The 55,675-nt window shown below is 24.9% G+C and carries 56 protein-coding genes and 1 tRNA gene (1 of these 57 running past the window's edge); 5 read left to right on the top strand and 52 right to left on the bottom strand.

All coding sequences use genetic code 4. The features are described from left to right. The 17 genes from LT335_RS03120 to LT335_RS03040 all read right to left on the bottom strand — a co-directional run. Nucleotides 1–827: hypothetical protein (locus LT335_RS03120; RefSeq protein ID WP_249728593.1), on the bottom strand; the 827-nt coding region annotated here is incomplete at its 3' end. 177 nt (nt 828–1,004) lie between these two features. Continuing rightward, on the bottom strand, nt 1,005–1,145 hold the full coding sequence (locus LT335_RS03115) for a hypothetical protein (protein WP_249728592.1): 141 nt from the start codon (nt 1,143–1,145) through the stop codon (nt 1,005–1,007). Nucleotides 1,146–1,182: 37 nt separating this feature from the next. Further along, the gene (locus tag LT335_RS03110; protein WP_249728589.1) at nt 1,183–1,443 is read right to left on the bottom strand and encodes a hypothetical protein; all 261 of its coding nucleotides are present in this window, start codon (nt 1,441–1,443) and stop codon (nt 1,183–1,185) included. Nucleotides 1,444–1,493: 50 nt separating this feature from the next. Then, the gene (gene yihA / locus LT335_RS03105) at nt 1,494–2,087 is read right to left on the bottom strand and encodes a ribosome biogenesis GTP-binding protein YihA/YsxC (RefSeq protein ID WP_249728587.1); all 594 of its coding nucleotides are present in this window, start codon (nt 2,085–2,087) and stop codon (nt 1,494–1,496) included. 318 nt (nt 2,088–2,405) lie between these two features. After that, the gene (locus LT335_RS03100) at nt 2,406–3,017 is read right to left on the bottom strand and encodes a hypothetical protein (RefSeq protein ID WP_249728586.1); all 612 of its coding nucleotides are present in this window, start codon (nt 3,015–3,017) and stop codon (nt 2,406–2,408) included. A gap of 30 nt (nt 3,018–3,047) precedes the next feature. Then, a complete protein-coding gene (locus tag LT335_RS03095) occupies nt 3,048–3,677 on the bottom strand; it encodes a nucleoside/nucleotide kinase family protein (protein ID WP_249728584.1) in 630 nt (209 codons plus the stop codon). Nucleotides 3,678–3,822: 145 nt separating this feature from the next. Then, nucleotides 3,823–6,201 (bottom strand): endopeptidase La, encoded by a 2,379-nt coding sequence (gene lon / locus LT335_RS03090; RefSeq protein WP_249728582.1) that lies wholly within the window; start codon nt 6,199–6,201, stop codon nt 3,823–3,825. A gap of 193 nt (nt 6,202–6,394) precedes the next feature. Continuing rightward, complete coding sequence (tig, locus tag LT335_RS03085) at nt 6,395–7,783, bottom strand: trigger factor (RefSeq protein WP_249728580.1); 1,389 nt, start codon at nt 7,781–7,783, stop codon at nt 6,395–6,397. Between the two features lies 1 nt (nt 7,784). After that, the gene (locus LT335_RS03080) at nt 7,785–7,931 is read right to left on the bottom strand and encodes a hypothetical protein (RefSeq protein WP_249728578.1); all 147 of its coding nucleotides are present in this window, start codon (nt 7,929–7,931) and stop codon (nt 7,785–7,787) included. Between the two features lie 15 nt (nt 7,932–7,946). Further along, nucleotides 7,947–8,714, bottom strand: coding sequence for a DUF3196 family protein (locus tag LT335_RS03075; RefSeq protein WP_249728576.1), 768 nt, complete (start codon nt 8,712–8,714; stop codon nt 7,947–7,949). Between the two features lie 33 nt (nt 8,715–8,747). Beyond that, a tRNA-Arg gene (locus LT335_RS03070) sits at nt 8,748–8,823 on the bottom strand. Nucleotides 8,824–8,892: 69 nt separating this feature from the next. Next, entirely contained in the window at nt 8,893–9,672 is a 780-nt protein-coding gene (locus LT335_RS03065) for a hypothetical protein (protein ID WP_249728575.1), read from the bottom strand. A gap of 91 nt (nt 9,673–9,763) precedes the next feature. After that, entirely contained in the window at nt 9,764–10,477 is a 714-nt protein-coding gene (locus LT335_RS03060; protein WP_249728573.1) for a hypothetical protein, read from the bottom strand. A 166-nt stretch (nt 10,478–10,643) separates the two neighbouring features. Continuing rightward, a complete protein-coding gene (locus LT335_RS03055) occupies nt 10,644–11,129 on the bottom strand; it encodes a Panacea domain-containing protein (RefSeq protein WP_249728571.1) in 486 nt (161 codons plus the stop codon). Between the two features lie 132 nt (nt 11,130–11,261). After that, nucleotides 11,262–13,532, bottom strand: a complete 2,271-nt coding sequence (locus LT335_RS04585; protein WP_249728570.1) for a DEAD/DEAH box helicase family protein — start codon at nt 13,530–13,532, stop codon at nt 11,262–11,264. After that, a complete protein-coding gene (locus tag LT335_RS03045; RefSeq protein ID WP_249728568.1) occupies nt 13,523–15,193 on the bottom strand; it encodes a site-specific DNA-methyltransferase in 1,671 nt (556 codons plus the stop codon). Before LT335_RS03045 ends, LT335_RS04585 begins: the two co-directional genes overlap by 10 nt. Nucleotides 15,194–15,334: 141 nt before the next feature. Continuing rightward, nucleotides 15,335–15,958 (bottom strand): ECF transporter S component, encoded by a 624-nt coding sequence (locus LT335_RS03040; RefSeq protein ID WP_249728565.1) that lies wholly within the window; start codon nt 15,956–15,958, stop codon nt 15,335–15,337. Between the two features lie 110 nt (nt 15,959–16,068). Here LT335_RS03040 and LT335_RS03035 point away from each other — a divergent pair, with 110 nt between their 5' ends. Beyond that, nucleotides 16,069–16,632: an inorganic diphosphatase gene (locus tag LT335_RS03035; protein ID WP_249728564.1), complete on the top strand. Its 564-nt coding sequence runs from the start codon at nt 16,069–16,071 to the stop codon at nt 16,630–16,632. A gap of 132 nt (nt 16,633–16,764) precedes the next feature. Further along, complete coding sequence (locus LT335_RS03030; protein ID WP_249728562.1) at nt 16,765–17,340, top strand: hypothetical protein; 576 nt, start codon at nt 16,765–16,767, stop codon at nt 17,338–17,340. Between the two features lie 41 nt (nt 17,341–17,381). Here the strand turns inward: LT335_RS03030 and LT335_RS03025 are convergent, their stop codons facing one another. The 19 genes from LT335_RS03025 to LT335_RS04580 form a co-directional block, all read right to left on the bottom strand. After that, nucleotides 17,382–17,747 (bottom strand): hypothetical protein, encoded by a 366-nt coding sequence (locus LT335_RS03025; protein ID WP_249728560.1) that lies wholly within the window; start codon nt 17,745–17,747, stop codon nt 17,382–17,384. Between the two features lie 18 nt (nt 17,748–17,765). After that, a complete protein-coding gene (locus tag LT335_RS04675; RefSeq protein ID WP_374982215.1) occupies nt 17,766–17,951 on the bottom strand; it encodes a lipoate protein ligase C-terminal domain-containing protein in 186 nt (61 codons plus the stop codon). Nucleotides 17,952–18,121: 170 nt separating this feature from the next. Then, nucleotides 18,122–19,045: a hypothetical protein gene (locus LT335_RS03020; protein WP_249728558.1), complete on the bottom strand. Its 924-nt coding sequence runs from the start codon at nt 19,043–19,045 to the stop codon at nt 18,122–18,124. A gap of 12 nt (nt 19,046–19,057) precedes the next feature. After that, nucleotides 19,058–20,050: a lipoate--protein ligase gene (lplA, locus tag LT335_RS03015; protein WP_249728557.1), complete on the bottom strand. Its 993-nt coding sequence runs from the start codon at nt 20,048–20,050 to the stop codon at nt 19,058–19,060. A 24-nt stretch (nt 20,051–20,074) separates the two neighbouring features. Continuing rightward, entirely contained in the window at nt 20,075–21,208 is a 1,134-nt protein-coding gene (locus tag LT335_RS03010; RefSeq protein WP_249728556.1) for an alpha/beta hydrolase, read from the bottom strand. Further along, nucleotides 21,159–22,700: an FAD-dependent oxidoreductase gene (locus tag LT335_RS03005; RefSeq protein WP_249728555.1), complete on the bottom strand. Its 1,542-nt coding sequence runs from the start codon at nt 22,698–22,700 to the stop codon at nt 21,159–21,161. Before LT335_RS03005 ends, LT335_RS03010 begins: the two co-directional genes overlap by 50 nt. A 133-nt stretch (nt 22,701–22,833) precedes the next feature. Beyond that, nucleotides 22,834–24,087: an acetate/propionate family kinase gene (locus LT335_RS03000; RefSeq protein WP_249728553.1), complete on the bottom strand. Its 1,254-nt coding sequence runs from the start codon at nt 24,085–24,087 to the stop codon at nt 22,834–22,836. Between the two features lie 24 nt (nt 24,088–24,111). Further along, on the bottom strand, nt 24,112–25,161 hold the full coding sequence (locus tag LT335_RS02995; RefSeq protein ID WP_249728552.1) for a phosphotransacetylase: 1,050 nt from the start codon (nt 25,159–25,161) through the stop codon (nt 24,112–24,114). A gap of 7 nt (nt 25,162–25,168) precedes the next feature. Next, a complete protein-coding gene (gene pyrH / locus LT335_RS02990; protein ID WP_249728550.1) occupies nt 25,169–25,903 on the bottom strand; it encodes a UMP kinase in 735 nt (244 codons plus the stop codon). 87 nt (nt 25,904–25,990) lie between these two features. Further along, nucleotides 25,991–26,665, bottom strand: a complete 675-nt coding sequence (locus LT335_RS02985) for a hypothetical protein (RefSeq protein WP_249728549.1) — start codon at nt 26,663–26,665, stop codon at nt 25,991–25,993. A 37-nt stretch (nt 26,666–26,702) separates the two neighbouring features. Next, on the bottom strand, nt 26,703–27,548 hold the full coding sequence (gene tsf, locus LT335_RS02980) for a translation elongation factor Ts (protein WP_249728547.1): 846 nt from the start codon (nt 27,546–27,548) through the stop codon (nt 26,703–26,705). A gap of 17 nt (nt 27,549–27,565) precedes the next feature. Beyond that, nucleotides 27,566–28,384: a 30S ribosomal protein S2 gene (gene rpsB / locus LT335_RS02975; RefSeq protein ID WP_249728546.1), complete on the bottom strand. Its 819-nt coding sequence runs from the start codon at nt 28,382–28,384 to the stop codon at nt 27,566–27,568. Nucleotides 28,385–28,614: 230 nt separating this feature from the next. After that, entirely contained in the window at nt 28,615–29,145 is a 531-nt protein-coding gene (locus tag LT335_RS02970) for a hypothetical protein (RefSeq protein ID WP_249728544.1), read from the bottom strand. Further along, nucleotides 29,114–30,586 carry an AAA family ATPase gene (locus LT335_RS02965; RefSeq protein ID WP_249728543.1) on the bottom strand — a complete coding sequence of 491 codons (1,473 nt, stop codon included), beginning with the start codon at nt 30,584–30,586 and terminating at the stop codon, nt 29,114–29,116. Before LT335_RS02965 ends, LT335_RS02970 begins: the two co-directional genes overlap by 32 nt. 93 nt (nt 30,587–30,679) lie before the next feature. Beyond that, on the bottom strand, nt 30,680–32,125 hold the full coding sequence (locus LT335_RS02960; protein ID WP_249728542.1) for an NADP-dependent glyceraldehyde-3-phosphate dehydrogenase: 1,446 nt from the start codon (nt 32,123–32,125) through the stop codon (nt 30,680–30,682). A 102-nt stretch (nt 32,126–32,227) separates the two neighbouring features. Next, complete coding sequence (locus LT335_RS02955; protein WP_249728541.1) at nt 32,228–32,839, bottom strand: DNA-3-methyladenine glycosylase; 612 nt, start codon at nt 32,837–32,839, stop codon at nt 32,228–32,230. Nucleotide 32,840: 1 nt separating this feature from the next. Next, nucleotides 32,841–33,887, bottom strand: coding sequence for an MSC_0882 family membrane protein (locus LT335_RS02950; protein ID WP_249728539.1), 1,047 nt, complete (start codon nt 33,885–33,887; stop codon nt 32,841–32,843). A 16-nt stretch (nt 33,888–33,903) separates the two neighbouring features. After that, nucleotides 33,904–34,203, bottom strand: coding sequence for a hypothetical protein (locus tag LT335_RS02945; protein ID WP_249728538.1), 300 nt, complete (start codon nt 34,201–34,203; stop codon nt 33,904–33,906). Nucleotides 34,204–34,302: 99 nt separating this feature from the next. Then, nucleotides 34,303–35,679 (bottom strand): prolipoprotein diacylglyceryl transferase, encoded by a 1,377-nt coding sequence (locus tag LT335_RS04580; protein ID WP_249728536.1) that lies wholly within the window; start codon nt 35,677–35,679, stop codon nt 34,303–34,305. Between the two features lie 162 nt (nt 35,680–35,841). On the opposite strand from LT335_RS04580, the gene LT335_RS02935 reads away from it, so the two are divergent. Then, nucleotides 35,842–36,576 carry a glycerophosphodiester phosphodiesterase family protein gene (locus LT335_RS02935; protein WP_249728535.1) on the top strand — a complete coding sequence of 245 codons (735 nt, stop codon included), beginning with the start codon at nt 35,842–35,844 and terminating at the stop codon, nt 36,574–36,576. Between the two features lie 28 nt (nt 36,577–36,604). Here LT335_RS02935 and LT335_RS02930 read toward each other — a convergent pair whose 3' ends face one another. The 4 genes from LT335_RS02930 to lepA all read right to left on the bottom strand — a co-directional run bounded on the left by LT335_RS02930 (nt 36,605) and on the right by lepA (nt 40,658). Continuing rightward, complete coding sequence (locus LT335_RS02930) at nt 36,605–37,105, bottom strand: hypothetical protein (RefSeq protein ID WP_249728533.1); 501 nt, start codon at nt 37,103–37,105, stop codon at nt 36,605–36,607. Continuing rightward, nucleotides 37,095–37,475 (bottom strand): hypothetical protein, encoded by a 381-nt coding sequence (locus LT335_RS02925; protein ID WP_249728532.1) that lies wholly within the window; start codon nt 37,473–37,475, stop codon nt 37,095–37,097. Before LT335_RS02925 ends, LT335_RS02930 begins: the two co-directional genes overlap by 11 nt. Nucleotides 37,476–37,731: 256 nt before the next feature. Continuing rightward, nucleotides 37,732–38,808, bottom strand: coding sequence for an oxidoreductase (locus LT335_RS02920; RefSeq protein ID WP_249728531.1), 1,077 nt, complete (start codon nt 38,806–38,808; stop codon nt 37,732–37,734). Nucleotides 38,809–38,855: 47 nt separating this feature from the next. After that, entirely contained in the window at nt 38,856–40,658 is a 1,803-nt protein-coding gene (gene lepA / locus LT335_RS02915) for a translation elongation factor 4 (protein ID WP_374982214.1), read from the bottom strand. 191 nt (nt 40,659–40,849) lie between these two features. Here lepA and LT335_RS04280 point away from each other — a divergent pair, with 191 nt between their 5' ends. Further along, nucleotides 40,850–40,975: a hypothetical protein gene (locus tag LT335_RS04280; protein ID WP_283778547.1), complete on the top strand. Its 126-nt coding sequence runs from the start codon at nt 40,850–40,852 to the stop codon at nt 40,973–40,975. A 31-nt stretch (nt 40,976–41,006) separates the two neighbouring features. Here LT335_RS04280 and LT335_RS02910 read toward each other — a convergent pair whose 3' ends face one another. From LT335_RS02910 to LT335_RS02875, 8 genes are all read right to left on the bottom strand, one after another. Next, the gene (locus tag LT335_RS02910) at nt 41,007–41,579 is read right to left on the bottom strand and encodes an MSC_0063 family putative ECF transporter S component (protein WP_249728528.1); all 573 of its coding nucleotides are present in this window, start codon (nt 41,577–41,579) and stop codon (nt 41,007–41,009) included. 12 nt (nt 41,580–41,591) lie between these two features. Further along, nucleotides 41,592–42,536: a methionyl-tRNA formyltransferase gene (gene fmt / locus LT335_RS02905; RefSeq protein WP_249728527.1), complete on the bottom strand. Its 945-nt coding sequence runs from the start codon at nt 42,534–42,536 to the stop codon at nt 41,592–41,594. After that, entirely contained in the window at nt 42,530–44,299 is a 1,770-nt protein-coding gene (locus LT335_RS04575) for a DUF2779 domain-containing protein (RefSeq protein ID WP_249728525.1), read from the bottom strand. The genes fmt and LT335_RS04575 overlap by 7 nt, the downstream gene beginning before the upstream one ends. A gap of 121 nt (nt 44,300–44,420) precedes the next feature. Further along, nucleotides 44,421–45,020: a hypothetical protein gene (locus LT335_RS02895; RefSeq protein WP_249728524.1), complete on the bottom strand. Its 600-nt coding sequence runs from the start codon at nt 45,018–45,020 to the stop codon at nt 44,421–44,423. A gap of 44 nt (nt 45,021–45,064) precedes the next feature. Continuing rightward, nucleotides 45,065–45,367 carry a hypothetical protein gene (locus LT335_RS02890; RefSeq protein ID WP_249728522.1) on the bottom strand — a complete coding sequence of 101 codons (303 nt, stop codon included), beginning with the start codon at nt 45,365–45,367 and terminating at the stop codon, nt 45,065–45,067. Nucleotides 45,368–45,473: 106 nt separating this feature from the next. Beyond that, nucleotides 45,474–46,463: a hypothetical protein gene (locus LT335_RS02885; protein ID WP_249728520.1), complete on the bottom strand. Its 990-nt coding sequence runs from the start codon at nt 46,461–46,463 to the stop codon at nt 45,474–45,476. Between the two features lie 144 nt (nt 46,464–46,607). After that, on the bottom strand, nt 46,608–47,543 hold the full coding sequence (locus tag LT335_RS02880; RefSeq protein ID WP_249728519.1) for a hypothetical protein: 936 nt from the start codon (nt 47,541–47,543) through the stop codon (nt 46,608–46,610). 170 nt (nt 47,544–47,713) lie between these two features. After that, complete coding sequence (locus LT335_RS02875; RefSeq protein ID WP_249728518.1) at nt 47,714–48,256, bottom strand: hypothetical protein; 543 nt, start codon at nt 48,254–48,256, stop codon at nt 47,714–47,716. Nucleotides 48,257–48,456: 200 nt separating this feature from the next. Between LT335_RS02875 and rpsT the strand changes: the two genes are divergently transcribed. Next, nucleotides 48,457–48,732 (top strand): 30S ribosomal protein S20, encoded by a 276-nt coding sequence (gene rpsT, locus LT335_RS02870; protein WP_249728516.1) that lies wholly within the window; start codon nt 48,457–48,459, stop codon nt 48,730–48,732. 47 nt (nt 48,733–48,779) lie between these two features. Here the strand turns inward: rpsT and LT335_RS02865 are convergent, their stop codons facing one another. The 4 genes from LT335_RS02865 to pheT all read right to left on the bottom strand — a co-directional run. Next, nucleotides 48,780–50,255 carry a hypothetical protein gene (locus LT335_RS02865; protein ID WP_249728515.1) on the bottom strand — a complete coding sequence of 492 codons (1,476 nt, stop codon included), beginning with the start codon at nt 50,253–50,255 and terminating at the stop codon, nt 48,780–48,782. 36 nt (nt 50,256–50,291) lie between these two features. Then, complete coding sequence (holA, locus tag LT335_RS02860) at nt 50,292–51,224, bottom strand: DNA polymerase III subunit delta (protein ID WP_249728513.1); 933 nt, start codon at nt 51,222–51,224, stop codon at nt 50,292–50,294. Between the two features lie 19 nt (nt 51,225–51,243). After that, nucleotides 51,244–53,862 (bottom strand): valine--tRNA ligase, encoded by a 2,619-nt coding sequence (locus LT335_RS02855; RefSeq protein ID WP_249728512.1) that lies wholly within the window; start codon nt 53,860–53,862, stop codon nt 51,244–51,246. A gap of 298 nt (nt 53,863–54,160) precedes the next feature. Then, on the bottom strand, nt 54,161–55,675 hold the 3' portion of the coding sequence (pheT, locus tag LT335_RS02850; protein ID WP_249728510.1) for a phenylalanine--tRNA ligase subunit beta. It continues 888 nt past the right edge of the window; 1,515 of the gene's 2,403 nt are visible here — the last part of the coding sequence; the start codon falls outside the window, past its right edge; its stop codon occupies nt 54,161–54,163.

Raw genomic sequence — 55,675 nt, 5'->3', positions numbered from 1 at the left:
GCACTAGTAGTACCATCTTTTAAAGTAACTTGAAAACCAACAGTTAAAAGTGGAACATCTTTGCCATTAAACTGCATAGTTTCTGGTGCTCATAATTCACCATTATCTAATTTCTCTGCAACACTTTTATAATCAGGATAACGATAACGATCAACATTATTGTTTCAATCACTTGGTTGACCAGTAATTGTAAATTTCTCAATATTCTTAGCAAAATTTGGATTAAATGCTTTTAATAAACTAAAAGCTTTATCACTTAAAGCATCTAACAATGCTTTTTGTTGATTTAAACTATTACTAATACTAGTTCATTCTTCTGCTGTAAATAAAACCGTTTGGCCTGGTCCATCAATTGGAATATCTTGATGAATAAATTGATTAATTACATCTACTGCTTCATCAGCATCTTTAGGGATAATAGTTGAAATAGTTACATTAACTTCACCAATATACTTACCTGTTGCATTAGCAACAATCGTATAAGAGCCAAGTTTATCATAATCTGAAGCATTAAATGATCCGGCTTTAAATGTTACATTATTTTGTAAATCTGAATATTTTTCTTTATTTTGTTCTAAGAAAGCTGTCAAAGCAGTTTCTTCTGTTGTATCACTTGCTACTTCTGTAACAAGATCACTTAGATCATTTAAATTAATTTGTTGAATTGGTGTTGGAGTAATTGAATTGTGTGAAGTATTTAGTCCTACTCCTAAACCAACAGCTAAACCAATTCCAATTACCATTAATGCAACAGCATAAAGTTTTCAACTTTTATATAAAGGTTTTTTTTGTTTTTCTGATTCTAAAAAATTTTTATTATTTTCCATTTTTGTCTCCTTTCTTTTAGTTTTTTAAGAAATAACAATTAATTATATCAAATTTTTTTTATAATGCAATAAAAATTTGATATAATTTATAATCTATATTTTTTTTAGCAATATATATGGATGAAATATTTAATTTATTTTAACCTTACGACATAAAATAAAAAAAGTAATTTAAATCTAAACTACTTTTTTTTGTTCTTGAGATATTTTCTTTTCTTGTTGTTGCTTATATTTTTTCTTCAAATATTTAATTAATAGTATTATTCCGACAAGAATGGCAAATCCTGCTAATACCGCAATCATAATTACAAAACTCATTATTATATTTCCGTATACTTTTCTTTAGTTTGATTTTCTAATTAACTTTTTTCATTTTATGTTTTTTACCATTTTTGTGCTTTTGACTTTTTGCTGGTTTAGTGAATAAATGATACTTCTTTTCGAAATAAATTAATGAGAAAATAGTTCCAATAACTGGTAAAGCAATTGAAAATAAAATAATTCCTCAACGATTATTTGCTTCACATAAATTAAAAGCTTGAAAATTAAGAACTAGTAATAAAATAAAACCACAAAAAATTGCTACTGTTATTAATGAAACTGCTGATTCTGTCATATTTTTACCTCTTATCTTCTTATTAAAATTATAACAAATATTAATTTAGATTAATTAGTTAAATTTTTTTCAAAAACTGCTAAAACATCAGAAATTCCAATCTTTTTAAAACTTGAAAATAAAATTAATGATGTTGTTATTGGTAAACTTAAAGTTGTTAATAATAACTTTTTTTGTTTTTGATATTGATTTTTACTTACTTTGTCAACTTTTGTTGCAACAAAATAAGTTTTTACGCCAATATCACTTAAATATTGCCACATTAATAAATCATCTTTAGTTGGAGCATGACGAAAATCTAATAATAAAAATATCGCTTTAAGATTTTCTCTTGTTGATAAATACGTTTCAATCATTGGAGCAAATTGTTCTTGTTTTGCTTTGCTAATTCTAGCAAAACCATAACCAGGAACATCAACAAAACGAAATTGATCATTATTAATTGTAAAAAAATTTAATACTTGCGTTTTACCAGGAGTTTGTGAAACCCTTGCTAAATTCTTTTGATTAACTAAGGTATTAATAAAACTTGATTTACCAACATTACTACGACCAAGAAAACAAAATTCTGGAAGATAATCATTTGGCCATTGGTTTTTTTGAACTGCACTAGTCAAAAATTTTGCTTGTTTAATTTCTAACATTTTTTTCACCATTAAAATTTAATAAAACTACTGATAATCAGCAATTAAAGATTTTTTTACTCTTTATTTCTGTTTCTGTTAATACTTTGTATTTGCAACTAAAATTGCTATCATTCATTATAAATAATTCATAACATAATTACTTAAGAAAAATTAAACCTTCACTATTGTAATCCTAACAACTAGGATTTTTATTTTTTCATTCAAAATTATCATTAATTAATAAGTAAATAATAACATAATTATCTTTTGTTTCTTGAATTAAAAAAGACCTTTACGGCCTTTTCTGTTATTTATTTTAATTAAATTTATTTAATACTAAAAATCGCTAAAACAAAAAATTGGTTCATGTTCAGACTTATCAACAGTTAAACTTGATTTTTTACTTGATTGTTGATAACTCTTATCTTGTGCTTCTAGAATTGTTTCTGTTTCTGGAGTTATCGGATTTAAATCATAGTTAACTGGTTTTGCAATTTTTTCTTCAAAATAAAATAAATTTAAGCGTTCAAATCGTTTTAATGCTTGTTGATATGCATTACTATCTTTTTTTGAAATATTTATTCTCGCTTTTTTAATTTCTAAATCATCAAGTGAAAAATTAATAAAATCATCTAATACTTTTAAATTTTCTGAAGCTTCAGAAAATTTATTAAAAATTTCATCAATTAATTTAGATTCAGCAGCAACAGTAATTGAACTACAATCTTTAAAAGTATCACATATTCTTGTTAATAAAAAATCTTGGCATTTTTCTGCTTGTTCTTTTATCTTTCTACTTCATTTTAAAGTAGTAAATTTATATACTCTTGTCGTACTAATAAATAAATCAAAAGTAACTAGATTAGTATCATTAATATTTGTTGTTCTAATTTTTAAAAATGATTTTAAAAATAATTTATACAATTGTTTTTTTTCTTCATCATCCATGATTAGCCTCCTTAGATTTAATTAAAAATTTTATTCTAACTCTAATTCTTTTGATTTTTGATCTGACGAATGTTCCAGTGACATTTCTTTTGTTTCTTTAATAATTATTGATTTAATTTTTGCAATTGTTTCATTTAATTTATTTTCATGATTAGTTACTGAATATCAATATGAATTAATTCAATTGCGACTATCATCAAATTTTGATAATCTTTCAGATAAGGCATTAGTATTACCTTTATCACGATAAGTTAAATGGTCTTTTAATTGTTCTTTTGATTCAGGTAAAACTTTAATAACAAGTGCTTTTTCTTTAAGTTGTTGATGAAAACTTTCAGCATCTTTAAAGCCACCAACAAATAAAGGAATTTTCTTTTCATTTGTTCATTTTTCAATTTCCTTTTTTTCTAAACCATAAAATTTTCCAGCAAAACGAACACTAAAAGCTAACTCATTTTTTCTTAATTTATCAGCATAAGTTTTATAATTAACAAAATAATAATCTTCTCCTTCAATTTCATTTTCTCTCATATCTCTAGTTGTTATTGTTACAACTTTTTTAAGATTCAATTCTTCATCTTGTAAAAGATTTTTGACAATTGAAGTTTTGCCAACCCCACTTGGTCCAGCTAAAATGATTAATTCAATCAATTTTGACATCTTTATTCTCCCTTAATATATTTTTTATTATAAAAAAAATAAGTCACAAAAATAGAATGTTCTACCTTTGTAACTTACTTACTCTTTACTAATTATAAATGATAAATTTTAAATTTATCAAAATATTTTTGGTTTTTATCAAATTTTATTTTGAACTAGCAATTGCTTCTGCTTCCATTGCTTCTTGTTTAACTTTAACTTTATTTTGTCTGAAAACAAAATCATAAACTTCACTATATAATTCAACAGGAATAAGTTTCAATTTCTTTTGCACTTCTTCTGGAATATCTTCCAAGTCTTTTAAGTTAGCTTTTGGAATTAAAATTGTTTTTAAACCACTACGATTAGCAGAAATTGATTTTTCTCGCAAACCACCAATTGGTAAAACATGACCACGAAGAGTAATTTCTCCTGTCATTCCAATATCTTTTGACACTGGTTTATTTGCTAAGGCAGAAATGATTGCTGTTGTTAAAGTAATTCCAGCACTTGGCCCATCTTTTGGCACGGCACCTTCCGGTACATGAATATGCACATCATTTTCAGCAAAAATTTGTGGATCAATTTCAAATAAATTACTATTAGCTTTAATATAATCTAAGGCAATTGTCGCTGATTCTTTCATGACATCACCTAATTTTCCTGTTAATACTAAACTACCTTTACCTTTAAAGAAATTAACTTCAATTGGTAAAATGTCGCCACCAAATTGAGTATATGCTAAACCAGTTACAACACCAACTTGTGAAACATCTTCTTTTTTAGTGAAATCAAAAATTGGTTTACCTAAATAATCTTTAACATTTGCACTTGTCAATTCAACTGAACTAACTTCTTTATTTAAGTATTGAACAATAAACTTTCTAGCAATTTTATTAAACAATCTTTCTAATTCTCTAACTCCTGATTCGCGAGTATAGTATTTAATAATTTCTTCAACAGCATCACTCTTGTATTTAATTAACTTATTAGTTAAACCAGTCATATTATGAACTCTTGGTAATAAATATTGTTTTGCAATTTCTAATTTTTCTAATTCAGTATATGAAGATAATTCAATAATTTCCATTCGATCTTTTAATGGTTCAGGAATTCCTTCAATATAATTAGCGGTTGCAATAAACATTACTTTTGATAAATCATAATTTTCCTCAATATAATGATCAGAGAAATTAGCATTTTGTTCTGGATCTAATACTTCTAACATTGCACTTGAAGGATCACCACGATAATCAGATGCCATTTTATCAATTTCATCTAATAAGAATACTGGATTCATAACTTTGGCTTTTTTCATTCCTTGAATAATTCTTCCCGGCATCGCACCAATATAAGTTTTTCTGTGACCACGAATTTCTGATTCATCTTTAACACCACCAAGAGAAACTTTAACAAAAGAGCGATCCATTGATTCAGCAATTGATTTTGCTAAAGAAGTTTTACCAACACCTGGTGGACCAACTAAACAAATAATTTGTCCTGGTAATGATTTAGACATTTTTTGTACTGCTAAATATTCAATAATTCTTTCTTTAACTTTATTTAGTCCATAATGATATTTATCAAGAACTTTTTGAACATTTTTTAAATCATAATCTTTTTCTTTGTCTTTTTGATATCATGGTAAGTTCATCATTCAATCAATATAAGTTCGTAAAATATTAGCTTCACTTGATGCTTGTGGCATTTCATCACAACGAGCAATTTCTTCTTTAATTCGTTCTTTAATATTTTCTGGAAATGGTTCAGAATCAAGACGTTCTAAATAACGATTTAATTCATTTGATTTACCATCAATTTCGCCTAATTCTTCTTTAATTGCTCTTAACTTTTCTCGTAAATAATATTCTTTTTGTTGTTCATCAATTCGGTCTTTAATTTTATTTGTTAATTCTTTTTCAATAACTCCCGCTTGTTTTTGACCACTAATATCTTTAACTAATAAATCTAAACGTTTTTCAACATTAGGTTCAACTAAAAGTTGTTGACGTTTTTCAACTGTCAAGTATGGTAAATATTGTGACATTTTATCAATAATTTCAACTGCTTTCATGCCATCAGTAATTTGACTAATTACTTCTTGAGGAATTGAACCATGAACATCTAAAATATATTGTAAGTTATTAACAATTGATTGAATTAAATCTTCTTCTAATTCACGATTAATTACTTCTTTTTCATAAACTTCAGCATCAGCACTATAAAAATTATTATCTTTTAAATTAGTAATTTTAACTCTTTCTTTTCCAAAAAAAACTACTCTCAATGTATCATCAGGAAAAGTTTTCTTAATTGTAATATTACATAATGTTCCGACATGATAAATTTCACTAAGTTTTGGATTATCAATTTTTGAATCTTTTTGTGAAAGCACAACAATTTGCCCATTAAATTTATCCTTTGCTTCATTAATTGCAGCAATTGATTTTGCTCGTCCAATGTCTAATTCCATTTCAACACTTGGGAAAACAAAATTTCCTAATGTTACTAAAACCGGAATATTAGTAATTTTTTTTGTCTTCATATAATTTCACCTCAAATAAATGATTTTTCTTAGTTTTAATTATAATACAAAACATTAGCACTTACAAATATTAACTGCTAAATTTAGTAAAATATTTTCTAACACTTATATTTTATATTATTTTTTAGAAAAATAGGTTTTAACCCTTTTTCAAAAAAAATGCTCTTAACATTTATAGTTAAAAGCATTTTCATTAATTTTCTGGTTTTGATGAGTTTGATTTTTTAGCACTTGCTGATGATTTTGCTTTTTTAATTTCTGGTTCTTGTTTTGCAACAATACCATTATTATTTCATAATCAATCTAATGTTTTATTACGGCGAACATTACTAATAATAGCTGTTAAATCTGTCATAGTTTTTTTAATTTCTTCAACTGAAATATTAAATTGTAAACTAATATTATTTAGATATTGATCAATTTCTGATTGTGATGCAGTAATTTTTTCAGCTTTAGCAATTTCTTCAGTTAGAATATAAGTTTGTAATTCTCAAAGAGCATCTTTTTGTGCTTCTTTACGAATATCTTGTTCGCTAACTTTAGTCATCTTTTGATATTCTTCAAAAGAAAGATTTTGTTGCTTTAACTGAGTTTTAAAATCATTAATTAAACGATCAGTTTCCTTATCAATTAATGAATTAGGAACAATGACAACTGTTGATTTTAAAATTTCATTAAACAATTGATTTAAAAATTGATCTTTTACTGACTTACTTTTTTGTTCTGCCAATTGTGTTTTAATATAATCTAATAATTCTTGATAAGTATTAATATTTGGAATATTAATATCTTTAACTAATTCATCATTACTTTCAGTTGGAATTTTAATTTTGATTTCTTTTAAATGAATCGTAAACTCTGCTTCTTGACCAGCTAAAGTTTCAACTTGATAATCTTTCGGAAAAGTTACTTTAATTGTTTTAGTTTCCTTTGGTTTCATACCAATCATTTGGTCTTCAAAACCTGGAATAAATTGTTTTGAACCAATTTCTAATTGTGTATCTTTACCTTGATTACCTGGGAATTCTTGACCATTTAAAACACCTTTGAAATCAAAAATTGCAATGTCTCCAGCAACTAAATTTCCTTTTTCTTTTGGACTAAAAATTGCAAAACGATCTTTTAATAAACTCACTTGTTGATCAATTTCATCTTCAGTAACGGTAATTTCTGGTTTTTTAATATCAAAGTCACGATATTGTGCTAATTTAACTTCTAAAGGTAAATCAAAATTAAAAGTTAATTGACATAATTCTTTTGACAATTGTGTAACTTCCACACCAGGTTTATTAGTTACTTTAACATCTAAATCTTTTTGATCTAAACCATATTGGTAAGCAATTTTAATTGCTAAATTGCCAGCATTTCTTAAAATTTCATCAGCTTTAATATGTTTTTTGGCAATATTAGCTGGTACTTTACCTTTTCTAAATCCTGGTACTTGTAAATTAGCAAGTAAATTATTTTCAGAATTTGACAAAATTTTTGTTCAATCATCACCACTAATAGTAATAATTCACTGTCCTAATCCCTCAACAGGAATTTTCTTTGTTATTAATTCAATATTTTTGTATTCTTTCATTTTAACCTTCCTTATTTATTTCGGTATTTTGATACAATGCCAAGGGCACTGCAATTGCAGTAACCATAGCACCTAAAGCAATGATGCTAATAGTCACAATGTAAGAAATTTCTAATATTTTCTTTGTTTTAGCTTTCATAGTTTTCATAAAGTTTTATTGCTCCTAAGAAATTTTATGCATTTTTAAATCTGTTAAATATTTTTTAATTACAGTTGAAGTAGAATGAAACATTCGAGCACTTAATAATAATGTTACTCTAATAAATTGCAAACTGCAAGCACGAATATAAATTGCTGCTGCAATCGCATTAATATGTTTTAAACTTGGCACTGAGGGCATTAAACTTTCACAATAACTATTCAACAAATAATAACAAATTTGAAAAAGCCCTGGATTATCAATATAAACAATTTTTTCTAATAATTGGTTAACTTGTTGATAAACTTTTCAATCATATCAAGCAAGTAATTTAACTGGATTAATAACAAAATTATCATGAGTTTTTATAACTTGAAATTCTTGATTAATATTTTGATTTTTTAATAAAATTAATAAACTTGTTTTATTAATATTTGTAATATTAGGATTTAATAAATAATTAGTAATTACTGGTAAAATTAATCGGACATTATAGTTTTGCAAAAAATAAAATGCTGTTGCATGTTGTTCTTGTTTTGTTCAATCATTTAAAATTTTAGTAATCTTTTCTAAAGTTCAAAAATTAGTAACAACATCAGAGTCATTTTTTTCTTGATTAAGATTAAAAACAATCTCATCATGAAGTTTCTGTAATTGATCTTGATATTGTTGGGGTATATAAGCAACTTGTAATTCTTCTTTAACAAGATCAAAAGCTTGAGAAAGTTTTTCTTCTGTAATGAGATGATTAATTTTAACAATAATTGTTTGATAATAATCGTTATTATCCATTATTAAAGCCTCATTAATTTTTTAAAAATAAAATGGCGCCCACGACAAGACTCGAACTTGTGACCCCCGGCTTAGAAGGCCGATGCTCTATCCACTGAGCTACGTGGGCGTTTAACACCATTAAATAATATCGTTTTTAATTAAAAAAAGCAATAAATTAATTGCTTTTTTCTTTGCTTTATTTTGTTTTTTGCTTTTTCTGACTTAACTTTTTAATACTATAAAAGTATATAAAATTAAAACCAATAAAACCAATATAGACAAGAATAAAAAATATTGCCATTATGATTATATTTAATTGATTATTACTTATATGAGGAAGAACATTGTGATCTGGAAAACCTGGCAAATAAGGATAAACTAATATTAATGGCATTGATTTTAAACTTGGAACAGTTGAATAAACTATTAATCTTAACGCAAGATAAAATGTATAAGCTAAAGGATAAATTAAATATAATCAAAATGACTTATGATAATACTCTTTAGCTGTCATTTTCATTGGAGTTACATGAGTTAAAGTATAAAAAATCATTGAAGCAGGCACTATGACATGAAAAAATATTGCTCCAAGGATTACTCCAAATTTAAAAGTTTCAGTAGTTTTAAAGACTGATAAAACTGCTACTGGAATAATAATAATTAAAAAAGTACAACATGTTACAGTAATATAACATGTAATTGCTAATTTAACATTTTGATTGTCAATGATTTTATTTGGTTTATTATGATAAATCGCAGCGAATAAAAAATAAACGCCAACAATAATATTACTTTGATAAGTAAAATAACTAATAAAATTACCCTGAAATAATCAATATGAAAAAGGATAATCAGTTGTTCTTGTTCATCTTTGTAAAATCATGTGATATAGATAAACACCCACAATTGCGCCAAGAATTGCTGTAGCAGCAATAACTTTATAATAAAATCATGGATCTTTTCATTTGTTAATCATACAAACCCCTTAATCTAAATTATTTAATTTCAACAATAAAATTATAATGAAAAAATATCTTTTTACCAAGTAATTTATTTTTTTATATTAATTAAAAACGATTTAATCTTGCTAAACGTTTTCGTACTAAAGCAAATAACAAATAAACAAATAAAAATCGTGCTAATTCAATTGCTAATAAAATAAAAAATAACGTAGCACCACTTTGATAAAAGGCTTTAATTGCTGCAAAATATTCTTCTGGTGCTGACAAATTGCTATTAGCAAGAATAACAACTGTGACAATAAAAGCAAAAGTTGAAACAATCGCATTTAATGGAATTAAAATCAATCCAGCAAAAGTATGTCTGATAATTGATTCATGATAATTATTATTTGTTTTACAATACTTGTTTGTTTTATTTTTAAACAAGCAAGCAAAAACAAGAACAAAAGAAACAACAAAAATAATATTGGCAATGTTATCAAAAAACATTTGAATTGGTGGATGATCACTATCAATTGCAAAATGTAATCATGGTTCAATAATAGCAATTGCTAAAGTATATCAAATCTTAATAATTGGAATTGCCAATGCCATAATTAAAACATCAAAAATTCTTAATGGCACTTGTGCACCAACAATTGGAATTTTAATTTCAATTAAAGAAAGAGCAACTGCTAAACCAAGCAAAATTCCTGTTAATACTATTTTAAAAATTTCTTCTTTTAAATTAATTGGTTTTGTTTTTCTTAATTTAAATCATTTAGGTTTTTTGCTAACTTGTTCTTCATTAAGATTAATTATTTCTACTTCTTTTTCCATTTTCTACCTCTAGTTTAATTATAATTTTTATAATTAAACAATTAATAAGATTATAAAATAATTTGAAAAATAAAGCAAGAAAAAAATATAATGTAATCTTTAAGTTATTGTATTAACACATCTTTTTTAGTTTCAATACATTTATATTGAAATAAACTAAAATTAATTAAGACTGTCATGTTTTAACAAATTTTTCTAAATCTGAAAATTTTATTTTTCTTGTTGAAGGCTCATCTTCTTTTAAGCCTTTACGAGCTTTGATTCAAGGACTAGTTTGATGAGTTTTCTCTACTAAATTAAAAGTATTTTGGTTTTTATATTTAGTAATTTTTTTATCAATAAAAGCCATTATTTCTTTATCATCTAATGATAAAAATTTAATGAAAATTGGTCCTTTATCAATATCTAAAGTTTCATATTCATCAAAAAATAAACCATTATATTTTAAATGATTATAAACAGTTCGTAACACTGGCCCATAAATTCAAGCTTCAAATTCGTCTTCAAAAAGTTTTTGATTTTTTTCTTTCAGATATTCCAAATATAAAAAATATAAAATTTTTTGAATTTTAACTGAATCAGTTACTTTATGTCTTTTAATTATATAATCTGTTATTGCAAACAATTTATTTTGAACTTCAATTTTTTCCATTTGCTAACCCCTCCCCTATTTCTTTTACTTATATTATAAATTATCATTTTCAACTTTTCTTGAAAATATTTTTAATAAAGATAGTATTATAACTATAAATACTCAATCAAATGAACAAAAGAAAAATAAAAATTATTTAATTAAATTTATAAATTTATCTATTATATAATATTGAAAATCTGTTTTTTCACTATTTAACTTTAAAATTTTAATAGGTTTCTTAATTCCGAATTTATCTTTACCAGAATAAACTAAACAAAGTTCTAATTTATCATTACCATTTTCTAACATATACTGTTTATAACTTTCTAATAAATCATTTGTTTTATTTTCATCATAATCATTATAACTTTTAACTTCTATCATATAAATTTTCTCAGACTCAGTAACAAGCATAAAATCCATATAAGACTTTAAATAATTTTGTTCTATAACAGAAAAGTATTCAAAATATATACTTGAGCCAAGAGTTGGCATTTTAGCAAAGAAATTAATATTTATTTTTTCTTTGAAATATTTATTTTTTGCTTCTATTTCTTTTAAAAATTCTTCCAAAAAACACATTTCAGCATAAGAATCCAAATATTGAATATTTATTGCTTCTTTAATAGATGATATCAATTCATATCCATAATTTTGATATTTTTCTAAACCTTGAATTTTTTTATCATCATTATTGCTTACTCAAATTTGATAAAATTCTTGTGCTTTAACAGAATTTGTCAACTTAAATTTTTCTTTATTTCTATTATTTTTATATGAATTAGTTAATGCATCCTTAAAACGACTAATATAATCTTTTATTATAGTATAAAGTATTATATCTCTTTCAATTACATTTTTTTCAGCAAAATTTTCAATTATATTCATAACATGATTTGAAAAAAGAATATTATTTTTTAAAATTTTATCATTTATAAAAATTCTCAGTTGAATTTTATTTTTAATATACAATTTTGCTGAAAAATTATAAGATCTCTTTTCAGTTATATAATTTTCAGAATAATCTGGATATTCTAACATACTCAGAAAAGAATATTTTTTACATAATTGAATAAAAAAATTATCATTAATAATTTCTTGAATATATTTATAATAATTATTAAAAACAAGTTCTCTATTATCTTTATTAATTGTCCCTTGATAAAATATTCTATTTTTAAATTTATCTTTTAATTTATATCCTTCTAATTCTCTACTTCTCTCTTGATAATTAGAATATACATAATATTTATTTGTGATTTCATTAAATTTTAAATTAGGATACGGATTTCTTTTTACTCTTCCAAGCGTTTGTATATTTAAAGTTTCAGAGCAAATAGATCGAAGTTGAACTAACATACAAGCTCTAGGAATGTCTCAACCAGTTGCAGGCCCAACTTTAAAAATAATTACATCATACAATGAATCATTTTTCGACGCTTCTTCTAATGTAACATCAGCTTTTATATTCCCAGACTTTTTTTCATCTGAAAAATATTTCATATAAGTTAATCCTGAATTTTCTATTATTTTTTCAATTTTAGACATATTTTTATTAAACTCAGACTCTCTTTTCTGTAGCTTTGAAGATACTTGAATTAACATAGCAGGTCTAATATAAATATCATCATTTTCTAGTTTTTTATAATTTACCTTAATTTCATTTTTAAATTGATCAACTGCTAATTTTAAAATTGTAAATTCTTCAGAATCATCATTAATCAACTCTTCAGTTATATTCGGTTTTACTGCTTCTTCTTTTAAAAGTTGAACACCATCATTTTTCATTTCTTCACTCTTTAATTCAATAATTGGATTTGAACCATTTGGTGTTGCAGTCATTTGGATTGTAAAATTTGCTATATTATTAAGTTTTGAATCTATAGTTTTATCAGATATCTCATCAAGTTTAGTAAATTTATTTGTACCTTTATGTGCTTCATCGCGAATATAAATAATTTCTCATTCATTAGAATTTCTAATTTCTTCTATAAAACTATCAAGTATACCTTCCTCAGAAAAAATTTTTTTCTTTCCAAAAGAAGAAGTACCAAATATTAAAACTTTATTTTCTTCTAAATTAAAAGGTTTAATTGACTCAATTTTTTGCGCATTTAATGAAGGCGATATTCTATATTCAATTTCAAAGTTTTGAAAAGAAAGATATTTTTTATAATTTTCTAATTTATTTGAAAAAGCTCTAGGTAATTCAGCATCAGAAATAGTTGCTATTATAAACATTATTTTTTTCTTCTTAGTTACTAAATTCTGTGCAAAAATTTTAGATATAAAAGCTGAAGCCATAAATGTTTTACCAGAACCTGTAGGTGCTTTAAAACTAACAATTTTTTGTGATGAATAATTATTATAAAAATCAATTAATTTATTTACAGCATTTTCTTGAGATTTTGTTAAAGTCATTTTTTTACCTCATTTAAAATCTCTGATTTTTGGAAATTATTATAAGGGTTAAGGCCAGATAAATCATAAAAAATATCAATTTCTTTATTTTTATAATTATTTGATAACAATTTCAAATTTCTAAAAGCAATTTCCTTTAAATTGTCAATTTTTTCTTTTGAAGCAATTGAAACATCATAATGATTTAAAGCAAAAACTCTTAAATTTTCATTATTAAAAGGTTCATTTTTTTCAATTCAGTCAAAAGTTTCTTCTTTTGTTCCTTTACCATTTATTAATCTAAATAATCTTTCATATGTAACTTCTAATGCAATATTATTTTCATTATTTGTACAAAGAATAAAGTTTCTACATCCTTGGTCTTCTTTATTTAATTCCATAACAGCTTGTCCTGTTGTTCCAGAACCTGCAAAAAAATCTAATATAGTAGCATCTTTTTTAAAAGAAGAAATTAAAAATTTAATTAAACTAGTAGGTTTTGGAAATTGAAAACTATTTCCCATGCCAATACTTTCTAATTGACTGCTTCCTGATTTAGTTGTCATTGATGAAGAAATAATAATATCTTTTGCAGTATAAACAAAATCTCTTTTCTTAGTAAAAATTTTATAACTACTTTTATTCGGTTCTGCATAAAGATTAAAGCTTTCACTTTCAACTTTTGATTTTTGTCATCTTCAAACTGCACCTATGCCATCTTTATTTTTTGGTGGCCAAATTTCTTTTCATTCATCCTTTTTAACTACAGAAAAATCTTTACCATTTGTATAAATAGGAAATCTTAAATTTTTACGTGTAATTTCATTAAATTCTTTTATATTAGTATTATGTAATTCATTTTGAATGATAAATTCAGAATATTCATCTTTTAAAATTTCTTCATTTCTTTTCTCATATATTTTGGGCATTAATTTTTGTGCTTCGTCTTTTAAAATTTCAAACTTATTAATAGTAGAAATATCTTTTGCATAAACTAATATATATTCATATGTTTTGGCAAACATCTTTCCAGATATTTGTCTTCCTTTTTTATTAGAAACTCAAACAAGTTGATTTACAAAATTTTCTTCACCAAAAATATCATCCATTAATACTTTTAAATAAGCTTGTTCACTATCATCTATTGAGATAAAAATAATTCCTTCATGAGACAAAAGTTTCTTTGCCAAATAAAGTCTATCTCTCATTAAATTCAATCAACCATTTCTTCCAAATTTATCTTTATAAACAAATCTTGAATAACTCCCCCCCCCCCCCAATTTAGATGATTCATTACCATCAGTATGAGCAGAACTAGTATTATATGGTGGATCTATATAAATAACATCTATTTTCTCTTTATGTGTTAATAATAAATTCTTAAGACATTCATAATTATCACCTATTATTAGTTTATTCTCATTTTCTGCAGAAACTTCCTTAACATTTATCCTCATTTTTTCAATTTCATAAATGATACCTACTCAACCATTAGCAATTTCAGGAGAAATATCAAATTTAAAACCTAACCCTGTTCTCTTTAATATAAAATCCAAATAACCTTGAACATCTTGTCCTTCAGGTATAGAATTTATAATTCCTTTAGCTATTAATTTTTGATCATTATTCAAATATTTTTCATTAAATAATTCAATTTTTTCTAATGCATACTCTTTTCTCATTTTAATTCTCCTATCTTAAATAATAATTATTTTAATTATACTTAATAGGTATAGATAAGCAAATCAAAATTGATTTTTTCATTAAAAACAACTTTTAAAGTGTTTTTTTAAAATATTTAGAAATAAAAATTAATTATAAATTTATAAATTAAAGTGATGCTTTAAAAACAAAAATGGCTTTTTTAACAAACAAAATAAAATAAAAATCAAAGTAAATTTAAAAAGATTATAAGGCAAAAATAAAGTTCAAAGTAAACTTTTTAATGCCTGAGCACCATATAAATCTAAAATAAATGCCCAATTAAAAAAAGTATTTAAGAAACTAATAATAATAGTTGTTAAAACAGCACTACTAATATCAAAAATTAATGATAGTTTTCAATTACTATTTTTATTAAAAAAATAAAATAACAAACTATTAATTAAGAAAAAAACTGCTAAAGTACTAATTGAGCTTAACATATAAGCAAGTTCGCCAACAACATTTGGTGGCATCGTATGAGGAATAATTAATCGCAATCAAGGTGCAATAACTGCTATTAACAAACTATAGGGCAACCCAATAATAAAAACTGCTAAAAGATTAATAGTAGTACCAAAATCAATTGTTAAAAAATCATTAAAAAAAACTGGAATTTCCAATAAACTAATTAAAACTGTTAATGCTAAAAGTAAGACAATTAAAGTAATTTTATGAGTTGTTAATTTAAAACTACTAATTATTTTTTTATTAAATTGTTTTTTAAAATCTTTATCAGTTGTCATTTTTAGTTTCCTATTTATTTTTTTACTTTATTAATTATAATATTAAAGTACTTTAAAATAATATATAATTGAAAATAACTGTAATAACAGAAAGGATTTATTGATAAACAATGGACAAAAAAACATTAACTGTGGAAATGATTGTTGAAATTCCCAAAGGTTCAAAAAATAAAATTGAATATGATATTAAAAAAAAGGCATTCATTTTAGACCGACCATTATATGGTGCTAATTTCTATCCTGGTGAATATGGCTATATTCCTAATACTTTAGATTATGATGGTGATCCCTTAGATGTAATATCATTAATTACTTATCCGACTTTCTCTGGTTGTTTAATTGAAATTAGAGTTCTTGGAGCAATTGAAATGATTGATGCTGGTGAAATTGATACAAAAATCTTTGGTGTTCCAAAAAGTGATCCAAGATTTAATGATTATCAAACTTTAAAAGATGTACCCCAACATTTACTTGATGAAATTACTAATTTCTTTTTACAATATAAAGCTTTACAAAATAAAAAAGTTGAAATTAAAGGTTTTCTTGATTTAAATCGCACAGTAAAAGAAATTGAAGATTGCAAAATGTTATATACTAAATATCAAGAAGAAATGTTAACTTGAGACAAAAAAGATTTAGTAACATTATTAATGAAAAACAAACATAAAAAATAATTAAAATTCAATAAAACTTTAAAATTCCCCCCCCAGTTTTCTGGAGGGGGGAATTAAACATATAAATACTATTAACTAAAATGATTGATATAATAATTTCCCAATAAGAGAAATTCAAAATTAGGAAATACTATGAGTTTACATATTCAAAAATTAATAAAACTAATAATAATTGCATTATATAGTGCCTTAGTTTTTGCTTTAAAAGAGGCATTAGCAATTTTGCCAAATATTGAAGTTGTCACTTTTCTTTTATCATTTGCTGCTTTAGTCTTTCCTTTTCGAATGGCAATCTCAATTCCTTTAATTTTTAATTTATGTGAAATTTTACTACGAGGGATTGCTACTTGAGTAATTTTATATATGGTTGCCTGACCTTTATTAGTAACAATAATTTGATTATTTAGAAAAGTAATTAAAAAATGTTGATGACTATTTATTATTATTAATAGTCTTTGAGGATTTAGTTTTGGTACTTTAGATGCTTTTCTTCATTTACTTTTATATGGCAAAGCTGATTTTTATTTATATTGATTAAATAGTTTACCATTCGATGCCATTCATGGTGTTAGCAATGCCGTTGTTGCTAGCATCCTTTATAAACCAACTTTATATTTATGAAATTTACGCTTAAAATATTACATTATTGACTTTAATGACGAAAAAGAAATAAAAGAAAAACCAAATTTACCAATTAATTCCGGATAAATAAAAGCCTTATAAGTGACTCTTATAAGGCTTTTTAGTAATTAAGATATATTAAATCATCCATTAATCTTTTCAGCATATATTGTAGTTTGTTGTATTCAAACTCTTCGTTGTTGTTGTGAACAATTTTTTAATCTTTTTAATATCGGCACATCGTAAGGATTACCTTTTTGTTCAACTAATTTAAAAGCTAAATGTTCAACATTATGAAACTTATATATAATACTAGAATTTGTTCTTTTATTATTAAAATGCTTCATATATTTATTTACTTCTAATTGTCTTTCATCGCTTAAAAGTGGCTGACCAGTTTCAATTAATCGTTTAAAATAATTTTCAATAAATACATTAATACATCATAAATCTTCTTCTGGTAATCATTTTATTCATTCTCATGTACGACCCATAATAAATTACTCCCTAACTTATTTAATCAAAATCCGAACAATTTCATCTTTAGTAAAGTTTGAACCAAAAACTGCTTTAACTTGACTTTCATTAAGTAATTGATTAATTGTCTGATAATTATAAGGTTGATTAACTAGTTGACTTTCTAAAATTTTTGTTCCTTTAAATCCAAGAAAATCACCATAAATCTTAATTGTTTTAATTATTCCTTACTCAACTGCAATCTTAACATCAACTGTACTTCTCGTTTTAAAAAACCACCAGGAATTTTCCCCCAGTTTTCTGGAGGGGGAAATTAAACATATAAATACTATTAACTAAAATGATTGATATAATAATTCTTATAAGACTCACTTATAAGGCTTTTTAGTAATTAAGATATATTAAATCATTCATTAATCTTTTCAGCATATATTGCAGTTTGTTGTGCTCAAGCTTTTACTGATTGTTTTGTTTTAGCTGTCATGCCTTTTTTAATTTTTATATTGTAAGGATTGCCATATTCAATAATTAAATTAAATCCTAAATGCTCAACATTGCGAAACTTTAAGATTACACTATTTTCTTTTCTGTTATTAGCAAAATGTTCTTGGTATAATTTCAGTTCTAATGCCATCTCTTTGCTATTTATTGTTCGACCAAATTTAATTAATCTTTCAAAATAATGCTCAATAAATCTAGTTACACATCACAAATCTTCTTCTGGTAATCATGACATATGGGGTTCTTCTATTATTTCATTAACAAAAACTTGTTCTTGTTTAAAAGGATTTATTTTTAATCACTTAAGAATCGCTTGTGCATATTTCTTAGTTTGTAAATCTCAAAACTTTAAACATTGTTCTGATATTTGTGACATTCCTCTTTTAATTTCAATATCATAAGGATTACCATGCTCTACAACAAATTTAAAGGCTAAATACTCAATATTATGAAATTTTAAAATAACACTATCATTTGTTCTTTTAAAACCATAACGCTGACAATATAATTTTACTTCCAGTGCCATTTCTGTACTATTGATTGTTGAACCAAATTTAATTAATCTTTCAAAATAATGCTCAATAAATCTAGTTACACACCATAAGTCTTCTTCTGGTAATCATGAGACATATGTTTCTGAATCGTTTGCTTTAACATCAAAAACACCATTATTGACTTGATTAATAATTACATTAACACTATTTATTAAATGAACTTTTAAATCATCACTAAAAAATGAATTATCACTATTATATCAATTTTTTTGTTGTTGTAATTTTTCTAGTAATTTATCTCGATCAAGATATTTAGTCATTTTGTTACCCCGTTATTTAACTAAAATCCGAACAATTTCATCTTTAGTAAAGTTTGAACCAAAAACTGCTTTAACTTCACTTTCATTAAGTAATTTATTAATTGTCTGATAATTATAAGGTTGATTAACTAGTTGACTTTCTAAAATTTTTGTTCCTTTAGATCCAAGAAAATCACCATAAATCTTAATTGTTTTAATTATTCCTTGCTCAACTGCAATCTTAACATCAACGGTACCTTTATCTTGTAAGTAAACTTTATTTTCTAAATTAAAGGCAGGTGAATTACCATAATTTCATTGTCAAGTACGATATTTTGCTTGTGCTAATTGTTGAGCTTTGGCTACTAATTCTGGACTGACATCAAGAATTTTTGTTCCTTTTGTTGTTTTTAATTCTTCAATAATTAAATCTTTAAATTGCGCAATTGTAATTTTTTGATCTAATAACGGTAAAATGTTTGTTACTCGTGCTTGAACTGATTTAATTGCTTTTGATTGTAATTTTGTTAAGTCAGGTTTTAAAGTTTGCGGTAAAATTGTTAAATCAACATCAAATAAAATTGTGCCATGATGCATAATCCGGTTTTTATAAACATATTGGGCATTACCAGAAATTTTTTTCCCAGCAACTTCTAAATCATTTTTGCCACTAAATTGGGCATTAACACCTAACTTTTGTAAAACAGTAATAATCGGTTTAGTAAATAATGGATAATTACGAACATTATCTTTGTTTTTATTAAAAATAAAAGTAAAGTTTAAATTTCCTAAATCATGATAGACAGCACCACCACCGGATAATCTGCGGACAACATTAACATTCTGTGCTTTAACATAATCATTATTTACTTCTTCAATTGTATTTTGATTAACACCAATAACAATTGTATTATCATTTTGTCATAATAATAAAATGTCATCAGTTATTGTTTCATCTTTTGTTAGTAATTCTTCTAACGCTAAATTATAATAAGGATCTTTACTTTCATTACGATAATAAATCATTTTTACTCCTTTAATATGATAAATTTACTTGCCCTTATCATTACTAAATCATCGTTTAACAAATTTTAAAACTGTACTAGTATACAATTCATAATCAGTTGTGATTGATTGAATATGACCAGCATTTTCAACAATTAATAATTGGCTAAAACCTTGTCTTTGAGTGGCATTTTCACTTTCAACTTTTGCTTGATAAATTCTTTTTGTCATTGTAATTGGCACAGTTTGATCTAATGTTCCATGAATAAATAACATTGGTGTTTCAGCACAATTACTAATTTGTCGAATTGGTTTAACATCATTCATGTTAAATTTGTCATAATAAAAAAATCATCATTTAATACCAAAATAAAATCAAAATCAATTAACTTTAAGATTTATTTGACCTAAAATTTTTATCATATGACTAAAATCATCATAACCACAATCAAAAATTGCTGATTTTACACCATAATCTTTTAAAGGTAAAGTAACTAAGCCTTGAAGAATTGTTGAAGCACCCATGCTATTACCAATCAAAGCATATTCCAAAATATTTTCTTTATATCGTGTTTTTAAATACTTAATTACTGCTAATAAATCTCTTGCTTCATTTTTACCAAATGTTGTTGCTGTAATATCACTGCTACCATGATTTCTAGCATCATAAACTAAAACATTATATCCTTCTTCATAAAAAGGTTTTGCTAAGTATAAAATACTATAACGATTTTGCATTCATCCGTGTAAAACAATAACTCATTTATTAGTTGGTTTTTTATTAATAAATAAAAATGTTGCTAAATTTGTATTATCAAAACTAGTAATTTTAATATCTTCTGGTTTAAGATTAGCTCATTCTTTTTCACTAATTAATAATTTTTTTGAAGCTTTTTTTACTTCCATATCATGATTATAAAATGCTAAAGTATTTCATTCAACATTGGGATAATTAGGATTATCTACAATTCCAGATTTAGGAAAGTATTCTAAATAATCATATATCTTCTTTCCTAAAATTAAATTAATAAGCAATTTTGGAATAATTCAAATTGGAAATGTTAATAAAAGGATTATTTTTAAATATCAAGGAAGGCGATATTTAATTTCTTGAACTGGTAGTTTAGACTTATCATCCTTTTTCTTCTTGGTTTGTTGTTTGCGATGCTGCTGCTTCATTTAGCTGTGCTCCTTTTTCATATGGATCTGGATATATTATATCATTTTGACTTAAAAGACCAGTCGCTAACACTGCTGCTGCTGTTACATAATTATATGGTTTATTAAAGTGTGGTAAGAAATACATATCAATTAATGGTAGTTCATCAATTGTTACATTTTTCATAATTGCTAAAGAAAACATATAAATAACTTCAGTATGATCATATTGTGAACCAACTTCAGCACCTAAAATTTTTCGTGTTTTCTTGTCTCAAACAATTTTAATTTTTACTTGATGATTATCTTTCATAAATGGTGGATAAATTGTATCTTGATAATAAATTGCATCAACATTTTCTTGACCAAAAATTGCTTTAGCAGAAATTTCTGATAATCCTGTTGCAGCAAACTTTCAACCAAAAACAGAAATCGCATTAGTTCCTTGAACTCCAGGGAATGGAACTTGATTATTAGTTGCAACATTTAAACCAGCAACTAAACCACTACGAACAGCATTTGTTGCTAAAGCAATATTAACATCTCGTCCTCAGGCATTTGAATGAATTGCAATACAATCACCAACAGCATAAACATCATCATTTGAAGTTTGGAAATATTTATTAACAATAATTGCCCCACGAGCATCTAATTTTAATTCACTTGAACCATCGTTATTGATTAATACTTTAGTATTTGGTAAAAATCCAACTGCCATAATTACTAAATCAGCTTGATATTTACCACGATTTGTTATAACTTCACTAACATGATTATTTTTAACAGTAAATTCAGTTAAGACTTCACCTAATTGTAATTTAACACCAGCTTTTTTCATATCAGTTTCTAAATCATTAGTAAACTCAGGATCATAATATCTTGGCATAATACGATTTTCAAAATCAATTAAAGTAACTTCTTTATTAATTTTAGTAAATGCTTCTACTAATTCAATGCCAATATAACCAGCACCAATTACAACAACATTTTTAACAGAACTTTTGTTTAATTCCGTAATAAGCGTTTGAGCATGTTGATATAATTTTGAAAGATAAATTCCTTCTGTTAATTTATAACCATTAAGTAAATCATCTTGCACTACACCATTTTTTAATGCTAATAAACCAGGAATTTCTTTACCACCTGGATTTAAAATTGGTCATGAACCAATTGCTAAAATTAATTTGTCATAAGTTTCAGTAAATGCTTGATCAGTTTTTAAATTTTTAATTGTTAAAGTTTTGGTATTAGTATTTAACTTTGTCATTTCGTGTGCCATATTAACTTTGGCACCCATTTTAGTTAATTGTTCAGCAGAAGCATAAAATAAACCTCTCGCATCATTAAATTCTTTACCAACTCATAAAGCAATTCCACATCCTAAAAATGAAATATTATCATTACGATCATAACAAACTATTTCTGCATCTGGATAATTACGAATTAAAGCTTTAACAGCTGTTGTTCCAGCATGATTAATACCAACTAAAACTACTTTTGTCTTTTTACTCATTGTCTTTTCCCCTCACTTCAAAATTTTTTAATATAAGTAAATTATAATATAAGTGAATACTGTAATAAATATATTCTTAAAAATTCTTTGTTAAATTACGACAATAAAAAAAGACCATTTGGTCTTTTTAAAATTATTTAATTAAAGTAAAAGTATCATAACAAATCATAATTTCTTCGTTTGTTCTAATTTTATAAACGGGAATTTTTGAACTAGATTCACTAATTAATAGGTAATCTGAATATGATGCTTGATTTTTTTTCTCATTAAGTTTTAATGATAAAATTTTAATTTCATCAATAATTGCTTGGCGAATTTCAGCAGCATTTTCGCCAATCCCAGCAGTAAAAACTAAAGCATCAACTTGATTATCCAAATCATTAGCATATTGAATAATATAATTAGCAATTCTTTGCGTAAACATTTTGATTGCTAAAGCAGCTTGCTTTTGTTTTGGGTGTTTATTATCATTTTGGGCAGCAACAACATCACGAATATCAGAAGAAACTTCACTAATCCCTAATAATCCGGAATCCTTATTTAAAGCATCAGTAACACTAACAATTGTTTCAGGTTGTTTACTATTTTTAGTAATTTGACAAAGATAATTGTGAATTGAAGGATCAATAATACCACTTCTTGTTCCCATAATTAAACCATCTAATGGTGTTAATCCCATACTAGTATTGTAACTTTGACCTTTTTTAATAGCACAAACACTAGCACCATTACCTAAGTGACAAACAATGGTGTTAATACTTTGTGCTGGTTTTTTTAAAATTTCAGTTAATTTTTCTAAAATATAACGATAACTAATACCATGAAAGCCATAGCGTTTAATTTGATAATTTTGATATCAACTATAAGGTACAGAATAAAGGTATTTTTCAGCAGGTAAAGTACAATGAAATGAAGTATCAAAGACAGCAACATGTTTAATCTTTGGATTTAAAACTTTAAAAGCATGATAACCTTTCAAAGCTGGTGGATTATGTAAAGGTGCCAAAGCAACACTTTCAATTAGTGCCGCTTCAACTTGATGATTAATAATGGTTGAGGTAACAAATTTTTGACCACCATGAACTAATCGATGACCAATACCAACAACTTCATCAAAATCTTTAATTACTTTGAATGCTTCTAATTGTTCAATAATTAACTTAGCACCAAAATCATGATCTTTAATTGTGATTGTTTTTTCATGTTTGACAACATTTTTATTTTTAATAATTTCAGTGATAATTCTGCTACCAGAAATTGCAATTCTCTCAACTAATCCTTTAGCTAAAATTTCAAATTCTGGTTTTTCATTAACCAATTGAAATAATTGAAATTTAATTGAACTAGAACCAGCATTAATAACTAAGATTTTATCATTAATTTCCATTACTATAATTCTCCTCTACTTTTATTAAACTTTATTTTCTTTTACAGCAGTTTGAGCACAAGCAATTAAAGCTGTACAAAAAATATCATCAATTGCAGCACCTCGTGATAAATCATTTACTGGCTGATTCAATCCTAAAATAATCGGTCCAACAGCCTGATAACCACCCAATCTTTGAGCAACTTTATAACTAATATTGCTAGCATTTAAATCAGGGAAAATAAAAATATTACATGGTCCAGCAAAATCTAACTCTGGAAATTTCTTTCTTCGTGTTGCTTCATCAAATGCTGCATCAAATTGAATTTCCCCAGCAACAATAACTTTTTCTTTACCTCAATTAATATTTTTTAAATTAGTAGCAAGATTATGCATTTTAATAACATCTTCACCAGTACCACTATTATTAGTTGAATATGATAATAAAGCTAATTTAATTTGCGAAAAATGATTATTATCAAAAGCTTTTAAATTTAATGAAGCAGAAAGATCAACACTTGCTTTTGCAATATCAATTAATTGTTCAACTGTTGGCTTAATATTAATTGAACCATCAGCAAAAATATAAAGTTCTTGTTCTTTATTCATTAAAAAAGCACTAGAAATTGTTTTAATACCTGGTTTTGGCTTAATAATTTGTAATGCCGGTCGTAAAATATCAGCAGTAGTAAAGTTAATACCAGCAACTAAACAATCAACAACATTAGTTTTTAATAACATTGTCCCATAGTAATTTTTACCATCAATTAAAGTTTTAGCTTGCTCTAAAGTTAAACCTTTATCTTTTCTTAAATTATATAATTCTTCGCTTAATTGTTTTTTTTCTTTATCAGACACAACAATTGCATAGTTTTTCAATTCATTTGGAATTGTTTCTGTTTTTTCAAATAATAAAACTGGAGTAACTAATTTATTAATTTTAATTTTTTCGTTATTAATATTAAATTCTTCATTAATTAATTTTAATGCTACAGATTGAATCTTTTCATTTTCTGCTTCAGGAAATAAAATCTTAATTGGTTTAGAATTTTTTTGTTGGTAAATAGTCATTAAAATATGATCTTTTAAAGTCATTATAATTTTATCCTTTCTTTTTTTTATTACTAATAATTGTTGAAACAGCTTTGCCTTGTGCTGCTTTAATAATATTATCTGGTTTATTAATATCAAAAACTAAGATATCTAAATTAGCTTCCATTGACATTGTTGAAGCAGTTAAATCCATTACTTTTAAATTTTTATTAGTAATATCTTGATAACTTAAAGAATTAAAACGAGTAGCATTTTTATGAACTAATGGATCTTGATCATAAACACCATCAACACCATTTTTAGCCATTAAAATAACATCAGCTTTAATCTCTGCTGCTCTTAAAGCGGCTGTTGTATCAGTAGTAAAGTAAGGATAACCCGTACCACCCGCAAAAATAACAACATAACCTTTTTCTAAACGACTAATTGCTTTTTTATAATAATATGGTTCAGCAACTTTATTAACTTCTAATGCTGATTGAACAATAACATTTAAACCTAAAGTTTTTAATTTTGATTCTAAAACTAAAGCATTCATAATTGTTGCTAACATGCCCATATAATCAGCATTAATTCGATCTAAACCAACTGCAGAACCTTGCTTGGCTCCTCTTCAAATATTGCCACCACCGATTACTAAAGCAACTTCAACTTGATTATTAATTAAAGTTTTAATTTGTTGACAAACTTTATCAATTTTTTGGTTATTATATAAGTCATCTTTCAAACCTAAAGCTTCACCACTAACCTTCAATAAAATTCTTTTATACTTAAATTTTTCCACTTTCTCCTCCAAATTTATTTAATTATATGTATTATACAATAAAAAACCACAAGAATAGTTGTGGTTTTTTATCATTTTTTCAATTTATTATGATTGTTGTTCTTGATTAGATTCAACATTAGTTGTCACTGATGTTGTATCAAGATTTTCTAAATTAACTTCATTAATATTTGTATCAAGATTAATATCTTGTGTTAAGATTGCTTGTTGTGCTGCAATCTCTTCGCGATTTGCTTGGTTTCTTGCAATAATATCAACAAGAACCTCTTTAGCAAAGAGTTTTGCCTTTGGTGTAAAGATTGTAATTTTCTTTTTATTATTTCGATATCCTTGTTCATAAATAACTTGTAAACTATTTTTCTTTGTTTCTAATGAAATAATTTTTTCAGTATTAATTGCTTGACCAAAAAATTGTAAAGTATTATTTTCTGCATCTAAAGCAATACCAAAATCATAAGCAAATAAATAAGCCAAAATTAAAAATGCTACTAAGAAAAGAAATTCAAAAACTAAGATTGAAATAAATGCTGGATCTGAACGAATATAACTATCATCATAAGTTCAAAGTTTCATTCCAAGCGGTACTATCGTAAAAGCAATACCAATTACTGCCATAATAATTGACAATGTAAACAATGGTTTATTTAAGAACTTAGTTTCAGTTCTTGTTCTTTTATAAGTAATAAAGCCTCAAAAGAAAACTGAAGCTAGTAAAACAAACATTACTAATAAAACATAATATATAATTTTAAAACTAACCATTTAATTTATCCTCCATAAAGTGTTTTTTTTGAATTAATTAAATTAATTCTCCTACTTCATATCGAATTATATTTTTAATTGTAGCATTATTTTTGCTTAAATATTGTTTAATTGTCATTGAATTATCTTTAATATAACTTTGGTTAGTAATTGTTAATTCTGCTAACGCTTTATTAACTTTACCTTCAATCATTCGATCAATAATTTCTTTTGGTTTATTAATATCTTTTACTTGTTCTCTTGCAATTTCTAATTCTCTTTGACGATATCCTGGATCAATATCATTAACATCAATAAACTTTGGATTCATTGCAACTAGTTGCATTGCAATATTTTTTGCTACTTCTTGATCTTTAGTTCCAGCAAGAGTTACAAGTCCAGCTCTAACTCCACCAGTATGAATATAAGAACCAAAAATTTCATTATTAGTTTTATCAATTACTTTGAATCGTTTCAAAACAATATTTTCACCTAATTTAGCAATAGATTTAGCAATTAAATCATTTAAAGTTTCTGTTTTTGAAACTGATAATGCTAACGCTTTTTCTATAGTTGCTACTGGCTTTTCTTCTTTAATAATTGCTACTAAGATTTGATTTAATAAATTATTAAAATCTACCGTACTTGATACAAAATCAGTTTGACAATTTAGTTCAATAATTACAGCACGATTTTTATCAATTAAAACTTTTGTAATTCCTTCAACAGCAACATTATTAACTTTTTCCATTGCTTTTGATAGCCCTTTAATTTTTAAAATTTCTAATGCTTTATCTAAATCATTTTTTGATTCAACTAAAGCTTCACGACAATCACTAAGTCCAACACCAGTTGCTGCTCTTAATTCTTTTAATAAGTTAATATCAACTTTAACTTCTGACATTCTCGTTCTTGTCTCCTTTATAATTTTGCATCTGCAACTTCTGTTTTTGCTGCTTCAACAAGTTTTACTATTACTGCTTGATCAGTTTTTTCTGTTTTAGGTGCATTTGTTTCATCTTCAGAATTTTCTTTTGTAATTTTAGTTGTTCCTGAATGTGGTTTTCTACCATCTAAAATTGCTTGCACAATAATATTAGTAATTAAAGTAATTGATTTTGTTGCATCATCATTTCCAGGAATAATATAATTAATTTTTTCTGGATCGCTATTACTATCACAAATTGCAATTACTGGAATATTTAATTTTACTGCTTCTTCAACAGCAATTTTATTAGTAATAATATCGCTAACAAAAACTGCATCTGGCAATTTATACATATTTCTAATTCCGCCAAGATTTTTATCTAAACGGTTTCGTTCTTTTTCAAGTAACATTTGTTCTTTTTTTGTTAATAATTTTAGTTCACCACTTTTAGCTTTATTTTCTAAATCAATTAATTTTTTAATACTACTTTTAATTGTTTTAAAGTTTGTTAAGTTTCCACCTAATCAACGTTCTGTTACATAAGGTGAATTAGTTTTTAAAGCACCATCTTCAATCGCTTGTTTTGCTTGTTTTTTAGTTCCAACAAACAAAATTTTGCCACCATTAGCACTAAGTTCTTTAACATAATTATAGGCTTCATCTAATTTACGAATTGATTTTTGTAAATCAATAATATGAATCCCATTTCTTTGTCCAAAAATATATTTACGCATTTTTGGATTTCATCTTTTTGTTTGGTGACCGAATTGAACACCAGCTTCTAAAAGTTTTTCTCTTGTGACAATTGACATAATTGCTCCTTCATAATTTGTTTTTCTTCCACTAACTTCAACATAACCACTTTAATAAAAGCACTAGGTTATGAAATTGATTAATGTGTTGCTTAAAATTAACTCTATTTATATTAAGCATTAAACATTATACACATTTTTTATTGTATTTACTAGGTCTTTATAGAAAAAAATGGCCGTTTTAAAAACCATCTTTTTCTATAATTTAATTTATACAAATTATAAAAATACTAAATATTATATTTATAATTATTTATTTTTTCATCAAAATCTTCTGATCTCATTATCACAATATTTGTATCTTTCAATTCATATTTAAGGGGCTTAAGTTCAATGCGTTGATTTCTAACTCTATCATCTAATTTATAAACAAATATTTTTTCTACTGGCCTTGGTTCTCAAACCTCATCTTTATCAAGATTATGTCTAAAACATTTTAATGAATAATAAAATTTATCTTTTAATGTCTTAGAAAGCTTATGCAATTCATTTTTCATATTTTGTCTTTGTTTAATTTTAAATTCAATAAAAATAAATTTATTTTTATTGAAAGAAATGGCATCAACAGATTTATTTTCTTCATATTTTTTACATTTGTTACATCCCTCTTTTAAACGGTCACCACTTATTGCTTCTTCTTTTGATTTAACACATGGCTTATTATTATGTTCCCCACCCATAGATAAATTTTCAAAAGTATTATGATAGCTTTTATACATTATTTCTAAATTATGCTTTATGATCTCAGTCATATTCATCATTTTCAAGTTTTCTAAATGGACCATTTAATACTGAATTTATCTTTTCGGGACGTTTTTCATTGATAATAATTGAATCTTGTTTATCATCCTTGGTTAAAAAATTATAACTAAATTTCAGTTGTTTAAATTGTCTCGTTGAAAAAGATTCAATGATATCAATAATATAAGGACTATGAGTTGAAATAACTAATTTAAAGTTTTTAATTGTAGCGGCAACATCTAATAATCACTTTATAAATAAATATTGTCATTCCGGGTGTAAAAAAGCCTCAGGTTCATCAAGAATTAAAATATTATTTTCACTAAAAACAGTTGTATTAATTAATTGTTGAAAAGCTTCAATAATTTTTAATCCTTTCGAAGCATTAATAAATTTAATATTTGCTCCTCTTTTATTAACAAAAATATTATTAACTTTATCAAGTTTATTATTTAATGAAAAATAACTTTCAAACTTTGATTTTATTTCATTTTTAAAGAAAATTTCATTTAACGCTTTGGCATTTTTGACACTAATTTTAGTATCCAAATCAGAATCAAAATTATTACTTGTAAAGCTAAAAATACTTGAAACATTATTATTTCTTAAAAGAAAATATTTAAGATAAAAATTGTTTATTTCATCTTTTTTAGACAATGTTTTCTGATTAATAATTTTTTCAAATAATTTAAATGTATCACTAATATAAGTAACATCATTATAAACTTTTAAATTTTTATTAATTATAATTTTATTAGTAATCTTAATAAGATCATTACCATCTAAAGATAAAATTAAACTAGTATTTTCTTCTAAATAATTTTTATTTTTAATATCTTCATTAAAATTTTCTTCAAAAATATTATTTGAAAGTAAAGAATAAATATCTGCTTCATCTTTTTTTAAGATTACAGTTAACTGTTTGACAAAATTATCAAAAATATTATTAGTTCCTTGTAAAACTTCTTTTAAATTTCGTAAATGATAAAAATAATATTTAGCTTTATTCTTTTGATTATTCTCTAAAAAAAAATTTAAATTTTTAATATTACTATTAATTTTTTCTTGATTTTGATTGAAAAAAACTAAATAACTTTTTAAAAATTCTTTTAAACTAAAATTATTTGCATTTAAAAAATTAAAACTATCTAAACTATTACTTAAATCTTTAATTGATAAAACTAATGATAATAAATCATTTTTATCTTTTAATTTCTTAGGAATTTTAGTTTCAAATTCTTCTATATTATTTTTTAAATAAGTAGAAATAGAATTTGAAAAATTTGAAAAATTTTCAAATAAATCAGATTCAATATTTATAGATAATGTTTTCAAAGCTGAAAACAAAATTTTATTTAAATAACTCTTCCCAGTATCATTAATTCCAGCAATCACAGTTACATCAGAAATATTTAAAGTACATTCATGAAATGGACCAATATTTTTCAAAGATAACTTCATCTTTGCCCCCTTTTAGAATTAAATTTTATTTAATACAATATTAATAAAATACTAACATAGAAACTTTAGATAACTGATATTTATTTAAGTAAATTATTTATTTTCTTTTTTATCACTTCAATTGAAAACAATCCCTTTTGGGCGAAGAAAAGAAATTAAGGCATCATGAATCCCTTGAACTCCTAATCCTGAATCTTTAACTCCCATAAATGGAAACAAATCAGGTCCTCTTTGGGTTTGGTCATTAATATTAACTGTTCCTGTATCTAAAGCATGAGCAATTGTCATTGCCGAATTAATATTTGTTGTAAAAATTGCTGCTTGTAAAGCATATTGTGAAGCATTAGCAATTTTAATTGCTTCGTCAACATTAGTAAAACTAATAATTGGTAAAACTGGACCAAAAGGTTCTTCTCAAGCAAGTGCCATTGATTGATTAACATTATCAACTAAAGTTGGGTAAATTAAATTCTTTTCAAATTTATTACCAGTTAAAATTTTTGCTCCCTTTTTGCTAGCATCATTAATCAAACCTTTAATATATTTAACAGTTTTTTCATTAATTACTGGTGTAACATCACAATCATCTTCAGGATTACCAACTTTTAATTTATTAACTTTTTCAACTAATAATTTAACTAATGCTTGTTTCACCTTTTGATCAACTAAAACTCGCTTAATTGCTGTACATCGTTGACCAGAATAACTAAAAGCACCTTTAATTATTTTTGTTGCTGTTAATTCTAAATCAGCATCTGCTAAAACAATTGCTGGATCTTTACCACCCATTTCTAAAATCAAATCAGTTCTTAATGATTTTTGAGCAATTCCTGTTCCAACTGCTGTTGAACCAGTAAAAGATATCACATTAATTAATGGATTTTCTACTAAAATATCACCAATTTCACTACCTTTACCACTAACAGCATTAAAAACTCCGGCAGGAATTTTTGCAACATTAGCCAATTGTGCTAAAAAAAGTCCTACCAAAGAACCTTGAGAAGCTGGTTTAAAAACAACACTATTACCAGCAACTAAAGCGGGAATAATTTTTGCAATTGATAAATTAACTGGATAATTAAATGGTGATATCGCTAAAACAACACCTTTAGGAACATATTGAAAAATACCGATTTTATTAGCAATTCCTCAACTATCACCAGTATATGTTCTTGGATGCATGCGTTTCATTTCTTCAAAAGTATATTCAATATAATCAATAGTTCTTGTAACTTCAGTTACTGCTGCTGTTTTACCTTTAGCAATTTCTAAAACTATTAAGTTAGCTATTTCTTCTTGGTATTCAACCATTAATTCTTTTCATTTATTTAAGACAGCAATTCGTTCCAATAATGGCGTTGTTGCTCAAGATTTTTGTGCTTTAGCAGCAACTTGATAACAATCATCAATTTCTTTTTTTGTTAAAGCAGGCACTTGACCAATTACTTCATTTGTAGTTGGACTAATGATATCAACTCATTTGCCATTTTGATAATTTTCTCCATTAATTAAAGCGTTAATTTGACGGACTTTATTCATAGTTTTTTCTCCTTTTATTTATCTTTAAAACTATTATAAAACTTTAAACTTAGTTTAAAGCAAGAACAATTGCTAATTATTTTTAATTGTACATATAATAAATTACTTAGAAACTGCTAGATGATTTTTTAAATAAAATCTTCACAAATGCTCTTTATCTTCCTTTGCATAATCAATATTAATTCTTTTCGCAGCAATGATATCTTCTTCGTTAACAATAAAATCATCAGCAATTAAAGTCAATTCTTGATTATTTAATAAAGAAATTTGATTTAAACTTCGATCAATTTTTAAAACCATTGCTAATTTTCCAGGACCACTAGCTAATTGTGCTAAAGGTTGTTTTCTTTTTGTTGGTTTAAGATAATCTTCAATAACTTTTTGACCACTAATAATTTCACCAGCACGAACTAAAACTGCTTGCGGATTTTCTTGAGCATTAGCAACAATATTAAAACAATAATACATACCATAAATTAAATAAATATAAGTTGTTCCGCCAATTTGATAAAGCGGTAAAGTTCTTGGTGTTTTACGAAATTGATAACTATGACTAGCTCGGTCATTAGCACCCATATATGCTTCCGTTTCAACAATTCGAACTTTTATTTGTTGACCATTAATTGTTCTAACTAAAATTTTACCTAATAAATTTTTTGCTAGTGAAATTGCATCACTAAGGAAAAAATCTTGATTAATAGTTGAATTTAACATTTTAAACTTTCTTTTTTCGTCTTTTAATAACTAAAATTGGAATTGCAATGGCAAAAAAGATAATTGCCAAAAAACTAATAAAAATAATAAGACAAATTCGGTTAATTTTTTTCTTATATGCTTCTAAATCATTTGGACTAACAATTTCATAGCCATAATAACTAACAATATTATTTTTTCGTTTTTTAAACAAAATAATACTCATCATATGAAAAAAGAAAAGTAGCCCCAAAATCACTGATAAAGTAATTGCCTCAGTTTTCAAATCTGGAATAACAACTGTTCAAGATTGAACAAAAAAAGTTATTTTTTGACCAGAAATTAATCAAATAATGGCAGTTGCAGCACCTAAAGTAACATATAAAAAACTATATAATCAATTAAAAATAATTAAACGACCATGAATTTTACGATAATTACGAATAATAAAATTTGGTGGCATTAAAGAACCTTTTAAAGTTCTTTCAATATATAAATTAACTTCTCTTTTCAAAGCAGTAAAATCAAGACAATTAACAACAAAAATCATTAAAGAAAAAATTATTAATGGAATTGTTAATACTGGATGTGGTGTATATTTTAATTGAAATTTAGTAAAATAAAAAGCAATAAAAACTGAACTAATAATCATAACAATTAAACTAAAAACAACCATCATTAATTGTCTTAGTTTTTCAATTTTAATTTCAAAACTAATTGCTTTAGGAATTTTAAAACCATTTTTTAAATTAAGTAATGCCATCTGATCAATATTTTGGTCTTTTTTTAAAGGTACTTCTTGTTGATAAAAATTATTTGCTTGTGATTGGTGAGTCTGATTTATGTGTCCTTGCTGATTATTTAAAGGTATGACAAAAGAAGAAGTCACTTGAACATTTTTAAGATCATGAACTTTATCTAAATTATTTTCATTTTGATCTAAAGAACCAGTAATTGGTGGAACAATATTATGAAAATAGTCATTCGAAACATCTGTTAATTTTTCATGACTTTGTTCTTGTTTTTGTTCAAATAACTTAGCAGCTAATTTTCATTTTTTCTTGGTCATTGAGAAACCCCCAATCTTAACGAATCTTTGTTTTTAGCTTTTTAGGTTGATAATCAAAATAAAAATTCTTTTGAATTTTAGAAATTTCTGTTTCAATTTCTAAAATACCTGCTTCTTGGTATTGACTCTTTTTTTCAAACCCTAAATATCCTTTAATTGATCTTTTTTTCTTTAAATACATTACTAATAAAATACCTAAAAGAATAAAAAAAATCAATAAAGCAATACCACCAGTAGTTAATAAAAATGTTAACATCGGGATTTTAATTCCCAAAAAATCAATAACAGGTGAAGAATCATTATAACTACTTATCATTTTAATACCTCAAAATAAAATGGTTTATCATTTTTATTATATCAAATTCTTTATTGAATAAGAAAAACAATAGTAAAAATATTTACTATTGTTTGATTACTAATATTGTTTTTCATAAGTTCAATCACTATTACGATTATATTTAGCAAAAACCCATTGACTTAAACTTGCTAAAATAAAAGTAACGGTAAAAAATAAAATTAAAAGTGTATAATCCAAAGCACGACGATTAATTAAAAATAAATGTTCATCTGGTCTTTGCAACTCAATTGCAAAACGAATTAGATTTCAACCAAAGAAATATAATCACATTTGAACACCAGAGCGCATTACTAAATAATTTCTTGGATTATTCAAATAATACAATTCTTTACTACGAGCACAATATGCTTTGCTAATTAAATAACTTTTAGTAATTCTTTTGCAATCATTATTTGTTAAAACTTCTGTTTTTTTTGTTTTGTATTTTTCACTTAGATTTTTAACAATAAATTGATCTGCTTGATAATTATAAAAATCTGACTTTCAATATTTACGTTTTAATTTTTGATTTTGATAAATTAAACTAATAGAAAGGTTTAAAAGTTTAAATGGATTCTTAATAAAAAAAAGAAATTTTTGGCGAAAACTAGTTGCTTGATTTTCCGTAAATAAAAAAATTGCTTGATTATTAAAAGTTTCTTGTTGATTAGAAAGTAACTTTGTTGTTTTAGTTTTTCTCTCATTAATAATATTGTTAAAAGTTAACAACTTATATTTCTCTGATGCAATTTTTCAAGGTTTTTTACTAAATCAACGAAATGCTTTTGGTAATACAAAAGTTAAAATTACTCAAAATCCAAGATTAGCTAGTGATTCATATAAGAAAATTGGAGCACGAAAAACATACTCAATCTGATTAGTAACCGGGTTCAATCCTGTTTCTGGAACACCAGAAAATAATTGAAACGAATTATCTCTAATAAATGCTGGTAATCAATTAATTGCAGCAATACCACTACCATTTAAAGTAGCACTATAACCAACAATTTGACCTAAAAGTTCATGATTATAAAAATTTCCTCAACGACCAATGACTTGACCTAATAAAACATTAGGAATAATACAATCACCATAAACAAATAAAGAAATCTTTGTTTTCTTTTTAAAAATGGCAAAAAAGATTAATCCAACAATTAAGCCAAATAAAACACCACCATGAATCGACATACCTGGTTTTCAAAAAGCAAATTTTTCTCAAAATCCTAACGGATTGTATGGATCAGTTTTACCAATTCAACTAGCACCAAATAAAGAAATTGGAATAATAAAAATTACTGATAAAGCTAAACCATCAGATGGTATTTTATATCGTCATAATTTATATCATGAAGCAAAAATTGCTACTACCATCCCAAATAACATCGTAAAAGCATAAACATGAAATCAACCATAATCAGCTTTAATACCTCATGGACCAACGAAACTATTTATCATAATATCTCAAATCCTTTTAATTAAAAAATATTTTTATTTTTAGACAAAAATGTCAAAGGACTAAAAAACAAACTATAACATAAATACCCTCTCTGTATTATACTTTGATATTAGAATATAATATAAAATAATTTTTTAGCAAAATCAGAAAGGTAAAATAATATGGCAATGCTAGTAGCTCATCGGGGCTTTCGTTCAACCAATGGGGAAAACCGAATCGTTGATTTCATCAATGCCTTAAAAACTTGTAAGGCAGTTGAATTTGATATTCGCATGACAAAAGATGAAAAAATCATTATCTTTCATGATAATGACTTCAAAAGAATTGGTAATGAAAACAAAACGGTTAATAGTTTATCTTATCAAGAAATTAAAAACCTTGACTTTTTTAAAAATAATCCTGATTTTTTACCACCATTATTGATTGATGACTTTGCTAAAAATTTGGCAAATAAGTACCAAGTAATTAATGTTGAAATTAAAGCAGAAGTTAATCGGAATTATTCAAACAAAGAACTTGAAATCATTTTTTCAGAAATTAAGAATCTTACATTTTATACTGAAGCCGAAATAATTGTTTCTTCTTTTAATCACAACCTTTTAGATGAAATTAACAAACGAATTGAATTACCAATAAAAACAGGTTACTTATTCAATACAAAAGAAAATTTTAATGAAAATTATGCAAAAAAATTTGATTATATTCATCCTTCAATTAAGAGTGCTTTAAATCAAAAAATGATTAGTAAATTAAAAATACTTAATAAACCTTTGAATATTTGAACATTTAAAACAAATAAGCAAGCAGAAAAAATTAATCAAATTTATCAAGAACAAGTTAAGGGTTATATTAGTGATATTAAAAATTTAAAATGAACTAAAGAAAAGTCTCATTAATTGAGACTTTTTATTTATTAAAATTATTCTATAGCGTAGCCATAACAGTTTGATTTATATTATTAAAATTTTGTAATTTTGTAATTTTCTTTTGATTAGCTTTTTCAATCACTTTTTCAATATCAATTTGTTTTTTTGTAATTAATTCTTGATTTATTAAAATTTTATATTCATAAATATTATCATAAATTAAATTTAATGTTTTTACTTGTAATTTTTCATCAATCATTAATAAAAAGGCAAAATTTAATTCCTTACATAAAAATTCATATTCTTTATCTTCTTTAAAGAATTCATCAAATGCTTTTTGTTCTTCTTCATTTATGCTATCAATAGTATTTTTTACTTTTGAAATTTCAATTGGATGATATTTTTTAAGTAAAAAAACTGAACTATCCAAATAAGATTCAACAAATTTTGGTGGCATTTTTTTATCTTTTTTAAGTTTATCAACATATTTTTGAGCAACAGTCATAATAACCATACTAATAAAACCATTTAATATTTCAAAATCAATCTTATCTTGCATAATCATAGTCCTCATTCCCTTTTATTATATCATCGTCTAATTTCTTATTGTTATTATTAACTGCCTCTTTAACTTGATTTAAATTTAAATTATTTATTATCAAATCAACTACCGGCTTCGCAGCATTAATAATATTAACTATTTCTTCTCTTGATATATTTTTATCTTTCATAATTTTTATCACTTCTGTAGTTAATTGAGCATTTATTATTTTATCATTTGCAATTGCTTGAGCTTTTCTATTTTTCTGATTTTCAATTTTAATATTTTTTAAACTACTATAATGAATTCAAAGATTAATCAAACCACCAATAAGTGCACCAACAAACCCAGCAATAAAAGATAAACCAATTTGAAGCGATTGGTTCATATTGTTATATATAAAAAATAGATTAATAATTTTTACCCCCTTTTTTAACCTTGCTACTATTTTAACTTAATGATTTTAAAAATGATAGCGAAGACTAAAAAAGTAATAAACTATTAAACTTTTGTTATATTTTTTTTATCAACAGATATTACCTAAATTAGACGCTTATATAATTTATATTATCAAAAAAATAGTTAATAAAAACTATTTTTTTATTTTTATATTAAAAATTTAAAACAACTAATAAACAAGAAACTTAATCCTCTTTCTTATTATCCAACTGATCTTTTAAAATTTTATAATTTTTGTAATTAAATCAAATATTATTATTTCAATGATATAACTTTTCATCAATTTCATCAGCTGTTAACAAACTATTAACAACAATATTAGGATTAAATAATTGTTCTCGACCAATCGCAACACCATCAATTCCTAAACTACAAGCATCAACAACATCTTTTCTAGAAGCAAAATTACCAACAACAATTACAGGAGTTGAAACTGCTGCTTTTACTTTAAGAGCTAATGGAATTCTAAATAATTTTGTTCCTGCTTCTTTAATTACTTTTGCAATATCTGGTCGATTAATTACTTCACCACTTGAAATATGGAAATAAATTACTTTATTTTCTAGTGCTTTCAATAATGAAATAAAATCTTCAACTTCCATTCCACCCTTACTATGATCAGAAATTGATAATCTAATGCCAATTGGAATTTTAACTTCTTTGCTAATTTCATCAACAATTTCAATAATTATTTTTGCTCGTTTTAAAATATCTTGATCATTTGTTACTTGATTAATATTTTTTGACAAGATTTCACTTAATAAATAACCGTGTGCGGCATGTAATTCAATAAAATCAAAACCTGCTATCTTTGCTCTTTTAGCTGCATTAACAAAACTAGTTTTTATTGTTGCTAATTGTTCAATTGTTAATAAACTAAATTTTGTTTGATCTAAATAATCATAATATTTTGTCACACCAACAGTTGGTATATCTAATTCTGCTTTTGCTCCAGCATGATTTAATTGCACACCTGCTAAAGCACCACCCATTTTAATAGCTTTAACAATCCTTTTAAATGGCTCAATGTGTTCATCTTTTCATAAACCTAAATCTTTTGCTCTAATTCTGCCATTTTCTGCTACAGCAGTTGATTCAATAATAATTGTTCCAGTACCACCATAACTTCTTGCACCATAATGTTGAATATGAAATTCATTTGCAAAACCATCATTTGCCATTAATGTATCCATTGGTGGCATAACAATTCTATTTCTTGCTGGTTTACCCTTAATAAATTCAAATTGATCAGTTAATTTCATAAGTTTTCCTTCTTTCTTTTAAAAATTTCATAATTATTTTTCATCATTTATTCATCAATTTCTAGAACTGCCAAAAAAGCTTCTTGTGGTAATTCAACATTTCCAATTGCTTTCATTTTTTTCTTACCTGCTTTTTGCTTTTCTAATAATTTTCTTTTTCTAGTAATATCACCACCATAACATTTAGCAATAACATCTTTTCTTACAGCTTTAACTGTTTCACGAGCTAATATTTTATTATTAATTGCTGCTTGAATTGCAACTTCAAAATTTTGTCTTGGGATAATTGTTTTTAATTTTTCACATAATGCTCTTCCCCTTTGATAAGCAAAGTCACTATGAACAATAAATGATAAAGCATCAACAATTGTTCCAGCAATTAAAATATCAAGTTTAACTAATTTACTTTGTTGATAATCAATTAATTGATAATCTAATGAAGCATAACCTCTAGAAACAGACTTTAATTTATCAAAAAAATCTAAAACAATTTCGTTTAATGGCATATGGTAAATCAAATTTCTTCGTAAGTGATCTAAATATTTTAAATCTTGATAAATACCACGTTTGTTTTGACATAATTGCATAATTGCACCAATATATTCATCAGGGCAAGTAATAATTACTTCAATAAATGGTTCTTCAATTTTTTTAATTTTTTGCACTTCTGGCCATTTTGCAGGGTTATCAATTTGAACAGTCTGACCATCATTTAACAATAAATGATAAATTACTGATGGTGCTGTAGAAATTAAACTTAAGTTATATTCTCGTTCTAATCTTTCTTTAATAACATCCATATGTAATAAACCTAAAAAACCAATCCGAAAACCAAATCCTAAAGCTTGTGAAGTTTCAGGTTCAAAAATTAAAGCAGCATCTGAAAGTTGCATCTTTAATAAACCTTCTTTTAAATCTTGATACTTATTAGTGTCAATTGGATAAAAACCACAATAAACCATTGGTTTTAATGGTTTATAACCTGGTAACGGTTTTAAGGCCGGATTTTTAACATGAGTAATAGTATCACCAACATGAACATCACTAATTACTTTAATTGAAGCTGCTAATCAACCAACTTCACCTGCTACTAATTCTTGTTTCTTAATTTCCTTTGGTGTTCTAACACCTAATTCAGTTACTTCATAAACACTATTCGACGCCATCATTTTAATTTTGTCACCAATTTTAATTGTTCCACTTTTAACACGAATAAAAACAATAATACCGCGAAATTTATCATAAAATGAATCAAAAATTAAACAAGTTAATGGTTTATGATCATCAGCATCAATTGGGTAAGGAATATTTTTAATTACTGCTTCTAAAACAGCACGAATATTTGTACCATTTTTAGCTGAAATTAATGGCACATGCTTCATTTCTAAACCTAAAATTTCATTTACTTCTTGTAATACTCTTTCAGGATCAGCATTAGGTAAATCAATTTTATTAATTACTGGTACAATTGTTAAATCATTATCCAATGCTAAATAAGCATTTGCTAAAGTTTGTGCTTCAATTCCTTGAGCAGCATCAATTACTAAAATTACACCTTCACAAGCAGCTAAACTACGAGAAACTTCATAAGTAAAATCAACATGACCTGGAGTATCAATTAAATGCAATAAATATTCTTCGCCATCTAATGCTTGATAGTGTAATTGCACACTGTTTAATTTAATTGTAATTCCACGTTCTCGTTCTAGTTCCATTGAATCTAATAGTTGATCTTTCATTTCCCTAGCACTAACAGCTTTAGTTAATTCTAAAATTCGATCAGCTAAAGTTGATTTTCCATGATCAATATGAGCAATAATGGAAAAATTTCTAATATGTTTTTTATCAATTGCCATTGATTTTCTCCATCAATTAAGTAAAAATTCATTTTTAATTAGTATTATAAATACTATCTTATTATCATAAATCATAACATAAGATATTTAATAACCCAATACTAATTACCTATTGCAAAAATAAAATAAAGAGTTAGAATTAGAAATTACAAGTAGTTTAAATCAGAACGAAAGGAAAGGGTTTTATGGCAGGAAATTGCAAGAAACCTTGTTATGGCTGCACCTGCAGTTGTACTCAAGCAGGAAAACATCCAAACTGTATGAATTGTAACAATTGTAATAATGAAGATAATCATTCAACTAAAAAATAATTAACAAGAACTTCTAAATTAAGAAGTTCTTTTATTTTTGTTTTCTCAAATAATCAAATTGCTGATCATTTCAAAAAGCATTATTAGTTTTATTTTGCCGATTAAACAACGAATAATAAATTAAAAGAGCAATAAGATAAGCAAACCCAGCTTGAATTGTATCAGTAATTAATTCATTAATAACAATCGCTCAATCTTGATAAATAATTAAATAATATAGTGGATAACCAAAAAGTAAAATTAAACTTGCTAAGAAAAAACTATAAAAAGAACTTCATCATCATTTTTTGATTGTTAGTAATTTAACAATAAAAAACATTAAAATTCTAATTAAAATTGTTGCAGGAATAATAATCATTTTGACACCACTAATTAAATCAAAAATTATTCCAGCAGTTGGCCCAGCAAATAACATCATTGGACCTGAAAATAAAGCACAAAAAGCAAGAAAGAAAGCATCAAATAATTGTAAAGTTGATGTACCACCAAAAAAACTAATAACTATTCAATTAAAAAATCAACAAGAAGTATAAGCAATAACAATTAATAAAGCAGTAATTAATCCTGTTGTTGCTAAATACTTAATTGATTTAAAACGATACATTAATTCACCTAATTATTTAAAAACTAAATCAACTTTTATTGGATTAATTTTAGAACCAAAATAGTTATTAGTATTAATAACCGTTTTACCAGCAGGCTGAATCTTCGTAATAACTATATCAAAATCAGTTGTTGCAACAAAAATTCCTAATTTATTAATTAAAGTAATTGTTCCAGGAGATTTTTTTGATGCTTGATTACTAATTGTTACTTGATGAATTTTATAAATAAAACCAGCAATTGTACTGTAAGCAATTGGTTGATCATACAAACCACGAACTTGGCAAGAAACTAATTTAGCAGCTTGCTTTCAATTAATTAATTCATCTTTTCGAGTAATATTAAAACCAAAGGTTACTTCGCTTTCATTTTGTTCTTGACTTTTAATTTTGCCATTAGCAATTGCTAATAAATCACTTTTAATCATTTTTTGTGCCAAAGCAATTAATTTTAACTGTAAAGAACTATAAGTTTCATTATTATCAATTTTAACTTTACCTTGACTAAAAATTGCACCTGCATCCATCTTTTGAACCATTTTCATTAAAGTAATTCCAGTTTCAGAAAAATTATTAATAACTGCTCATTGAATTGGCGCGCCACCACGAAGTTTTGGTAGTAAAGAAGCATGAATATTTAGTGGTAAAATTTTTGCCAACAGCAAAATCTTTTCTGGTAAAAATTGACCATAAGCACAAGTAATAATCATATCAATTGTTAACCTTTGTAAATTATCATACTCTTGAATAATTTTTTCCGGTTGAAATAATGTTATTTTTTTCGCTAATGCTAATTCTTTAACTGATGAAAAAACAATAGTTTGCTTTCGACCAATCTTGCGATCTGGTTGACAAACAACTCCAACAAGATTAATTTCTGGCATTGTTAGTAAAGTACTTAAAACTTCTTGAGCAAAATTATTAGTTCCCATAAATAAAATGTTAATTTTCTTTATCATGATGCTGTTTCTAATGAACTTTCTTTAAAGCGTCGCTTTGTTTCCGCTTCAACTAATCTTTTAATATGTCAAAATAATATTACCATAGCCAAAGTATCGCGAGTACAATAGTTAAGCATATTTTGATAAAAATTACTTTTTCAATTTTGCAAGGAAATATTATTTTCAACTCTTCTTCGAAAAACTTCTGAAGCCATATCACCTTTTCTAATTGCTAAATCTTGATAAGAAAAATCAGGAGCAAAAGCGGGTAAAGTTTTTTTAATTGATAAAGAACCAGCAAAATCTGATTTATAAACCTTAAATCCTTTAAAAAAATCTTGTAAATCAATTGTTAAATGACTAATTGCTTTTAAATCATGAAAATATTCTTTAAATTCAAACATTAAATTTTTTAAAATTCCTTTTTCAAAACTTTTATTATAAGCAACATAAGTTCCTAAACCATGAATTCTAGTCAAATCATGAACTAAATTTTTTACTAATTCAATTCGTGGGTCTTCTAAACCATCAGCTAAAAACTGATAATGTTTAATATTAGCATTAGTTTTAAAATCAAAATCTTTGTTAAGTAACACATGAACGGAATATTGAAAGACAATTTGTTGATAAGGCTTAGTATGATTGAATTTTGGAATTGCTGATTTCATTGTTTCAAAATCATACATATAAACAGGATATTGATAATTATTTAATTCATCTTGTAAGGCAGTAAGCGCCGATAAATCAATCACTTGTTCACCAAAATTTGCCACTTGATATTGCCGATAATGTAATTTATTATCAACAATAAAAGGTAATAATCTTTTATCTTGTAATGATAATAAATCTTCTTGATAAAATCATAATGCTTTTTTAGTTTTTCTTAAACGATATAATTGAAAAATTGTGTTAAAAGGGTCAAAATAATCAAAAATATGAAAACAAAATTGTTTTTGATCTTCATGACAATATTTATTAGTTAAAAAATCATAAACTTTATTAGGCTCGCTAATTGCTAAAATTTCACTAATTTTCTGATATTCTTGTGCTAAATTATGTTCAGCAAGTTCATTTTGAATTGAATCATATAAACTAAAACTTTTTTTTGTTGTTGGCGATTTTTGTCAAGTTGAACCATTGGCAATAAATAATGCCATTAAATCAATTTTTTCTTGCAATAAATAATTATTGTTTAAATACATAATATAAACATTAGTAATTCTTAAACCACATTTTGTTAAGATATCATATTGATATAATAAATCTCACATATGTTCTTCTTTAACTCAAGTGACAGCTTTAACTTCAATTAAATCTCAATCATTACCATTTCGTTTTAAAATATCACATTTTGTTACACAATCTTGATATTGAAATCTTGGTTCAAAAAAAACTTGATACTTTTGATTTTGAAAAATTATATCTTGATCAATAACTGGGTTAGTTTCAAAATTATAAGATTGATAGTTTTGTTGAAAATACCTTTGAGCATATTTACCAGTTTCTAAACCATCAGCAATCATTTCACCAGGATAAAAATCATCATCTTCAATATCTTGACCAAATTCTTGATTACTAGCAATTAAAGCTTCTAAATCACTAATTTTAGTAACTGGTTCATCAACTTTACTACTAGTTTTAGTATTAGTTAATTCAACGAAATTAAGAATTTTTTTTTCTTCAATTAATTTTTTTGCCAACTGATAATGTTTTTCATTCAAGAATCAAGTTAACTTTTGACACTCACGAAAATGTTTATAATCATCTTTATAAATTTTCATTAAATACTCCAAACTGAAAAATAATTTTATCTGTTTTTAATATATATGAAAGAAAAAAATATGCAAGTAATAAAAAAATTCAGATAAAGATATCTGAATTTAGAAATTTATAGTGAAATTGTTAATCTTTAAAACCAGAAAATTTTTCAGAAGGTGGTAATTTTGGTTTTTGATAATTTTTTACTTGTTTCTTTTTATCTTTTGCCAATTGTTTTTCTGCTTCTAAACTTGCTTTTAAATCTGCTTTTTCTTGTGCAAGCATTTTTTTCGTTTCTGGATCACGCTTTTTAATTTTGATTGCTTTACGATTCTTAGCTAAATTAATTCTTTTTAGAGTTTCCTCTAAATCTAATTCACCATTAACCTTTCAAATTGTTTCAAATTGTTTCTTTGAAATTTGTTTGGCAAATCCTTCAACCTCAAATGCTTTTGTTGCGTATAAATCATTTTTCTTTGAGTCATAAAGTTTAACGACAACATCAAAAACATCACGATAACGATATTCTTTATTGCTACGAGCAATTACTTGATCAAATTCAATTGTTTTATGACGTAAATCTAACTCGTCACGCATATAAGATTTAATTATATCTTTTACTTCTTTTTGGCGTTTTTGTTTTTCTTCTCTTTTTCGTTTCCTTGATCCAATTGAAGAAACAATAAAAATGATTAAAACAACTGCCATTAAAAGTAACATTCATCATGAACTTTTTAAATTCATTATTTATTTCACCTTTTGATTTTTTTGTTATTTTTTAATTAAAATTATAAATCTTTTTCTAAGTTTGATAATAATTTTTCTGGTTTCATTGGTGTCAAAGTTATAATAAGGTTATCAATTTTCTTAATAATAAAGTATAAATCTGTTTTATTAACTTTAACATATTTGTAAGTTTTTGTTTCATCTATTTCATGGCTTGTATCAATTAATTCTTCACAATAACTTTTTAATTCTAAATCGCTCATTTTTTTTACTTTTAAACGATTTTTAATTCTTAATAGTCCGTGGTCTGAAAACTGATATTTACTTTTAAAATAATAACTCATAGCATCACCAATATTTAACATTTCCTATGTTAACATAATAATTATACTGGAAAAATCAACAAAAAACAAATTACTCTTTTTTAATTTTCTTTCTAAAATAAGAAAAGTGGTAGTATATTACTCCACTTTAAAATTCATATTCTTCTGTAATTTTGTCTAATCGTTTTTTATTTTTTAAAACTTCCTGTTTGATTTGTTTAGGTGTTTTATCGAAAGATTTTCATTTTTCCATTGCAGATGCAATTTCATCATCATAAAACTTCTTTATTAACTTAGATTGTTCATTTTCATAATTGAAATTTTTAGGTTTTTCCAATTTGTCAAGGAATGTTTGTGTTACAAATGCAATTTGCTTAACAAAACTTTTGTATTGTTCTTTTGGTCTTCCTTTTACATCAAGTAATTCTTTAGTTTTGTTTGTTACGATTTCATGAACATCAAATGATGTTCCAACTACTTTGCATAAACTATCTTTAGCATTAGATAACTCATTAATATGTAATTTTTGGATTTTATTTTCATTTTGTAATTCAATAATTTGTTGTTTTAATTTTTTTACTTCTCTTTTTCAAGGCTCTTTTTGATCTAAAATTTCCTCAGCTTCTAATTTTAAATCACTATTTTTTAAATTTAAGTCACCATTTTTTATATCTAAGATAATATTATCTTGCTTTAAAGAGTAATTTTCTTTAGTTAAATACTGATTTTTTATATCTAACATAATATTGTCTTGCTTTAAAGATCAACTTTCTTTAGTTAAATACTCATTTTTCAATTCCAATAAAATAATCTTTTGGCTTAAATTAGTTTGATCAATTTTTTCAGCAAAAGTATACAATGTTTCTTGTTTTTGAAGATTAGTTAATTGATATTCTTGATTAATTTCATCAAGAATTAAATCTTTTTGATTAATTTCCTTAATGCCACTTTTATAGAAAAAAATATCTTTATTATTAATCTTTAAAATTAACGGTTCCTCATGAGTATTTTTATCAATTTCAGAATTTCCCACTCAAACTGAAAATAATTTTTTATCTTCTTCAACTTTTAATAAAATCACTGTTTCTTGATTATTAATTTGATAAAGATTCATAGATTCATAAGTATTTTTTGGCATAATTTTTCCCCTTATTTTATTTTTTTCAAATTTTGCCTCTTCTTACAATCCAAATTTAGTATAAAACTTTAAACTTTATTTATCAATAATTTTTTAATTTTTCGATATTTTTTAAACTTAAAAACAAAAAAGTATAGGTAAAACCTATACTCTTGCTTTATTTATTCTCATTTTATTAAGTAAGTTTCTACTTCAATTCATTTTTAAAAGGACAGAATATCCAACTAAACTAGAAGCAATAAATACGATTCCAAAAATAGGTGTAAGAATGATTAAAAAGATTGCACCAATGCGAGTTTGTTGAAACATTTTTGTGTAGTTTGGATGATATAAATCATCAACTGAAATTTGAACAGGTACCTGTGTGTCATTTTCATTTTTCATTAATGTATTTCTAACAGAATCACTATCTTTAAACATATCAGGAATTTCTAGTACAACAGTAACTTGTTGCAATTGTTTATTGATAAATGCAACTTTATTGTTCACAATATATGTTCCTGCTTTATATTCTGCTTGATCAAGAATTATTTCATCTTGTTGTGCTTCTTGATAAAGTGCAGTATTAGCAAAATTTGAACCTCATAATTGTGATAATACTTTTTTTTGACGAATTCATCCAAGTCCCGAATGAGTAAAAGCATAATTATGAAATTGTTTAGCAATTTCAATATCAAATTGTACTACAGCATGTGAAAACTCATTAATATCAATATCTTCTTTATTATCAATTTTTGATTTTCATTGTTGATCAAATTTAGTATCAGCATAAAGTTTTCAAAAGTTCATAACCTCTTCATCATTTTGTTTTTCAAGTGTTAATGTTGATTGAACATCATCTTCATATGCCTTTCGTAAAAGGACATAAGTTGTATCAAAATATTGACCTTTGCCATTAAGGACAACTTTACCTTTTGGAATATACTTATCAATTACCTTATCAACACTAGTAATAAATCGTTGACTTTCCATTCCCATCCCAAAAGCTGATAATCCAAGTCCTAAACCTAACATTAAAACAAAAAAAGACAGTGTTAATCCCATTAAAATATGTTTCGAATTCTTTTTAATAAAGTTCATAGTTTCCTCCAAGTATTTTTTACTAAATAATTTATTAAATCAAATTTATTGTTATCGTTACCTTCCTTTCACATTTTGGTAAAATTATAACATAAGAAAAATTTTATGAAAATTACAAAAATAAAGCAATAAAAAATATCAGATAAATAACTTATCTGATATTTTTCTTTTTAATAAAATTTAACTACAGAACCACTTTCAAAAGCAATCGTTCCTCCATCTGTAACTCTTGGTGGAATATAATTAAGAATTGATCCATGATATGCTAAGCGCATCATTAAGTCACCAGAATTACTATATCAAATACTTGCAGCACTTTCTAAAGTCATAGTAGTTCAACCAACAGTTTTTTTAAACATACGATATCAATCTTCTGAACCAAGATTTCTATTAGCTTTTCATGAATCTCCTGTCAATGCTGTATAATCATCAAATTTTACTTTTATGCCAGGAATTTCAATTGTATTATATGTATGCAAAGCATTAATACTATTAATTCCGATTGATGATAAATTAATATTATCAATTGCAAAATATAATCAACCATTAGCATCTACATATTGTTTAACAATAGCATTATTAATATTTCATTCTTTTGCCGTAGCGAATTGTTGAATGGTATCAACTTTTTGATGATTTTGACTTACAATTGGTGCTACTGATACAGCACTAATACCGACTAAGCCAGTTAATGCGATTAAAAATCTTTTCATAAATAAACCCCCTTTAAGTTTATGAATTTATCATATATCTTTTTTTATTTTAAAACAGCACATAGTTCGTGGAATTTTTAATAATTAAAATAAAAAGAACAAAAAGAAAAAACTATCTTACATTATTAAAAGTTATTTGTTATAATAATTTTTGTTTTAAATAGTCTAAATAAAACTTGAAAACCAATTAAGGAGCAATAATGGCAAATATTAAATCACAAATTAAAAGAATTAAAACTAATGAAAAAGATCATCAAATTAATAAAAGTTTTAAAAGTAAAGTAAAAACTTCTTATAATAAAACTGTTGCAGCAATTAATAACAAAGATAAAAATTCTCAAGAATTAGTAAATGAATATTCTAGTTTAGTTGATAAAGCTGCAAGTAAAGGAATTTTTCATCCTAATAAAGCAGCTAATAAAAAATCAAAAATGACTAATAAACTTAATAAAATTAAAGAAAAAGCAAAAAAGTAGTTCAATAAGAGAACTACTTTTTTATTATTTATTTATTAAACAATTTTTTAAAATCTACCACTAAATTCTGCTTTTCTGCGAGATTTCTTTTTTGTTTTTGGTTCATCACTTTTATCAAATAAAGATTGATCCATATCATATTTTTTACCACTTAAAGCAGCACTAATTGCATTTTGATATTCACTATTAGCACGCATTACTTTATTTCTATCAAGTCTTGGATTAATTAACATTAATACAACTATAATGAATAAAGGTAAAATAGAAACTGCTGAAGTAATAATTGAGAAAATACGGAAAACAATAAAGTTAGGTAAGTTTTTCATATCTTTAACAATGTCTGGATTTAAAGTTTGATCTTTTTCAAGTCTTGTTTTAAAGTAACTATGATAATAACTATCACTTGTTTGATAAAAAGAATTAGCAACTGTAACAATTAATCAGAATAACAACAATCCTAACATAAAATAAGAAAGATGATATTTATCTCGTTGAGATCGTGGTGTCTTAATAAAACTATAAGCAAAGCCAATGTATAAAACTATTGTCATTACTGGAATTAATCAACTATTTGCTTTACTTAAAACAAAGTGAATTTTTGTTGCTTCTACACCATCTGTTCCAGCAATTAAAGTTAAATCGCCTTTAACAAAAGTAGAAATAATAATTGTAACAACAATAAATAAAACTGAAGTTAGTAACATTCCTGATAAAACTTTTTTTAAAATTGGAACAGCTTTTGGTTTACTTAAATAAGGATAAAAATTAGGATTTGTTCCAGGATGTTGTGGCAATACACCTAATTTTGATAAGTTAGCCATATCAACATTATTTAAGTTTTTCATATTAGGATTTACTGGCTGTTGTTGATTTAAGTCATTTTGCTCTTGATTATTTTGATTAAAATCATTTTCTGATTCTTGATGTAATTGAGTTGATTGAACTTCAGTTTCAGTATTAAAATTATTTAATGCAGAAATTTGATTATTAATATTTTTAAATGATTCACTATTAACAGTTTGAAAACGTTCTAATAATTCTCTTTCAACACCTTTACAACTATTAATAATAGTTACAACTAATAAATTACTATCTTCTAAAATTTCAATTGCGGTCTTTTTTTGACTTTTATTAACTGTTAAAGCAAGATCAGTAATATTAGCTGTTAATTGTAAAAATTCTTTTGCTAATTTTTTTCCAACTAATTCTTTACTTAAAGCTGATTCTAAAAAAAACAAATTTGAAATTTGTAATTCAGTATATTTTAAAATATTTTCATTAACTTTAATTTCATTTCTAACAATTGGATTACTTAAGCTATTAAAAAGAGTACTAGCAATATGGCTATATAAATTTAAATCAATAATACCATCATCATTAGCAAAATCATTATTTTTACTTACAGTTTTAACTTCTTTTGCTACTTCTGATTTATCTGAGTTAGATTGATTCAATTTTGTTTCTTTAGTTTCCTTTTCTTTTTGCTCGTTATTATTATTTAATAAATCATTATTTTTACTCATTCTTTCACCTCTTTATAATAACGATAATATTATAACTTAATTTCTACAAAAAAATAAATCAAATGCAAGATTTTTTGCTATTTTTCCCGTTTTTATTTGAAAATCTACTTCATGACCTTTAACAAGAAGTAAATTAATTGTTTTTAATTCTAATTGTAATTTCAGCAAACTATTGATTTGGATTTGTGAAATATTTAATTTAGTCATTATCTGTTGATAAGAATAATTTTTTGTTAATAATAATTTAATATTTCTCATTAATTCTAGTTGATAAATCAAAATATTAAATAAACTTCCTTTATCATAATTAATTTTTTCTCAAAAATTACGATATTGTCATCAAAAAGTTTGATAATCTTTCATTAATCAAAAATTAATTAATTGATAAGGATTTTTTACAAAATATTTACTAGCAAATTTTTCAATAATTTCTTGATCAATTTCCCGATTTAAATTAGCAATTGCTTTTAACTCATTATTAATGATATTAAGTGAATTAGGAAATTTATTAATAAAAATTGCTATTAGTTCTTGACTAAGATTAATTTGATATGTCTTGGCTTTTTCAATCACTCATTTTCTTAATTGTTCTTTTTGATAACTCTTAATTAAGAAAACATTTGCTTGAGAATTTCAAATAGTTTGACTTAAATTATTTGTTAAAAATTTCAAAATAATAATTATATCTTGATTAAGAAAATTATTAATTTGTTGATTAAACATTGTTCATAATTTCAAATTATTATTTAATAATAAATCATAATCATTAATAATCAGAACTTTTTTTTGATTAAATAAATCACTACTACTAATTTGTTGCAAAACATTTGCAATTATTACTTCTAAATTATCTTGTGCTAAATAATAAGTAGTAATTATTGCTTCTTGATCTAGTAAATTTTGTTTTTTCAAATAATCATTAACTGCTTGATTAATTAAAAAATTATCTAAACCATAAAAAATGACCATTTTTCACCTCAAAGCAATTTTAACTTAATTCTTTAATTTTCGTAAGAATTAACGCTAATTGTGTTTGATAATGTCCTAAACGTTCTTGTTGTAACTTCACTTTTTCTGGTAAAGCTTTAGCAAGAAATTGTTGATTATTTAATAATTTTTCACATCGAGCAATATCTTCTTTAATTTGCACTAATTGTTTTTGATACTTTTCTAGTTCTTGGTTTTTGTTAACTGTTAATTCAGTTTTAATTTCAACAATTGCATTAGTAATTACTTTACTAATTTTCTTATCATTTGAAAAAGAACCAAAACTAATACTAGTAATTTCACTATTAGTTAATTTTAATAAATATTTATTAAGTTGTTCTTGTTCTTTAGTAAAGAAACTTTCATTAGTATTAATATGCAATTCCAATTTTGTTTTAAAAGCTAAACTAAAATGATTACGAACTTCTCTAACAGCAATTATTACTTCAGTCAAACTATTAATAAATTGCTTAACAATTGGATTAAATTTAGTATTGGTTGCTTTTGGATAATTAGCTAATAAAATACTTTCTGAATGTCGTTTTTGATAAATTGCTTCGGTAACAAATGGTAAAAATGGATGTAACATAATTAAAATTTGTTCTAAAACATAAACCAAAGTAAATAATGATGCTTTTTTTAATTGCTCATCTTGTAAATTAACTTTACTTAATTCAATATATCAAGAACAATATTGGTTTCAAATAAAATTTGCTAAATCATGATTAACAGTAAAGAAATCATAATTATCCATGTTCTTTTCTACTTTAATAATTAATTGATCTAATTCTTGTAAAATTCATTGGTCAATATAACTATATTGTAACGATTCTGAAGTAGTCATAAAATCTTTTGGAACATTCAATAAAACATATCGTGCAGCATTTCATAATTTATTAATTAAATTTCATGCTGATTCAATCTTAATTTTACTAAATCTTAAATCTTGTCCCGGCGCTGAATTACTTACTAAAAAATAACGTAAAGCATCAGCACCATATTCTGCAATTACTTTAATTGGATCAATACCATTATTTAATGATTTTGACATTTTTCTACCTTGTTCATCACGAATTAAACCATGAATTAAAACATTAGTAAATGGTTGTTGATTAGTAAGTTCTAATCCCATTGCCATCATTCTTACAACCCAGAAGAATAAGATATCATAAGCAGTTACTAAAACATTACTTGGATAATAACTTTTAAATTCTTGTGCTTTTTTATCTGGTCAATTTAAAGTTACTAAAGGTCATAAAGCACTAGAAAATCAAGTATCTAAAACATCAGTTTCTTGTCAATAATCTTTGGCATTTTTTGGTGCATCAACACCAATATATTTTTCTTTAGTTTCTTTATGATATCAAACAGGAATTTGATGACCTCAAGTTAATTGACGAGAAATACATCAATCTTGAATATTATTAACTCATTTTAATAATTGTTCTTCAAAAAATTCTGGAAAAAAATTAGTCTTAACTTGTTGATGATTTTGAGTTTCAATAATTTTTTCAGCCATTGGTGCCATTTTAAGAAATCATTGTTGTGATAAATAAGGTTCAACGACAACATTAGTTCTTTGTGAAAAACCAACTTGATGTTGATAATCTTCAACTTTAACAACCAATTTAACTTTTTTTAAATCAGCAATTAAATTCTTTCGACAAATAAAACGATCTTGACCTGCGTACTTTGTGCCCAATTGATTAACTTTTCCTGATTCATCGAAACAAATTGGCATTGCCAAATTATGCTTTAAACCAATTTGATAATCATTAAAATCATGAGCAGGAGTACATTTCATAATTCCTGTTGCAAAAGTCATATCAACATAATCATCAGCAATTACTTTAATTAAACTATTATTAACAGGATTAATTACTTCTTGATTAAGATACTTCTTATATCTTTTATCCTTTGGATTAACAACTAAAGCTTGATCAGCAAAGATTGTTTCTGGTCTTGTTGTTGCTACAGTTAAATAACTTGATTTATCTTTTAAATAATATTTCAAGTAATATAATTTCCCATTAACTTCTTGATATTCAACTTCAATATTAGAAATTGCAGTTCTCAATGATGGATCTCAATTAACAATTTTTGTTCCTTGATAAATTAAACCTTTTTGATATAAATCAACAAAAACCTTTTTTACCGTTTCATTAACATCTTGATCTAAAGTAAATTTTTCACGACTATAATCCAATGATAAACCCATTTTTGCTCATTGGTCATGAATTATTTTTGTATATTGGTCTTTTCAACTTCAGGCATATTTAAGAAAAGTTTCTCGGTCTAAATTTGCTAAAAGAGCAGGCTTCTTCGCTTTAATCTCTGCTAAAACTTTAACTTGTGTCGCAATTCCAGCATGATCAATTCCGGGAATAAATAAAGCTTCATAACCCTTTAATCGTTTATAACGAATTAAAGCATCTTGAATTGTTCCATCTCAAGCATGACCCAAATGTAATTGTCCCGTAATATTTGGTGGTGGCAAAACAATACAAAACTTTGGCTTCTTACTTTTTGGATTAGCAACAAATAATTTTTTATTTAATCATTTTTGATACATTCCAGTTTCAATTTTTTGATGATTATATTTTGTTTCCATATTATCCATATTCTACACTTTACTCCTTTAATAAAAAATGTTCCTAAAACTTAATTTAGGAACGTTTTTAACCGCGGTACCATCCTAATTCATTTATTAACTCAAATAATAAATGCTCTTAATTGCTTGATTCTAATTTGTTAATTAAATATAAACTACCTTCAAATTAAACTTGCTTAATTTCCAGCAACCATTAAGTCTCTTTTTTTACCATTTAATTTTACTCTTTTATATTTTTTAGTTTTAATAATATTATTTTACAATTTTAATTTTAAAAAACAAGATTATCACTTGTTTCATAAAAGTATTATCTAATAACTGCTTTAAATCTTGTTATTAAAACTTTTTGAATCTGTTTTATTTCTTCACTAACTTTATCTTCATCTAATTGTTCGTCTTTACTATTAAATTCTAAGTTAAAAGTTAATGAATGTTGCTTTTCTTTTTTTAATTTATCATCTGAATAACGATCAATTAAACTTAAATTTTGTAAATTTTTAATTTTTGTCGCTCAAATTGCATTTGATATGGCAGCATAACTATATTGATCACTAATAATAATTGATAAATCACGACTTAAAGGATTATATTTTGATCAATTTTTAAACTTAATTTCTTGTCCAGTTTTAAAGTTAGCAATGATTTTTAATAACTTACTACAATTTATTTCAACTAAAAATACTTCTTGACTTAAATCCATTGCGTTAGCAATTTCAGGATGTAAAGCAGCAATAATAGCAAAGTGCAAATTATTGTAACTAATATTAGCACTTAAAAATGGATGAGTTGCTCGCATTTTAAAACTTTGATAAGTTAATTGTTGGGTAAATTTTTGACCAACTTGATGATTTAATCAAGCTTCTAAAAAACCTTTTACTAATAAATAACCATTTTCTGTTTTAATTTTGTCAGAGAAAAAGTTATTGTTAACAACAAAAGCAAAATGATGATCATATTCATCAGAATCTTGCGTGTAAATTACTTCATCAGTAAAAACTTTCAAAGCATCTTGCTTATAACTAGCATTAAGACGACAAATTTCTAATAAACTAGGTATTAAACTATAACGCATTACTTTTCTTGAAACACTCATTGGTGCCAGTAAAGTAATTGGTTTATGATAATTAAAAAAATTAAAGTCATTTAAAGATGAAGTACTAGTTAAATTATAAGTTTTCACCTGATGAAAACCATAATCTAGTAAATAATTTCTTAAACTACTCAACAATTGTGTTAACTTATTTTCTTTAATTGGCATAATTGTAAATTCTGGTTTGATTTCTGGAATTGCTTGATAACCAATAATTCGGGCAACTTCTTCAGTAAGATCATTAATATTAGCCAAATCAGAACGATGACTTGGAATTTTAACTTTAATATTTGTTAATCGTAATGGCTTAATTTGGCAACCAACAACTTTTAAAGCATTAATAATTTCAGTACTTGAAAAATTTGTTCCTAAAATTTGATTAATTTTTTGTCAATTAATTGTAATAGTATTATTTTTATTTTGATAATGAACATAATTAGTAAAACTAACAACTTCAAAACTAACAGAAAATTGATTTAATCAAAAAATTAAGCGTTGAAAAACAAATAAATAATTAGCTGGTAAAATTGGTTTACTTAATCTTTGTAAAAAACAACTATCAACATTAAAATTATTGCGCTTAATTTGTTCTTGAACTAAATAATTATCAAAATTAACAGAAAATAACATTAATGAGTTTGTTTTATCATTAGCAACAAAATTTGGTAAAGTTAAATTTCCTAAATTACTAAAAGGAATTTTCTTATTAGCAAATAAAATATCGTGTTTAAA

It is taken from the genome of Spiroplasma attinicola (assembly GCF_023509825.1).
Classification (GTDB): domain Bacteria; phylum Bacillota_I; class Bacilli_A; order Mycoplasmatales; family VBWQ01; genus Spiroplasma_D; species Spiroplasma_D attinicola.
The sequence above is the reverse complement of the archived record's forward strand: the minus strand, read 5'-3'. Positions and strand labels throughout refer to the sequence as shown.